Below are 57,671 nucleotides of genomic sequence, written 5' to 3'. Positions count from 1 at the left end.
CACACCGAACCGTTCTTCGACCCACAGACCCACACTGACCGTGGCATCCCGTTCGAAGTGGTGCTCAATGGTATCAACCAGGCACTCAAGGATGGTCGTGAGCAGCTGGGTATCAGCAGCGGCCTCATCCTGAGCTTCCTGCGCCACCTGAGCGAAGAAGAAGCACAGAAAACCTTGGACCAGGCCCTGCCCTTCCGCGACGCGTTCATCGCGGTAGGCCTGGACAGCTCCGAGAAAGGCCACCCGCCGAGCAAGTTCCAGCGCGTCTTCGACCGTGCCCGCAGCGAAGGCTTCGAGGCCGTGGCCCACGCTGGCGAGGAAGGACCACCCGAGTACATCTGGGAAGCCCTCGACCTGCTCAAGATCAAGCGCATCGACCATGGCGTGCGCGCCATGGAAGACGAGCGCCTGATGCAACGCATCATCGACGAGCAGATCCCGCTCACCGTGTGCCCACTGTCCAATACCAAACTCTGTGTGTTCGACCACATGAGCCAGCACAACATCCTCGACATGCTCGAGCGCGGCGTGAAAGTGACCGTGAACTCGGATGACCCCGCCTACTTCGGCGGCTACGTCACCGAAAACTTCCATGCCTTGCACACTCACCTGGGCATGACCGAAGACCAGGCTCGCCGCCTCGCGCAGAACAGCCTGGACGCACGGTTGGTCTGACCGGACACGGCGTTGCGGTTACCCCACCTGCAACGTCGGAACGCGGGCAATGCGATTGATCTGCTGAATCCCCAGGGCCGAGATCTGCAATGCCCGCGTATTCTCGGCCTCACGTATCCATCCCGATTGCAGGAACAAGGTGAGCAAGGCCTGCCCCAGGCTACCGCCAAGATGAGGCCCCTGGTCGCTCCACTCATTACAGTGGCAGATCACGCAACCGCGCTGCTGCTGAGGTGCCAGTGCATCGATATAGACGCCAATGCTTGCCAACTGCGCCCGGCCCTTCTCACTGACCATCATCTGATGCACGCTGCCCTCCAGCCAGCCTGCTACCACCAATCGGTGATAGAGCTCACCGGCCAGCTCGCCGCCCAGGTGATCAGCGCAGCGACGCGCCCGGCGCATCGACATTGGCATCGGCAGCGGCTTGGCCTGCGCGCCCCTGTCATTACCCAGTTGCACACTGGCCAAGGCTTCTACGGCTGCGCCCACCTGGGGCGTCGCCAGCCGGAAGTAACGCTTGCGACCGCGCGCCTCAAGCCTGAGCAGGCCTGCCGAAGACAGCAATGACAAATGGGCGCAGGCCGAGGAGGAGGTCAACCCAGCCATCATCGCCAGCTCATCGGTCGGTCGCGGCGTGCCATCAATCAGCGCCCACAACATGGCGCTCCGCTTGGGGTCGGCCATCAGGCCGGCAATCTGACTGATACTGCTGACTGTATTCATGTCCCTTTAACTCCCTGCAAGATCACATCTGAATTCCAATGGCCAACATTGGCAACGCCGATTGCCCCCTAGCTGCTACCGGCCTGGCACCGGGGTCAGTATAAGCCGCATGAAAGCCCGCTCTAGCAGCCGTGCAGACAGACCTGTGGGTCAAAGGGGGATGGGTAGGGCAACCCTTGATCCATTGAGATAGGCGAACGGCCCCCGCCTCAGTTTTAGGTGACAGGCATCAGACCGCGAAATAAAGGGGAAGAAACAACGCACGAGGAAGAATGGCCCCGTGCGGGCAGCGACTCTGCCGACAGCGCCGTTCCATAAATAGCGCAAATAAAAGCGAAGGTTCGACACCCTGCAGAAATTGCATCTGGAAGCGTCCGACGCCCCTGCCGGAAAATGCCCTGACCGCCAGTCAGGACACCCATTCATGCCCTGGCACCACGTAACCGCAGCGCTACACTTGACCCGCTCTCCCCACCATTCGGAGGTATGCCGCGATGGAGATTATCGTCAGTGCGTCCAACCGCAACCCCAACTGCCCCTGGGAGGTCAGGCTCGACCAGCATGTGGTGAGCTTCCGCAGCGAAGCAGAAGCACGTGCCTTCGTCGTCACGCTGGAAGCCCGTTTGCGCGCGCCTCACCCGCTCAAGCCGGACGCGTGGCCTGCAAGCGCCGGGTCAACAGCGCAACACTGACCACCAGTGCCCCGCACAGGCTGATTACCAACGCCATGGGCACTGCACTGCCGTCATGCAGCAGGCTGACCAAAGCTGCCGCGCCTGCGGCGACGCTGAATTGCAGGCACCCCATCAAGGCCGAGGCGCTGCCGGCGCGTGCGCCCTGGCCGCTCATGGCGCACGCCGAAGCATTGGGGATGATGCAGCCCAGGCTGGCGATGCAGATGAACAGCGGCACCAGCAATGGCCATAGTTCAGCCGGGCGCAGCGCTGCTACAGCGAGCAACGCCAGGGCCGCGACCAGGTACAGCCAGACGGCACGCACCAGCAGGAAGGCCGGACCACGCTTAGCCAGCATGCGCGCGTTGATCTGCGCCACCAGGATGAAACCTGCCGCATTGGTACCGAACAGCCAGCCGTAGTGTTCGGCCGGCACACCGTAGAGCTTGATGAACACGAAAGGTGAACCCGCGATGTAGGCAAACATACCTGCGATGGCGATCCCCCCTGTAAGGGCATGGCCAAAGAACGTGCGGTCAGCCAACAACCGCACGTACTGGCGCAATGCGCCGGATAAAGGCTGGCGTGGCATATGCGCGGGTAAGCTCTCGGGCAACCCCAGGCCGACCGCCACCAGGCAAGCAGCGCTGAACAGGCTCAATGTCAGGAAAATCGACTGCCAACCAGCCAGGTTAACCAGTACGCCGCCGAGCATCGGCGCCAGAATGGGCGCCAACCCCATCACCAGCATCAGTTGTGAGAACACTTTGGCCGACGCCACCGGGTCGCACTTGTCGCTGACGATGGCCCGTGACAACACCATGCCGGCGCAGCCGCCCAACGCCTGGACGAAGCGTGCCAGGATCAGCGTGTCGAGGTTAGGCGCGTAGGCACAGGCCAGCGACGCCAGGGTAAACAGCGCTACGCCGAACAGCAGCGGTTTGCGCCGGCCAAAGCGGTCGGCCATCGGCCCATAGGCCAGTTGCCCCAGCGACAAGCCGAGGAAGTAGGCAGCCAGAGTGGTCTGGACATGTTTTTCGTCGGTGGCGAACGCCTGCGCCATGGCCGGGAAGGCGGGCAGGTAGAAGTCGATCGCCAGCGGCCCGAACGCACTGAGTGCGCCCAGGATAAGCACCATTCGCAGGTTCATCAGGAATCCATAGCAGGCTAAGCAAGTGCGTAAGTCTACCTGCAGTGGACAGTATCAGCATGAAAACATTTGCAACAAAACAGGGCCGCAAACACGGCCCCTTCCAACTCAAGCCACCTCAGCCTGGTAGCCCTCTTCACGAATCGCAGCCAGCAACTGCTCAGCACCCAGAGCGCTCTGCACACGCACCTGCTTGCCGGCCAGGTCGACCTCGACCTGGGCGTTTGCATCCTGTTCCTGCACCGCGCGGGTCACCGCCTTAACGCAGTGGCCACAAGTCATGCCTTGTACGTTGAACACTTGCATGGGTGTTGCCTCCTTCAGGGTTTAACTCAGTTTCAAGCTTGCCATCGGGGCAAGGTCAAGTTCTGCATCCAACGGCCGGGCTGGAAATCCGCACCAACCTCGGCCAAGCTGCGCCTTTGACGATTCGGCAAGCAGGAGATTCTTCATGTTCAGGACAGCACTGGGCGTTGTCGGGCTATTGGGCACGCTGGCCGCGGTGCCACCGGCAAGCGCCGAAGGCAACTCGGACTACAGCGTGCTGATCATTTCACGCGAACGCCTGGAAGTGGCCACCAGCTGCGAAATCGGTGTCTACCTCAACGACCAGCTTTCCGGGCGCGTGTTCCAGGAACAGTCGACCTCTTTCAACCTGCCGCCCGGCCCTGTTGACGTACGCTTGCGCCTGCTGCCGGGGCAGATGCCCGGCTGCGCGCCCGGCCTGGAAGACCAGCGCAGCACGCGACTGACCCTGCAGGCGGGCCAGATCAACAAGTACCGCATTGCCATGGGCCACAATGGGCTGGTATTGAGGCGAGCCAACCTGGACTATTGACCTTCCCCACATGGCAAGGTTGATGCTGGTGGCCTGTCCAAGGAGGAGAGCCATGCCCGCATCCACTGTATTCGACCTGCCGATCGCCGGCATGACCTGCGCCAGCTGTGCTGGCCGTGTCGAGCGCGCTTTGCGCAAGGTCAGCGGCGCTGAACAGGTCAGCGTCAACCTCGCCAACGAACAGGCCAGGGTCCAGGCCCCGGCCGGCAGCCTGCCCGCCCTGGTCGAGGCTGTGCGCGGCGCCGGATACGAGGTACCGACCCGCACCGTAGAGCTACAGATCGATGGCATGACCTGCGCCAGTTGCGTCGGCCGTGTCGAGCGCGCGCTCGGTAAACTACCGGGCGTTGAGCAGGTCAGTGTCAACCTTGCCAACGAACGTGCCCACCTTCAGGTGCTGCAGGGCGTTGATGACAACCTGCTGCTCGGCGCGGTCGAAAAGGCCGGCTACAGTGCCAGCCTGCCGCTGTCGGTCAACAATGACCAGGAAGCCGTCCAGCGCCGCCTGCGCAACGAACGTCTGGCCGTCGGCGCTGCCCTTTTGCTGGCCCTGCCCCTGGTGTTGCCGATGCTGCTTCAACCGTTTGGTCTGCACTGGATGCTGCCGGCCTGGGCGCAATTCGCGCTGGCCACCCCCGTGCAGTTCATCCTTGGCGCACGCTTTTATGTGGCGGCCTACAAGGCTGTGCGCGCCGGCACCGGCAACATGGACCTGCTGGTCGCGCTGGGCACCAGTGCCGGTTACGGTCTTAGCCTGTACCAATGGGCCAAGGCCTCTGCCGGGATGGCCCCGCACCTGTACTTCGAGGCATCGGCGGTGGTGATCGCCCTGGTGTTGCTGGGCAAGTACCTGGAAAGCCGGGCCAAACGCCAGACCGCCAGCGCCATACGGGCCCTCGAAGCGCTGCGCCCAGAGCATGCAGTGAGGGTGGTCAATGGCCATGAAGAAGACGTTGCAATTGCCCAATTGCGGCTCGGTGACCTGGTGCTGGTCAAGCCAGGGGAGCGCTTCCCGGTCGATGGTGAAGTGGAAGAAGGCAGCAGCCACGCCGACGAAGCCCTGATCAGCGGCGAGAGCCTGCCAGTGCCCAAGCAACCCGGCGATAGCGTTACCGGCGGCGCGATCAACGGCGAGGGCCGGCTGCTGGTGCGCACCAGGGCATTGGGCACAGAAACCGTGCTGGCCCGCATCATCCGCCTGGTCGAAGACGCCCAGGCGGCCAAGGCGCCCATCCAGAAACTGGTGGACCGGGTCAGCCAGATCTTCGTCCCGGCCGTGCTGGTCATCGCACTGCTGACCCTGATCGGTTGGTCGCTGGCCGGCGCCCCCCTGGAGACCGCGCTGATCAATGCCGTCGCCGTGCTGGTGATTGCCTGCCCTTGCGCCCTTGGCCTGGCCACACCTGCAGCGATCATGGCGGGTACAGGCGTTGCCGCGCGCCACGGCATCCTGATCAAGGACGCCGAGGCGCTGGAGCGCGCACATGCGGTGAACCGCGTGGTGTTCGACAAAACCGGAACGCTCACCTCCGGCAGCCCGCGCGTTGTCCACAGCCAGGCCCTGGTCGGTGATAGTGCCGAGTTGCACCGCCTGGCGGGGGCCCTGCAACGTGGCAGCGAACACCCCTTGGCCAAGGCGGTACTCGACGCCTGCACCGAGCAAGGCCTAAAGGTTCCCACGGTAGCCGACAGCCAGTCGCTTACCGGCCGCGGCATCGCTGGCCGGGTGGAAGGCCGCGAACTGGCGCTGGGCAACCGGCGCCTGCTCGACGAGTGCAACCTGCAACCCGGCGCCCTCGCCACAGAAGCACAGGCCTGGGAAGCAGAAGGCCGTACCCTGTCCTGGCTGATTGAACGAGGCGCACAACCTCGCGTGCTGGGGCTGTTCGCCTTCGGCGACAGCATCAAGCCCGGTGCCGAACAGGCCATCGCAGCCCTGCGCAAGCGCCATATCAGCAGCCACCTGCTGACCGGCGACAATCGTGGCAGCGCCAAGGTGGTAGCCGATACCCTCGGCATCGACGACGTGCACGCCGAAGTGCTGCCAGCCGACAAGGCCGCCACGGTAGCCGAACTGAAAAAGCACGGTGTGGTGGCGATGGTCGGCGACGGTATCAACGATGCCCCAGCGCTTGCCGCCGCCGATATCGGCATCGCCATGGGCGGGGGCACCGACGTGGCCATGCAGGCAGCCGGCATCACACTGATGCGTGGCGACCCACGCCTGGTGCCTGCCGCCCTGGAAATCAGCCGCAAGACCTATGCGAAAATTCGCCAGAACCTGTTCTGGGCATTCATCTATAACCTCATCGGCATCCCACTGGCCGCACTGGGTTACCTGAACCCGGTACTGGCCGGTGCCGCCATGGCGCTGTCCAGCGTCAGCGTGGTGAGCAATGCCTTGTGGCTCAAGACCTGGAAACCCACCAGCACCTCGCAGGAGGCCCCATGAATATCGGCCAGGCCGCCCGCCGCAGCGGGCTCAGCACCAAGATGATCCGCTATTACGAAGCCATAGGCCTGCTCAAACCGGCCACCCGCAGCGACAGCGGCTACCGCCTGTACCAGCCAGAGGACCTGCACAGCCTGGCCTTCATCAAGCGCTCACGCGACCTGGGGTTTTCCCTGGAAGAGGTGGGCAAGCTGCTGACCCTGTGGCAGGACCGGCAACGCGCCAGCGCTGATGTGAAGGCTCTGGCTCTGCAACACATCGATGAACTGAACCGGCGCATTGAGGAGTTGGCCAGCCTGCGTGACACATTGAGCGAACTGGTAGCCCACTGCAAAGGCAATGACCGGCCTGACTGCCCGATACTCAAAGATCTCGCACAAGGGGGCGAGTGCTGTCACTGACGCGTTTGACCACCACGCCCAGACATTTGGTATGCCATATTAGCCTGAAGCCGACCGAATAGTCGCCAAATGCGCCTAGACCCAATAAATACGGGCATTTTCATTCAAAAAAACCCGGACGCTGCCGATACAGTTTCTACCTGCCTCGCGTGTCGAAAAAAATAAATTCCGGGAGCGTCGATGAACATCAAACAGAAACTGACCTGGGCATTCGCGGTCATCGCCGCACTGCCCATCGTCCTCGTAGCCACCTTGGTGGTCATCAACCTGCGCGGCGAAGCCCGCGAGGATTTTCTTGACGGCAGCAGCCGGGAAATCCGCCAGGTCAGTAACGCGATGAACCTGTTTTTCCAGGGCATCACCCAGAACGTCGACTACCTGGCCAGCCTCCCGCAGGTCACCGGTAGCAGCGACAACGTCAAGAAACACATAGGCGCCGACGCCGCGCAAATCACCCCGAGCGAACAGGACAAGACACTGTTCGAGCTGTTCACGCGCCTGGCCAAGAGCCATCCGGACTACGCCTACGTGTCCTATGGCCTGCAAGACGGCGGCTACGCCTTCTGGCCAGGCGACCCGAACATGAGCAACTACGACCCGCGCACCCGCCCCTGGTACCAGGCGGCCATGGCCAACCCTGGCAAGACCCTGCGCACCGCCCCTTACTACTGGGCCGGCGACGATGCCGTATTGGTCAGCACCGTGCGTACCGTTGCCAACCAGCTGGGCAGCCCCGGTGGCGTGGTCAACATCGACGTATCGCTCAAGGGCCTGACCGAGATCGTCCAGCAGATCAAGCTGGGCGAAAGCGGCTACCTGATCCTCATGGAAAACAACGGTAACGTGATGGTCGACCCGCGCGATGCCAGTCACAACTTCAAACAGCTGGCCAGCTTCGGCGACGGTTATGCCGAGCTGGCCAAGGCCGGCAAGGGTTTGGCTGAAGTCGACATTGGCGGCGTGCGCTACATGGCCAACGTCTACCCCGACGAAAAACTCGGCTGGACCTTCATAGGCCTGATCCAACAAAGCGAAGTGATGCAAACCACTACCCGCCTGACCTGGCTCATCGGCGGCGTCGCGCTGGTGCTGGCCGCGCTGTTCGCCGTGGTCGGTGCCACTTTCGCCAAACTCATCGTGCGCCCCATCAACAGTGTTTCCAGTGGCCTGGAAGACATCGCCCAGGGCGAAGGCGACCTGACCCGCAACCTGGAGGTGCGTGGGCGTGATGAAACCGCGCAACTGGCCGGCTGGTTCAACCAGTTCCTCAGTGCCATCCGCAGCCTGATCCAGCACATCGGCGCGGCGGCGAGCAAGATCCTCAGCACGTCCACCAGCTCCACTCAGGTTTCAAGCGACATGGCCGAGGCCGCCGGGCGCCAGCGCGAAGCGGTGGACATGGTGTCCACCGCATTCCACGAAATGGTCGCCACCGCCAACGAGGTTGCCCGCTCCTGCAGCCAGGCCGCGCAATCGGCCGACAGCGGCCAGCAACAGGCCCGCGAAGGCCAGCAGCAGATCGATGCGGCCGTCAGCAGTGTCGACCGGCTGAGCCAGGAGATCGAGCAATCGGCGCAGTCGATTCAGCAGTTGGAGCGCGACAGCAATGCCATTCAGTCGATCCTCGGTACCATTCGCTCGATTGCCGAACAGACCAACCTGCTGGCGCTCAATGCTGCGATCGAAGCCGCCCGCGCCGGCGAACAGGGCCGTGGGTTTGCGGTAGTTGCCGACGAGGTCCGGGCGCTGGCCAAGCGCACCGCCGATTCCACTGCTGAAATCGACGGGCTGCTTGGCAACCTGGCCAGCCGTACCGCCGAAGTGGCCGAGCAGATGCATGCCAGCCTGGAAGTGTCGCAGCAGTCGGTCAGCCGCATTGGCCTGGCCCGCGACAGCTTTGGCCAGATACGCGAGTCGGTGGACATCATCCGCGACATGAACACGCAGATCGCCACCGCAGCGGAAGAACAGCACCAGGTTGCCGAAGACATCAACCGCCATATCAGCCAGATTCACGGTGATGCGCAGCTGGTGGCCGACCTGGCTCAGGCGGCGCGGCAGGACTCGGAAAGCCTGGCCGGGTTGTCCAATGAGCTGGATTCGCTGGTACGACGCTTCCGTACCTGACCGGTTGTCTGCACCGGCCTCTTCGCGAGTTATCGGGAAGAGGCCGGTACCCCTGCTACAACGTCAACTCACCCGGTGTCGAGCCAAACAATTGCTTGAAGGCGGCGATATAGGCCGACGTCGAGTCATAGCCACAGCCCAGCGCCGCTTCGGTCACGCTCGCCCCCGTCTCCAGCAGCGCCAGCGACGACAATAGCCGCATGCGTTGACGCCAGTTGCGAAAACTCAACCCCGTCTCTCGCTGAAAAAGGCGCATGAGGGTCTTCTCCGAGCACTGCAGTTGGCGGGCCCACTGCTGCAGGGTCTGCACCTGATCCGGCGCGGCTATCAGGCTGTTGCACAGCGCCAGCAAGCCTGTATGCCGTGGCAGTGGCAGGGAAAACCCCACTTCAGGCAACGTACGAAGCTGGTCGAGCAGCACCGAGACCAAGCGGCCTTCCACGCTGTCGCCTTCGGGATAGTGCGGCGGGAACACGCAAAACTGCTTTATCAACTCACGCGCCAGCGGGGTCACTTCCAATACCCGGCACTGCGCCGAAGCCCACGGGCAAGCGTCGCGGCGAATGTACAGGCTGCGCATTTCCGCCCGCCCGGACGTCACCACTTCATGTTCGGCGTCGGCAGGGATCCACACGCCCCACTGCGGCGGCGCGAAATAGCTGCCATCACGCGTGTAGACACCCAGCACGCCGCTGATCGCATAGGAAAACTGCACCCAGTCGTGGCTGTGGCGGGTGGTCCAGGAGCCGGCCCCCAAGCTTTCAGCACGGGCATAGAGCGGCCTGGGCAAATGGACCAGGGCAGGGATGGCGCGGGGGTGTCCTATAATCGGCATGGTGAGTTCTTGTAGTTCTGACCAGACAAGCCTAACACCCGCCATCGCGACCCTGCAGCCCTTCAGGCAGTTACCGCTCGACGATCACTGTCACCCCTTGCCCGCCCGCCGCGCAGATCGAAATCAAGCCTCGCCCCTTCCCTGCCGTCGCCAGCAGTTTGGCGAGGTTTGCCAGGATCCGCCCCCCGGTCGCCGCAAACGGGTGCCCTGCCGCCAATGAGCTGCCTTTGACGTTGAGCTTGCTCCGATCGATCGCACCCAGGGGGGCATCCAGCCCCAGCCGCTCGCGGCAGAACTCGGCACTCTCCCAGGCCTTGAGCGTGCACAGCACCTGGGCAGCAAATGCCTCATGGATCTCGTAGTAATCGAAGTCTTGCAGGGTAAGGCCATTGCGCGCCAGAAGCCGCGGCACCGCATAGGCCGGCGCCATCAGCAGCCCTTCCTGGCCCTTGACGAAGTCCACCGCAGCAGTCTCGCCATCGACCAGATAGGCCAGCACCGGCAGGCCCTGTGCCTGCGCCCACTCCTCTGTGCCCAGCAGCACCAGCGACGCACCATCGGTCAGCGGTGTGGAATTGCCTGCTGTGAGTGTGCCCAAGCCACTGCGGTCGAACGCGGGCTTGAGCTTGCTCAACTGCGCAAGGGTCAAGTCCGGCCGCAGGTTGTTGTCGCGCGTAAGGCCCAGAAACGGTGTCAGCAGGTCATCCTGCCAACCCTCGGCGTAGGCCGCTGCCAGATGCTGATGGCTAAGCAGAGCCAGCTCATCCTGCTCGGCGCGACCGATCTGCCAGGCCTGGGCCATGCGCTCGCAGTGTTCGCCCATCGACAACCCGGTACGCGGCTCGCCATTGCGTGGCAGCTCGGGCTTGAGATGGCCCGGGCGCAACTGTAGGAAGGGCTTCAAACGCTCGCCCAGAGTCCTGCCGCGGTTGGCCTGCAGCAAGATGCGCCGCAACCCCTCATTGACCCCGATCGGGGCATCGGATGTGGTGTCGACGCCACCGGCGATACCGCTGTCGATCTGCCCGAGGGCAATCTTGTTGGCCACCAGCAGGGCAGCCTCCAGCCCGGTACCGCACGCCTGCTGAATATCGTAGGCCGGTGTCTGCGGCGACAGCCGCGAACCGAGCACGCATTCGCGGGTCAGGCTCATGTCGCGCGAATGCTTGAGCACCGCACCGGCCACTACTTCACCCAGGCGCAAACCGTGCAGGCGGTAGCGTTCTGTCAGGCCCTCCAGCGTGACCGTGAGCATCGCCTGGTTGCTGACAGTGGCGTAGGCACCGTTGGAGCGGGCGAAAGGGATTCGGTTGCCGCCCAGAATCGCGACCCGGCGAAGTGAACGCATGCGTAAATTCCTCCTGAAACAATTCGATCCGAACAGCCTAGGTGTTTTTGCCGCATTCGAACGACCTCTTCACAAAGTTGGTCCACACTTCAATGCTTGCCTTCAGGGAGACCCGCACATGAGCGACCGCTATCTCGGCTTTGCCAACTCCAACCTCGGCCGCCGCTTCGTCGATGCCCTCGGGCTGCCACGCCCGGCACCGCTGGAACGCTGGCAGGCCGGGCGCCTGCGCCCGGTGGAGGGCGCACTGGTCATCGGCGGTGGGCCTCTGGCAAATCAGGTCGAAGCCATCGCTCCACGCCTGACCGACGAATGCTACAGCTTCAATGGTGTAAGCCTGCAGGCTCCCGCCTGGGTGGCTGGCCTGGGGCCCAAGCTCAAGGCCGTGGTGTTCGATGCCAGTCATCTGTCCGACAGCGATGAGCTGAAGCAGTTGCGCGAATTCTTCCAGCCGTTGCTGCGCAGCCTGGCACCCTGCGCCCATGTGGTCATACTCGGGCGCGCACCGGAAGGCATCGACGACCCGCTGGCCAGCGTCGCCCAGCGTGCTCTGGAGGGTTTCAGCCGCTCGCTGGCCAAGGAATTGCGTAACGGTGCGACGGCGCAGCTGTTGTACGTGGATGAAGCTGCCGATGGCCAGCTCGAAGGCGCCTTGCGCTTCTTCCTGTCACCCAAGAGCGCATTCATTTCCGGCCAGGTGCTGCGTTTGCAGGCCTGTGCCAGCCAGGTCGAAGACTGGACGCGGCCGCTCGCCGGGCGCCGGGCATTGGTCACTGGCGCTGCACGCGGGATAGGCGCCGCCATTGCCGAAACCTTGGCACGTGATGGTGCCGAGGTGATGCTGCTGGACGTGCCGCAGGCCCAGCAAGATCTCGATGCCCTCGCTGCCCGCCTGGGCGGCAAGGCGCTGGGGCTGGACATCTGTGCCAGTGACGCAGCCGCGCAACTGCTCCAGGCCTTGCCTGATGGCATCGATATCGTCGTGCACAACGCCGGCATCACCCGGGACAAGACCCTCGCCAACATGACCCCCGATTACTGGGACGCCGTCATGGCGGTCAACCTCAAAGCACCCCAGGTACTGACCCAGGCGCTGTATGAAGGCGGCGCCCTGGGCGCAGATGCACGCATCACTCTGCTGGCCTCGGTCAGCGGCATCGCCGGCAACCGCGGCCAGGCCAACTATGCCGCAAGCAAGGCCGGGCTGATCGGTTTTGCCCAGGCCTGGGCACCCAAGCTCGCCGGCCAAGGTGGCAGCATCAATGCCGTGGCTCCCGGTTTTATCGAGACGCACATGACCGCCGCCATGCCCATGGGCCTGCGTGAAGCCGGGCGGCGCCTGAGCTCGCTGGGCCAGGGCGGGCGCCCGCAGGATGTCGCCGAGGCCATCGCCTGGCTCAGCCAGCCCGGTTCCGGCGCGGTGAATGGCCAAGCGCTGCGGGTCTGTGGCCAGGCATTGATGGGAGCTTGAGCATGAACCGGCACTGGCATGACCTGAACAGCCCCGACTCACGCGCAAGCCTTTATCTGCGCGCGGCCAGCAAACGCAAGATCAGCGGCCACGCCCTGCCAGCCGATGGCCTGCGCTGCTTCATCCCTATGCAGCCCGGCAATCTCGCGGCGTACCGCAATCTGTGCCACTTCACCGATGACGGCCGCTTGCCGGGCACCTACCCCCATATCATGGCGTTTAACCTGCAGTTGCAGTTGCTGACCGCCCACGGCTTCCCTTTCCCGCTGCTGGGCCTGGTACACCTGCACAACCGCATCGAGGTGCTGCGCCCCCTGGGTGGTATCGACGGGCTGCACTTTGCGGTGTTTGCCGACAACCTGCAGCCACATGCCAAAGGCGGCACATTCGACCTGATCACCGAAGCCGAAGATGGCCTTGGCCTTTTGTGGCGCGAAACCAGCCGCATGCTGGTGCGCGGCTTGAAACTTGAAGGGCAGCCCGAAGAAAGCGAGGAAAGCGAACCGCAGCCTTTGCCTGAGACGACCCGCTGGTACGCCGACAGCGATATTGGCCGGCGCTACGCCAAAGTCTGTGGCGACTACAACCCGATTCATCTGAGCGCCACAAGTGCCCGGTTGTTCGGCTTCCCCAGGGCGATCGCCCATGGCATGTGGAGCAAGGCCATGGCGCTGGCAGCGCTGCGTGGGCACCTGCCAGGCAGCGGGTATGCCTTTGAAGTGGATTTCCGCAAGCCAGTGCGGTTGCCATCGGAGGTGGTATTGAGTGCCAGCGCCGCCGGCCCTGCCGGTGAGCTGCGCCTGGATGGGCACGGTGAGCTGCTGCACATGGTCGGGCGCTGGGGTTCGCTCTGAAGGCCGCAGGCTGCTTTGGCCCCTTGAATCCTCTTGCTTTGCATTGGGGCTGCACGGAAGCTATGCGGCACTAGGAGAACCGCAATGAACCTGCAAGAACTCACTCAACGCCTGCACCAGATCCGTGACAACAACGACTGGCGCGGCTTCCACAGCCCGAAGAACCTGGCCATGGCCGCCAGCGTGGAAATGGCCGAGCTGGTGGAAATCTTCCAATGGCTCAGCGAAGACGAATCGCGCCAACTGCCTACGGACAAGCTCGCCCACGCCGGCCAAGAGGTAGGTGACGTCATTCTCTACCTGCTGCTGCTGTGCAGCGAACTGGGCCTGGACATGGAGCAGGTGGTACGGGCCAAGCTGGCCGACACCGAAAGGCGCTTCGCCCGATGAACGACCGTCACTTCGATGAGCTGGCCACTCGCTTCGCCGAGAAGATCTACGGCGGCGCCAAAGGCGCGATCCGCCTGGCCGTGCTGCAGGCCGACCTGGCCGACGCCCTCCCCGACCGCCCGCTGCGGGTGCTCGACATCGGTGCCGGGCTCGGCCACATGGCTTTGTGGCTGGCCGAGCGCGGTCACCAACTGACCCTGGCCGAGCCGGCCGCACCCATGCTCGAAGGTGCCCGCACGCGCTTTGCCGATGCCGGCCAGACCGCCACGTTCATCCAGGCGCCATGGCAGGACCTGCTCGGTCAGCTCACCGAGCCCTACGACCTGGTACTGTGCCACGCCGTGCTCGAATGGCTGGCCGAGCCAGAGAGCATCCTGCCAGTGCTGCACCAACTGACCGCACCTGGCGGGTGGTTGTCCCTGGCCTTCTACAACCGGGATGCGCTGGTTTATCGCAACCTGCTCAAGGGCCATTTCCGCAAGTTGCGCAGCAACCGCCTGGAAGGTGAAAAACAGAGCCTCACCCCGCAGAAACCGCTTGATCCACGTGAGCTCAAGGTGCAACTTGATCCTCTGTGGCAGGTCGAAACCGAGAGTGGCGTGCGAGTTTTCCACGACTACATGCCCAGGGAATTCCAGGCCAAGGCCGAGATGCTCGACCTGCTGGAAATGGAACTGGCCCACCGCCGCCACCCGAGCTTTGCCGGGCTTGGCCGCTACCTGCACTGGATGTGCCGCCCTCGCTGAACCACCCGCCGGGAGGATTTCATGCCGTACCGCCTGCTGTGCCTGGCCTTGCTCCCGCTTGCCCTCAGCGCCTGTCAGGGCAGCAACCCGTACGTTGCCAGCAGCCGCCCCTTGCCGCCGGCCCCCGCGCAGGCGGCCAGCACCTTCGACGCCAGTGCCTACCCGGCCCCACCGCGTGACTATGGCCGTTACCGCAGTTGGAGCTGGCGCGACGGCCAGTTGCCAAGCGGCACTGCTGACGCCGCCCCGGGGCAACTAGCCGATGCCGTCAGTGGCGCCCTCGACCAGCATGGACTGCGCCCGGCCAGGGGCGCGACCGGCGACTTGCTGGTCAGTGCCGACATGCGCCTGGAGCGGCGTTTGCGCCAGGTACGCGACTATGACTACTACGACCCCTACTACGGCCCGTCCCCCTACGGCGGTGTCGGTTTCGGCGGTTACCGCAACGGTTACGGCGCCTATGGCAGCGTGCCGATCGTACGCACTTACGAAGTTGAAGTGATGGTGGTGCGCATCGACCTGTTCGACGCCCGCAACGGCCAGCCGGTGTGGAGCGCGAGCGCTGAAAGCGGCAGTGACAAAAGCTCGCCGCGTGACCGCGAAAGCGCATTGCGCGAATCGGTACACAAGGCACTCAGCGGCTATCCTCCCAGTTAATGCCTAACGGAGAACCATCATGTTGCGTCGCTTCGTTCTACTGTCATTCGTGCTGTTGCTTGCCGCCTGCTCCAGCAACAACGTCCAGCAGGATTTCGACGCCAGCCGAGACTTTGCCGCGTACCGCAGCTGGGCATGGCAAGAGCCGGCCCTGCACTACCGCCCGGATGACCCGCGTATCAAGAGCGACCTCACCGAACAGCGGATCCGCCAGGCCGTCGCCGACCAACTCGACCAGCGCGGCCTGCGCCCGGCACAAGGCAATGCCCAACCTGATGTCACTGTGCGTGCCTACCTGATCGTCGAACAACGCCAGCAGCAGATCACCACCAACTACGGTGGTGGCTGGGGTGGTTATTGGGGTGGCTATTGGGGCGGGCCGATGTACAACGAAACCCGTAGCGTCGATTACAAGGTAGCGACCATCCAGGTCGACATGTTCGATGGCCGCGACGGCAAGCTGGTCTGGCGCGGCAGTGCAGAGCAGATCATGAACAACTACCCGCCCAGCCCTGAGGAACGCAACAGCGCCATCCAGAAGACCGTTGGCCAGGTACTGGGCAATTACCCGCCAGGCAGGGCCAGATGAGCATGGCATAGCCCGTTCGTCAGATCGCGTCTACCCTGTTGATAAACCTGCTGAACGGGTAGACGTGTTCAACGAATAAGGATCGACCTGCCAATGCAAAGCATTGTTCTGCTGATGTGGCTTGCCTTGTGCACTGAACAGGATATTCGCGAACGCCAGATCGCCGATGTCCTGACCTTGGGCGTAGCAGCCTGTGCGCTGATCTGGCTGTTCTTCACCGGCCACACCTGGATTGGCGCCGACGCCAGCGATGCCGGCTGGGCATTGGCCATCGTCATGCTATTGACCTTGCCCGGCTACATGCTCGGCCACTTCGGCGCTGACGACGTCAAGCTGATGGGCGCACTGGCGTTGGCGACCAGTCATCAGTATGTGCTGGGGACCTTTATCGGTGCCGGCGTCAGCGTGTTGCTGTGGCTGCTGACTCGCCGCCGCCTGTGGACCCTGTTCAACCCCAAGGTAAAGAAGCGGCTGCAGGCGCTCACCGAACAAATGGGCGACAAACAAGCCTTCGTGCCTTATGTGCTGGCCGGCTTTCTGCTCACAGCGGTATGGATCCAATAATCAGTCCCGTTGTCCGATAACTTGTACATGCGTTGTACAGGTTCGCAAGCAGCGTCTATGGTTAAGCTGCCAGAGCGTCTGGCCCGGGAGCAGGGCCGCTTAGGAACAGGGAGTTGATCGTGAACAAGTCATTCAGCGAGGTGAAGGTTCTGGTGGTCGATGACCAGCCCCTGATCGTCGAACAGTTGTGTGAGTATCTCGAAAATCAGGGCCACCATTGCGTGGCCGCGCATTCAACAGACGAAGCCATCGAGCGCTATGTGGCAGATGAATCCATTGGCCTGGTGCTGTGCGACCTGCACATGCCCGAGCGCGATGGCATTGAACTGGTGAGGGCGTTGAAGGAAATTGCCGGGCGCCAGCGCGTGTTCGAAGCGATCATGCTCACTGGCCGGGCCGACAAGCAGGACGTGATTCGTGCGCTGCGCGAAGGCTTCGCTGATTACTACCAAAAACCCGTTGACCTCGACGAACTGCTGGAAGGCGTGCGTCGCCAGGAGCAGGTTTTGCTGGAGCGCAAATCCAACTTCCAGAACCTGGGCAGTCTCAACAAACGGTTGCAAGACCTGGCGGGCTGCATCGATGAGCTTTACCAGGACCTGGAGAAAGCGCGGGGCCAGGGCGTCCACCGCCGCGCCAGCGATGTCGAAGAGGGCGAGAGCGATCTGCCCGCCGCGTTCGAGAAGCTCTCACCACGCCAGCTGGAAGTGGCCCGGCTGGTGAGCAAAGGCAAGACCAACTACCAGATTGCCTGCGAGCTCGGGATCACCGAAAACACCGTGAAACTGTACGTTTCGCAGGTGTTGCGACTGACCCATATGCACAACCGCACGCAACTGGCGCTTGCGTTGACACCCAGTTCGTCGCCGGTGCACCAGCGGTTCACCACCCATTGAGTGAAACGGTCTTCACAGGCCCTGTCACCGGCAGCCGCCGATAGGGCCTGAAGACCCGACGCTCAATCCAGCTGATAGCTGACGCTCAGCATCAGCCGAGGCCGGCGGTTCAGGCTGTCCAGTGCCACATCCGCCAGCGGCTTGGCCACCTCCAGCGCCACATTGCCATATCGCCCGCCTGCCAGGCGCACGCCCAGCGCTGCCGAACTAAGGTGCGCATCCTCGAAAGGCCCGCCGTTGTACCAGGCGTGCGCCGCATCGAGCACCGCATAGGGCTGCACCCGTTGCAACCAGGCACGGCCAGCCATAATGCTGTAGTTGAGCTCGTAAGCCACACCCCAGCCCTTGTCACCTGAGGCCTGGTCGCTCGGGTAGCCGCGGCCGAAACGCTGCCCGCCAAACACCGCTCGCTCACTGTCGGGCAGCCTGTAGTCACTCCAGTGCACTGCGGCCGACACGACGCCCTGCCACTTTTCAGACAGTTGGTCGCTCTGCAGCCCGGCGATCCGAAAGCGCAGAAAGTCCATGTCGTAGTCCGCATCGCTACGCGCCCCCAGATAATCCATACCCTGATAGACCCCGGCGCTGGCGATGCGCAGGCGACCGGGATCTGCCTTGCGCCAGTCGCCTTCGAATGACAGCGCGCGAACATAGGTGTCGTACTCGGGTAAGCCGCCCGCCCGATACTCAATGTGCTCGCCGACCGAATAAAAACGCCCGGCCACGTTCACCCATTCGTTCGGTGCAATCATCAGGGGCTGGCCGAGGCCAATAGAATAACGCTCGCTCTCAAGGCGCTGATTGATGTCGGCACCGCCATCCAGCCGGACACGAGTACGCGGCTCACTGCGGTACCGTGCAGCGCCTAGCAGCAATTGGTTGCCGTGAGCGTCCAGAGGCTGGCTGTAATCCAGGCGCTGGTAATCAACGTATTCGTCACCGGCCGGCAGCAGAAAGCTCGCAGTCAGTTGCTCGGCAAAGCGTGTCTGGCCATTGCTGGAGATTTTGAACAGCGCCTGCAGGTCCCCGCGGCTGCCGTCACTCAGGGTCACGCCAGCATCAACTGGCCTGCGCCACGCACGTATTTTCAGACGGTTCGCGTCTTCAGGGGCGGGCCCCACCGCCACTTCAGCCTTCACATTGATACCCGGTAGCCGCTGCACCGCGCCGACATAGCGCTCGAGCGCTTCCTGGGTCAGTGGCCGCTCGGCCAGCAGGCGTCCTGTCACCTGCTTGAGGTAGAGCGCGGGCGGGCCGATATCACCCAGCAGTTCATAGCCCTGGATGTACCCTTCCACCAGCACCACATGCACACGGCCATCGGCAAAGTCCTGAGGTGGCAGGTAGGCATACGACAGCGGGTAGCCATCATGCTGGTAACGCTGGGTCAGTCGCTCAGTGAATTGCTGCAGATCACCCAAGGAGATCTCGTGCCCAATCAATGCTTGATAGTGCTCACGCAATTCACTCAGCGGGTAAACCGTACCGCCCTCGAAGCGCACCTTGTGCAGTACGAATCGGGCATCTGACGGCAAGCTCTCGGGTGCAGCAGGTAACACGACATGCAGCGCCGGGGTAACGGGGCGATAGGTATCTACCGGCAGGTTGGCGGTGGGCAGCCGGCGCTCGTATTCATGGGTATCGAGAAAAGCCGGCAACGGCTCGGCAAGGGCCAGGCTGGCCCAGGTCAGCAGTAACAGGGGCACGACCGCAAGACGCATAGGACGCTCCACGATCCCTTGGGCGCCGGGGCGTCGGCCGGCCACACCCATCACCAGCAAGCGTAGGTGCTGCCCCGGCAAACGTCGAACGGCTAATCGCTGACCTGGAACGCCACCCGCGCGGTTTCACCGCTCTCATCGAGTGCGCTGAGCTCGATCTGCCCGGCCTGCTCAAAGCGCACCCGCATGCTGCCCTGGCCCTCGGTCTGGCCAAGGGGCTGGCCGTTGAGGAACCACCAGCGCCGCCCACCCCCACCCAGGGCCGAAACCTGCAGTTGCAACGGCTCGCTGCTGGTGGCCGGGCGGCGCAGGTTGTCGCCTGGGCGTACACCGACGATGGACAGGGGCGGTGCCGTGGCAGGTACCTGCGGCGGGCAGCTTGGGTCCACCGCCGGCAGCCGCGCCGCACGCCGCTCGACCCGCGCCAGCCAAGGCTCGAGCGGGGCCGGCCAAAGGGCGACATCGCGAGCGTGGGCACCTGGGCACGAGCCATCCACCCGCAGCCCCTGCGCGTTGACCCAGACCTGCTCACGCAAACCCAGCCCAAGCGGTTGATCGGCTGCCTGCAGGGTCGGCGGGGTGGTGCCGTCGAGTGTCCAGGCAAAGCGCTGGCGCCTGCAGTTGGGGTCTTGCCGGTTCATGGGCTGGCCCAGCGGCCAGCAGATCGCGGCCACGCCAATGCTGGCGGGCACCTGTTCGACCGGCACGCCAAGGCCCCGCTGGCTGTCACGGTTGGTCAGCAGGTCGTGAATCTGCAGCATCAGCGGCGCCGCCGAAGCCAGGCCGAACTGGCCGGGCACTGGGGTGCCGTCGGGCCGGCCAATCCACACGCCAATCAGATAACGCGGCCCGACGCCGATCGACCAGGCATCACGAAAGCCATAGCTGGTACCCGTTTTCCAGGCCAAATGCGGGCGTTGCACCAACTGCGCGTGCGGGTCACGGTCCGGCCGCGCCTGGCCGCTGAGAATACGGCGGATGATCCACGCCGCCCCCGGTGACAGCAGACGCCGCTCCAGCAGCGGATCCTGCGGTTGCAGACGCACCCGTGCACTGTTGCCGCCACGGGCCAATGCCGCATAACCACCCACCAGCTCCTCCAGGCGGCTGCCTGCGCCACCGAGGATCAACGACAGATTAGGCTCGGCCAATGGCGGCAGCGCCAGCGGCATGCCGGCCATGCGCAGTTGCGCAGCAAAGCGCTTGGGCCCATACGCTTCGAGCAACTGCACCGCCGGCAGGTTGAGCGACAAGGCCAGCGCCGAACTGGCCGAGACCGGGCCGCTGAAACCCATCGAGAAGTTGCCAGGCCGGTAATCGCCATAGCGGCGCGGTACATCCTGCAGCAGCGATTCGGAATGGATCAGGCCGTCGTCCAGGGCCATGCCATAGAGAAACGGCTTGAGGGTCGAGCCCGGTGAACGCAGCGAGTGGACCATGTCGACGTGGCCGAAACGGCGCTCATCGGCAAGGTCGATCGAACCCAGGTAGGCACGCACGGCCATGCTCTGCGCATCCACCACCAGCACGGCCGCGGAGGTACGTTCCGGCAAGCGGGCACGCCAGCCCAGCAGCAGGTCCTCGAGGCGCCGCTGCAACGAGGCATCGAGCGTGGTGCGGATCAACGGCGGGCTGCCGGGAGTGTTCAGGCGGCGCGCCAGCAGCGGTGCCAAGGCTGGCTCCTTACGCGGGGCCAGCAATAACGGCTCTTCGGCAGCTTCCTTGATCTGCCAGGCAGGCCACACCTGATACTCGTCCAGGCGCTGCAGCACCTTGTCCCGCGCACGCTGGGCGCGTGCGGGGTGACGGTCGGGGCGCAACCGGCTGGGTGCCTGGGGCAGCACTGCCAGCAGCGCCGCTTCGGCAGGCGTGAGGTGCATCGGCGATTTGCCGAGGTAGGCCCAACTGGCCGCCGCCACGCCCTGCAAGGTGCCACCGAAGGGTGCGCGATTGAGGTAGATCTGCAGAATCTCGTGCTTGGACAGGTGCCATTCCAGCTGCGCCGTACGCCACAGTTGCCGCAGCTTGCCTGCCAGCGTGCGTTCGTGCGGGTCGAGTAAACGCGCAACCTGCATCGACAGCGTGCTGCCACCTGAAACAACCCGCCCGCCGCGCACGTTCAGCCATGCCGCGCGCACCAGCGCCAGCGGGTTGACCCCTGGGTGGTGGTAGAACCAGCGGTCCTCATAGGTCAGCAGCGCCTGCAGGTACAAAGGCGAAACCTCTTTGGGGCTGACCGGGTAGCGCCACACGCCCTCGGCATCGGCGAAGCGCCACAAGGGCGTGCCGTCTTCGGCCAGCACGACCCGCGCCAGATCATCTGCCGGCATGGGCAATGGCCAGATACGGTCAGCCAGCCACAACAGGCCGGCGATACCCACCAGCGCCACCACGCTGGCGCGCAGGATCCTTGCCGCTCGGGTGCGCGGTCGCGCTAAGCTAGGCATCGGGAACCGACCGGGCCAGGTGATGGCCAAAGGCTTGGGGACGGCAACCTCGCCGATTCGTACATCAGGAAGCAACTATGCATGTAGAAGGTTTTTTCGAGTGGCTTGGCCAGGCACTGGGTTCGTTGATCCGCTTCATCGTCGACGCCTTGAGCGGCCTGTTCAACCTGCTGGCCAACGCCGGGGGCAACTTCATTGATGGCCTTGCGCGCACACTGGGCATGGACACCTCACTGGTCAGCATCCTTGCCCTGATCGTCGGCCTGCTGCTGCTGTACTCGGCAATCCGCGCCTTCATGCGCGCCTCGATCATCCTCGGGATCATCTGGCTGGTGCTGGGGTTGTGGGTGATGAGCTGGGTGATCCATTGAGCGTGCACCGTCAATTGTAGGAGCGGCCTTGCGTCGCGATCGGGCGCGCAGCGGCCGCAAAAACGTTGTTCACCACAGTTGCTGGTCTGGGGCCTCTATGAGGCCCTTTCGCGACGCAAGGCCGCTCCTACAAAAGAGCAGCATGCCCTACCTTGATTTGACCGTCATCTCACCCTGCCCATCGCCCACCGCCTGCAGGTTCGGCCGGTACATCGACTCCACTTGCGGCGGCGGTATACGGTAGGTGCCCGGGGTCACCGCTCGCGCCAGATACAACAGGTGAGTGGTGCCATAGCCGTCGAGCTTGAGCGCCGCCACATACCGGTCATCACGGTATTCCTGATGCACCACGCTGGCGTTTTGCATCGACTCACGCCACTGCTTCACTGCGCTGCTGGCATTGTTCAGGCTGGCAGCGCTCTGCGCCAGGTTCTGGTTCTCCAGCTCCAGGCCCGCCGGCAACAGGTCGACCACCAGCGCATCCGGAACTCGCTCCGTGGCCTTGAGCGCCAGATGCACCAGCACCAGGTCGCCGCTGCGCACGTTGTGCAGGTCCAGTACCTGGCCGTTCATGCCCAGGTATTCACGGCGGATCTCCATGCCGTTGCCGCCTGCGGCAGGCGCCTGACGTGGATAGCCCGAGAGGGTCAGTTGCTGGTAGACAGTTTCACTACCTTCGTTCTGCACACTCAGCGGCGAGGCCAACAGTGGGCCTTCGAGCTTCATGCCAGCGTCGCCATTGCTGAACTCCCGCACCTCACCGGCACTGTCCAGGCGCGCCTTCCACGGGCTCTCAGGCTTATCGAGCAAGCCACGCCCGGCCAGGTACAGCGCATTACGCTCCTGCGTCGACAGCCAACGGTTGGCGGCCAGCTCATCAGACAGCGCGAACAACCGCTGATCGACCTGGTTGCTGGCCAGATCACTCTCCTGCAGCAACGCCAGGATCAATGCCTGGTCACGCAGGCTGCTGCCGTAATCGGCCATCCAGCCTTTGCTGCGGCTGATACCCAGGCCTGCTTGCAATGCCTCCTGCGAACGCGGCTTGTCGCCCATCTTGTCCAGCGCCACGGCCAGTTGTACCAGCGGCAGGCCGGAGCGCGCATCGGCGCGCCGTTCGAACAGGCTGCGCAAGGCCCCCAGCGGAGCCTGCTGGCTGCGCGAAAGTACCAGCGCAGCGTAGGCCTGCACGGCAAAGCGGGTGTGTTCGGCGTTCTCGCTGTAGTCGACCTCGATCAGGTTACGCTCCTGCAAGTAGCGCAGCAGGCGTTCATTGGCTTTCTTCAGCGCCTCGGCCGGCACACCATAGCCTTGGTCCCGGGCCCTGAGCAGGAAGTCGGTGACATAGGCGGTCAGCCAGTACTCCTCCTCGCTGTCAGAACTCCACAGGCCGAAGCTGCCGTTGTAGCGCTGCATCCCCAGCAGGTGTTCGATGCCCATTTCGATCTTGCGCTTGCGCACCTCGGCCGGCTCGCCTTTGATCCCCAGGCGCTTGAGGCTCTGCGCATCGGCGTACAGCGAGGGGTACAGGCCGCTGGTGGTCTGTTCCAGGCAACCGTAGGGGTAGGCTTCGAGGGCACGGATCTGCTCGGCCAGGTTCAGTGGCGGGCGGCTCGACAACGCCAGGCTGGCTTCCAGCCCGGCCGGTTCGAATGCTGCCAGGTCGGCTTCAGGCAGCGTCCAGGGCTGGTCCTTGAGAGCCACGCGGTAATGCTTGAGCACGGCCGGGTACGCGGGGCGTACGCCCAGCGTCCATTCACGCTCGAAGGTGTTCAGCGGCTCGCCCGGCAACTGCAGGCCATTGACCCGTACATGCACCTTGCCCTGGCCCAAGCCACCCTGCGCCTGCACCGGGATCATCAGGGTGGTGCGCTGGCCCTCGGCCAGGGCAACACGCTGCTGGGCGCTCATTGCCAGGCTCACCTGCCCCTCGGTGCTGATATCGACAGTCAGCTGCTGGGCCAGGCCGGAAAGGTTGACCAGGTCCAGCGCCAGGCTGGTGCGGTCGCCACCGGCAAGGAAGCGCGGCGCCGAGAGTTCGGCAATCAGCGGGGCCGCCACCACGGTCTTGCCCTCGGCCATGCCGAAGTGGTCCTCGGTCCAGGCCTGGGCCATCAACCGCAGTTCGCCATTGAAGTCGGGAATATCGACGCTCGCCTCGCCCTCGCCCTGCTCGTTCAGGGTCACCGGAACACTCTGCCGGGCAACGATGGTGACCGTGGTGTTGGGGCGCTTGCCCCCCTTGGCCATGGCTGCGTCACCGCCGAAGGCCAGGCTGGCCAGGCGCCCCTGACCGGCTTCGATCAGTTGGCCATAGATGTCCAGCTGGTCGGCGCCATAGGCCTTGCGGCCGAACAGGCTGGCGTATGGGTCAGGGGTCTTGAAGTCGGTGATGTTGAGAATGCCCACATCCACAGCAGACAACAGCACATGGGCCTGTTTGGGAATACTGCCATCGGCATTGGTGGCCTTGATTCTGACCGTCAGGGGTTGCTTGGGGCGCATTTTTTCCGGTGCCTGCAGGCTGACCGCCAGCTTGCGCTCGGCGCGGCCCAGCGGCAGGTGTAGCACACCGACGGCACGCTTGGGCGTGGCATTGGCCTTGCGCTCACCCGGGCGGATCACCAAGGCACTGATGTACAGGTCGTGGCGAGCCCACTGCTTGTCCAGTTGCACATCGAAGGTCTTGCCTTCGGCGGGGACGTCGATCTCCTGCCACCACAGCGGGCCATCGCTGGATTCGATCATCAGGTAGCCATTGCCGGCAGCTGGCGGGGTTACCGTGACCTTGGCAGTAGCGCCATCAGCGTAAGCCGGCTGGTCCAGCGCCAGCTTGACCTGGTCGGGGCGCACTGCGCCGCCTTCGGCATTGTCCTGGGCGCGATACCCCGCCCAGAAGCGTTCGCTGGACACCAGGCCAGTCTGTGGGTCTTCCACCTCGACGCGGTAAGGCCCCCACTCGACCTGGAAGGTCAGCTTGGCAGTCGAGCCCGCTTGTACGTTGACGCTTTGCTCGCTCTGAGTGAGGAATTTTTCGTTGTAGTTGTAGCTCCAGCCGTCGCTTTGCGAGTAGTTCCAGTAGTAATCGCGGCGCTCTCGGATCAGCCGTACCTTGAGGTCGCTTGCAGCGAGCTTGTTGCCGTCTCGGTCGGCCACCAGGAACTCGAATTCCACCGGGCCGTCGCTGTCGGTTTCCTCGCCCTCGAACACGCCACGCAGGCCAGGCAGGCGGTCGGCGGGCCAGATCGGTTGTTCGAGACGACGGGTGATCGGTCGGCCACCGGACTCCTGCAAGCTGGCCTGCACGGTCAACTGCAGCGGCGAGCGCGCTTCGGCCCAGCGGCTTTCGATATCGACCACGGCCTTGCCAGCCTGATCGAGGGTCACTTCATCCAGCTCCAGGTCTTGGTTCAGCTCGGTTTCGGTGACCGAACCAAACTGATAACCCGGCAAAGCAGGTACCGCTTCGCGCAGGGGGCGCACGTACGCCTGGCCGCTCAGGCGATTGCCCGCCGCTGGCGCACCGTAGAGGTACCGGCCATTGACCTGGACCTGCGCCGTTTCTTCGGGCGAGAGCGGTGTGCTGCTGCCCTTCAGTTCAAGCGCCAGGCGTTCAGGAAGGAAGTCTTCGACGAGGAACTCATAGACCTGCTTGCGCCCCCCGCCAAGGTCGAGCAGCAGTTGCCAACGACCGGTCGGTGCTTCTGTAGCCAGTTGCAACTGGTACTGATAAAGGCCGTTGGCATCGGCCTCCCAGACAAACTTGCGGCTGACCTGCTCATCCGGGCGGCGTACCTCCACACTGACCGGCTGGGCCTTTACCGGCTTGCCATCCTGGTCGCGCAACAGGCCGTTGAGCAGCACCGTCTCACCCGGGCGATACAGGTCGCGCGGGCCAAAGATGAAGAACTGCAGCGGGTTTGCCTGCGGGCCGGTGATGTCGAATTCGGCCAGGTCCAGCGCTGCAGTGTTCAGGCGTAGCAGTGTGGTATGCACACCCTGGGTCGCGATCAGGGTATCGGCCTTGGCCGTGAGCGGCAGCTGGGCATGGCCTTGGCCATCGGTCTTGGCCTGGGCCAGCAGCTTGCCCTTGTCGTCATGAAGTTCGAGGTTTACCTGGTTGAGCGCCTTGCCGCCCTCCAGGGCCTGGGCAAACACGTCAAGACGGTCGCGATAGCGGTGGGCCGAGACGCCGATATCGCTGAGGGTGAACAGCGTCGCCGGCTGCGAATAATCGTAGGTTCCTGACGCGCGCATCACTGCCAGGTATACGCCCGGCTCCTGCAGCGGCTTGATCCCGGCGATCGGCAGCAGCACGGTCTCACGGGTATTGCGCGCCGGGTTGAGGTCGAACCGGCCGCTGTAGACCAGGTCGGCCAGGGCCAGGGTTTCCTTGGACTGGTAGTAGTAGAGGCTGCTGTTGCGGCCCCAGTTGACCAGGAAGGTCGAGAGCATGTCCGGCTTGACCCGGAAAAACTCGACATCGACCTTGTCGACGTTCAGGGCAATCACCGGCAGGCCCTCGGCCAGCCGCGTAGGCAGCAGCGAGCCACGGCTGGCGAAGCCGATGGTCGGCTGCATGTCGCGGGTTTCCAGGCGGGTCACCGACTCGCTTTCCAGCTGCTTGCCGTTGACAGCCAGCAGGCCCTTGTCGACGGTCAACACAAGCTTGCGCTGCGGCTCGAGGTGACGCAGGCGCAGTTCCATCTGGTTGTCGGCAAGCTCCCAGGCACCGTCGACCTTGCCTTTGACGGTATCGACCAGATGCAGCTTGGCAGCGAAGTCCTGCTTTGCGTCCAGCGGTGCGGAAAAACTGACCGAGAGGGCACTGGCGCCGTCGAGCTGCACTTCCGAAACATCCAGTACGCTGAGCTCACGGCCTTCGTAGCGTTTGGCGAGTTCGGCAGGGTCCTGGCGCTTGGGCGCAGCAGATTCGGCCGGGGTGCTTGCCGCCGGTTTTTCGGTGGCGGCAGGTTTGTCTGGCGTGGAGGAATCACAGGCACTGAGCAGGGCCAGCGCGCAGGCCAGCAACAATCCTTTGTTGAACATGGAGTGGGGACTCTAATCGGCAGCGTATGCGTGAAGGCAGCAACTATAGCGCAACGGCAGGTGGCTGGCCGTTAGAATGCGGCCTATCGATCCAGAAGGGCCGCTATGCGGGCCTGTTTTCCCAGGAACTCAAATGTCGCAAATTGCCACCGACTGGCAGCACCGCCTCACCCACCGCAAAGTCTGGGCCCTGGCCGCACCGATGATTTTGTCCAACATCTCGGTGCCCTTGGTGGCCCTGGTAGACAGCACGGTCATCGGTCACCTGCCCCACGCCCATCAGCTTGGCGCGGTGGCGGTGGGTGCCACGCTGTTCACTTTCATGGTCGGCCTGATGGGCTTCCTGCGCATGGGCTCCACCGGCTTCGCTGCCCAGGCCGCGGGGCGTGCCGACGGTGCTGCGCTGCGCCAGGTCCTGGTGCAAGGCCTGCTGCTGGCGGTGGGCTTTGCCCTGCTCATCGGCCTGCTCGCCCTGCCCTTCAGCCAACTGGCGCTGCACGCGATGCAACCGAGCCAAGCCTTGCAGCAGTCGACCGAGGCCTTCTTCCATACCCGCCTGCTCGGCCTGCCGGCGGCGCTGGCCAGCTACGCGCTGGTCGGCTGGTTCCTCGGCACCCAGAACGCCCGAGCACCGCTTGCCATATTGCTGACCACCAACCTGCTGAACATCGGCCTCAACCTATGGTTCGTTCTTGGCCTGGATTGGGGTGTGCTGGGGTCGGCGCGGGCGTCGGTGATCGCCGAGTGGGCGGCGGCACTGCTTGGCCTGGCCCTGACCCGCCCTGCCCTGCGCGCCTACCCCGGGCATATCGCCTGGGCGGCACTCAGGCGCTGGCAAGCCTGGCGGCCGTTGCTATCGGTCAACCGCGATATCTTCCTGCGCAGCCTGGCCTTGCAGCTGGTGTTCCTGCTGATCACCGTGCAAGGCGCGCGACTGGGCGAGGCCACGGTGGCGGCCAATGCACTGCTGCTCAACGGCCTGCTGCTCACCGCCTACGCCCTCGACGGCCTGGCGCATGCGGTGGAAGCCCTGTGCGGCCATGCCATTGGCGCCCGCGATCGCGACACCCTGCGCCGCTCGCTGGTGGTGGCCTGTGGATGGTCATTGATTACCAGTCTGGGTTTTGCCGGGCTGTTCCTGCTGGCCGGGCATTTGTTCATCGACCTGCAGACCGATATCGAGAGTGTACGCGCGGCCGCCTATCCGTACCTGCCGTACCTGGCGGTACTGCCATTGGTAGCGGTGTGGAGTTACTTGCTGGACGGCCTGTTCATCGGTGCCACGCGGGCGCGGGAGATGCGCAATGCAATGCTGGTTTCGGTGCTGGTTGCATTGCCGCTGGCGTGGGCCATGAGTGGCTTTGGCAACCACGGGCTGTGGTTGGCGTTTCTCGGGTTCATGGCGTTGCGGGCGGTGACGTTGGGATGGGTGGGTTGGCGCCTGCAACGAAAAGGACTGTGGATTCACTGATGCTGGGGCTGCCTTGCAGCCCTTTCGCGACGCAAGGCCGCTCTACGAGCGACCGCTGTAGGAGCGGCCTTGTGTCGCGAAATGAGGGCGCAGCCCTCACCTGCATACTCACAGCCACACACAATCCCAGTGAGAATACTCGCCAGCACGCTGTACCAGTCCGGCACGGATTGGGTTGGCGATGATGTATCGAGCAACGGCCCTGATGTCCTGCTCACGCCGTAACGCTCGGTCATGGAAGCCAGGTTGCCAGATACGGCGCCTATCAGCTCCGGCTCGATAAAGCGCGCAACTGCTTCGAGATTTGAATGCGCACATCAATTCGCCAAGCGTTCCGTGGCCTAGCTCGATCAGCCAGTGCAGATGATCTGGCATCAAGACTCACGCCAGCGTTCGACAGCACGCTTCCTGATCGCTTAGCCGCAACTGTTGAATGGCGGCTCGGGCGAAAGGAAGATTCTTGAAGATTGGAGCGCGATTGCGGGTAACCGTTGTTAATAGATACAACCTCCCCTGCTCCGAGTGGCGGCCTTTGCGCAAACGGTGATTGCCTTGACGGTCCATGTCGGTATCCCTTGAACATTGCGTTCAACGGTAGTCAGCCCCATGCAGCTGGGTACGTTTGTTCCTTTTCCTGATGTGACACCGGTGAGGGCTGTGCCCTCATTCGCGACGCAAGGCCGCTCCTACAGGGGTAGCAGGAGCGGCCGTGACAATCACGACGACAGGTAGGAAGACCGGGTCAGCCCCAGGCGCAGTGCATCGAGGAACTGGGTACGCTCTCGGGCGCTGATCTTGGCGCTGGCCACCTTGTCGCGGTAGTGGGTCATCAACTCCTCCGGCGACAGGTGCACATAGCGCAACATGTCTTCGATGGTGTCGTGGGTCTCGATACCGGCGTGGAACACGCTGCCATCGGCGTTCTGGTAAATGTTCACCGAGTCGGTATCACCGAACAGGTTGTGCATGTCACCGAGAATTTCCTGGTAGGCACCGACCAGGAACACGCCCAGCAGGTAGTCCTCACCGTCCTTGAGCGAGTGCACCGGCATGCTGGTCTCGATGCTCTGCTCGTCGACGTACTGGTTGATCTTGCCGTCGGAGTCGCAGGTCAGGTCCTGCAGCACTGCACGGCGCAGCGGCTCTTCGTCCAGGCGGTGCAACGGGATGATCGGCAGCACCTGGCCGATGGCCCAGGTGTCCGGCAGGCTCTGGAACACCGAGAAGTTGCAGATGTACTTGTCGGCCAGCTTGTCGTTCAGTTCGTCCAGCACCTGGCGGTGCGAGCGCTGGCGGGCCTTGAGCGAGTTGTGCAGGCGACGGCACACGGCGAAGTAGCACTGCTCGGCCAGGGCCTTTTCGGCCAGGCTGATCTTGCCATCGGCATATTGCGCTGCCACGTCACCCATGTAGTGCGTGGCGCGCCAGTAGGTCTCGGTGACCATCTCGATGTCGGTCGGGCCGAGCAGGTCGGCCAGCCACTGCACGGTCTCGGGCAGGCTTTCCTTGTTTTCGATGGTCGGCACGTCGTCGTTGTGTTTCTCGACGTCGGTCACCTGGATCACCAGCATGGCGTGGTGCGCAGTCAGCGAACGGCCACTCTCAGAGAAAATGTGCGGATGCGGCAAGCCCTGCGCGTCGCAGAACTCCTTGAGCATGCCCACCACCACGCCGGCATAGTCGTCCATGTCGTAGTTGATCGAACTGGCGTTGCGCGAGTGGGTGCCGTCGTAGTCCACACCCAGGCCACCGCCCACGTCGATATGGTCGACCGGCAGGCCCAGGGCACGCAGCTCGCCGTAGTAGCGGATGGCTTCCTTGAAGCCATGCTGGTAGTCGGCCAGGTTGGCGATCTGCGAACCCATGTGGAAGTGCAGCAGGCGGATGCCCTGGTCCAGCCCGGCATCGCGGAAGCGCTGCACGACCGAAATCAACTGGGCAGCCGACAGGCCGAACTTGGACTTCTCGCCACCGGTGTCTGCCCACTTGCTCGAAGCCAGCGACGACAGGCGAACGCGCAGCCCAACCTGCGGCTTGACCTTGAGCTCGGCGGCCTCTTCGATCACCAGCGCCACTTCGGACTCTTTCTCGATGACGATGAACACATTGTGGCCGAGCTTCTGGCCCATCAGCGCCAGGCGGATGAACTCGCGGTCCTTGTAGCCGTTGCAGACGATGGTGCCGCCCTTCGGCGCCAGCGCCAGCACCGCCAGCAGTTCAGGCTTGGAACCTGCCTCCAGGCCGATGGAAACGTTCTGCGTGGCGATGATGTTCTCTACCACCGCTTCCTGCTGGTTGACCTTGATCGGATACAGCGCGGTGTACTGGCTCTGGTACTCAAGGCGCGCGATGTTGGCGTCGAAGGCACCAGTCAACTGGCGCACGCGGTCCTGCAGAATGTCGGGGAAGCGTACCAGCAGCGGCAGCGACAAGCCGCTCTGGCGCAGCTCATCGACCTGCTCGAACAAGTCGATCGGCGCGCTCTGAGGGCCGTTGGGGCGCACTTCGACGCGCCCGGCTTCATTGATGGCGAAATAACCAGCGCCCCAATGGCGGATACCATAAACACTGCGGCTGTCGGCCACGGTCCATTGGCTACCATCGTCTTTGCGTGTGCGTCGTACGGACATTCAAGTCCCCTATAAAGTCGAAAACACTGCCCCACATGGTGGCGGGCGCAGTGTAAAAGCTGGAAATGACGATTCATCCGTGCCCAGCAATAGACCCTGGTCACGGGAACGAGTTTAGAAAGCGCTGGGCAAAAAATCGCGTGATGGCCTCAGCCCCCGGACTTTTTCGCCTTGAAACCCTGTTTGGTCAGCTCGCCGATCAACAGCTCGACATGGTCGCCCTGGATCTCGATAACCCCGTCCTTCAGGGCACCGCCGGTACCGCAGCGGCGCTTGAGGGTGGTGGCCAGCTCCTTGAGCTGGTCTGGCGGCAGCGGCACGCCGGTGACAGTGGTCACGGTCTTGCCGCCACGGCCTTTGCTCTCACGGCGAACACGGGCGATGCCGTCGCCTTCGGGGATGGTTTGCTGCTTGCAGATGCAGGCACCCACCGGCTGGCTACAGTCGGGGCAGTGCCGACCGGCGTCGGTGGAAAACACGAGACCGCCAAGGGCGGAAAAGGAAGAAGCTTTCTTGGCCACTTTTGTTCCTCTGTGCTGAGGACAAAAACTGGTCGGCAGGAGCCGACCGCGAAGCCCCACTCTGGCAGGGGCGGCGCTACTGCCGCAAGATCCTGCAACAGCCCGAAAAGGGCGCGCAGTGTAACGATAAATCAGGTGATTGCTAAGTACCGGAATGCGCCATTTTGCGAAAGATTTGCGACTCATGGGACCTGGGACCGCAAAGCGGCCCCAGCCTTAGCCCAGACTGACCTTGTACCGCTGCAGCGCCGCCAACGAGTCCGGACAGTAGGGCTTGCTGAGGCTTTCTGCCTCAGCCTGGGCGAGGCTGATGAACCTCGCCTCGCTCACCTCTTCAGGCTGCAACCGCAGCGGCGCGTCCGACACTGCCGAATACACCGCGCACCATAACCGGTTGTCGGGCTGGTCGAAGTAGAACCGTTCGTGGAAACGCAACTCGGCGCCCTCGATGCCCAACTCCTCGGCCAGTTCCCGGGCCGCCGAGTCGGCATACGCCTCCCCCGCCGCCACCATGCCGCCTGCGGCCACATCCCAATAGCCCGGATACAGCGCCTTGCTCAAGGTGCGCCGGTGTACGCACAACTCACCGGCGCCATTGAACAGCAGAATGAAGGTACAGCGGCCAATCAGACCACGCTCGCGAAGCTCCGCCCTGGGCAGCGCACCAAGCACCTGGTCGGCTTCGTCCACCCAGGCGACCAATTCGCGGTCGGAAGCCGCCCGGTGGGCGGCCTCGTTGGGGCTTATAGCCATGTTCAACCCTGCGACAACAGTTGACGCAGGTCGATGACCGCCGCGTTGGCCCGCGAAATATAGTTGGCCATGACCAGCGAGTGGTTGGCCCACATGCCGAAGCCGCTGCCGTTGAGCACCATCGGGCTCCACAACGCTTCCTGCGACGCCTCCAGTTCACGAATGATCTGGCGCACGCTGACGGTGGCATTCTTCTTCGCCAGCACGTCAGCGAAGTCCACTTCGATGGCACGCAGCAGGTGCGACAGCGCCCAAGCCTGGCCGCGGGCTTCGTAGAACACGTTGTCGATCTGCAGCCAAGGCGTTTCCACCACCTCCTCGTCCACCTGCGGCGCTTGGCCAGCAACCACCGATTCGGTCTTCAGGGTGGTATTGAGCTTGACCCGGCCAACACTTGCCGACAGGCGCTGCGACAGCGAACCCAGGCGCGTGGCGACATCGCCCAGCCAGTTGTTCAGGTTGTCGGCACGGGTATAGAAGATCGCACCCTTGTCGCCAGCCGCCAGGCGGGTCTGGTAGCGGGCAAGCGATTTGATGCCCTCTTCGAACTCCGATTCGCTCGATGGCAGGATCCAGCTCTTGTTGTCGAAGTTGAAGCGCGGCTCGGCCTTGGCAAGGTCGGCGTCCTCGGTGGACTGCGACTGCGAGCGGGCGAAGTCTTTGCGCAAAGCGCGGGACAGGTCACGCACCTGGACCAGCACGCCGTATTCCCAGCTCGGCATGTTGTCCATCCACAGCCCCGGCGGGAAGCGATCGTTGGAAATGTAGCCGCCCGGCTTGTTCAGCAGGGTTTCGGCCACAGTCTTGAGCGTTTCGATGGTGGTGTAACCAATCACCATCTGCTGGCCGTTGCGCTCGGCTGCTGCCTGGGCATTCTGCTGCACCGGGAACAGCTCCGGTTCCTGGCTCCAGTACCAGCCCAGCCCGATGCAGACCAGCAGGTACAACCCGATCAGGGTCCCCAGGGCTCGGCTCCAGAGGCCACCCACATAGCTACGGGCGGCAGCACCGCGGCCATCGACACGCTCACGGGGCTCGGCCTTGGCCTCGCGGTTTTTCCAGTCCAGCATGGCTTTGTCCTTATCAGTCACGACGGTTCAGGGCTTTTGACCACAGGCCAGTGCCAGGGTGCCACGGCAAGCCCACGTTGCTGCACTATAAAGCAGACACCACCGTACGCATAAGCGACCAATCGGTCAGCAACTGAATATTCGTCATCAACGCTTTGTTGATCCCGCGCACTCGCATGCCTGGAAAGAGCTGCTAGCATAGAGCCATCATCGCACCTGCATATCCCACTAATAAGTAGTCAGGACATGACCCAAGCCGCGGAGCCGAGCCAAGAGCGCCTCAAGCAGGAGCTCGATCACCTGTTGCAACGCCTGTCGCGCACTCGTTTGCGCCAGGGCGACCAACTTGATCAGCTGACGTTGCCACCTGCCCGCAGGCCGGTGTATCTGCTGCTGCGCGACCATGAGCGCGCCGAGCGTCTGGCCCAGCAACTGGAGTTCTTCGGCCTGAGCGTGCAAGCGCTGTTCAGCGTCGACGCTTTGCTGGCGTCAGTGGCCGAGCAGGCACCCTCTGCCATCGTGATGGATGTCGACTTCAGCGGGCCAGGTTGCGGCATGCAACTGGCGGCACAGGCGCAGTCGGGTCTGGAGCAGCCGATCCCGCTGCTGTTCTTCAGCCTGCACGAAGCCGACACGCCAACGCGCCTGGCCGCAGTACGCGCAGGTGGTCAAGCATTTCTCACCGGCACACTGGAAGCCTCCAGCCTGCTTGAGAAGCTCGAGATCATGACCAGCACCGCGCCTCTTGAACCGCTGCGCGTGCTGATCATCGACGACTCGCGCACCCAGGCACTGCACACCGAACGCGTGCTGGGCAGCGCCGGCATGATCACCCGCAGCCTGACCGACCCGATCCGCGCCATGGCCGAGTTGGCCGAGTTCCAGCCCGACCTGATCATTCTCGACCTGTACATGCCAGCCTGCTCGGGCCCGGAACTGGCCAAAGTGATCCGCCACAACGACCGCTACGTCAGCGTCCCCATCATCTACCTGTCCGCCGAGGACGACCTGGACAAACAGCTCGACGCCATGAGCGAGGGCGGCGACGACTTTCTGACCAAACCGATCCGCTCGCGCCACCTGATCACCACTGTGCGCAACCGTGCTGCCCGAGCGCGCCACCTCAAGTCGCGCATGGTCCGCGACAGCCTTACCGGCCTGTACAACCACACGCACATCCTGCAATTGCTGGAAGATTGCAGCTTTCGCGCCCGTCGCGAGGGCCAGCCGCTCAGCTTTGCCATGCTCGACATCGACCACTTCAAGAAGATCAACGACCGCCATGGCCACCCCATGGGTGATCGGGTTATCAAAAGCCTGGCGCTTTTTCTCAAGCAACGGCTGCGCAAGACCGACTTCATCGGCCGCTATGGCGGCGAGGAGTTCGCCATCGTCATGCCCAACACCGCACTGGATGCCGCGCACAAGGTGCTCGACGAGATTCGCCGGCGCTTCGCCGAAATCCTCTACCCGGCACAGCCTTGCGACCTGCGGTGCACGTTCAGTGCCGGGGTGGTGCAGCTGGACGATGAGCTCGATGCATTGAGCATGGCCAGCACCGCTGACGAGGCGCTGTATCGGGCCAAGCATGCGGGGCGCAACTGTGTGGTGCGGGTCGAGCCTTAGCCGGCCGGCCCGCGCCCATTAGATAGCGTTAAGCCACCATCGTCATCACCCCGTCACAAAATAGCAATAACTTCAGGCACCTACCCCTCCACCCCCGCAGGAAGTTCGCGGCTATGCGCCTGAAGTGGCTGACCAATTTCAACACCCTGTTGCTGGTGACCGTGTGTATCGCTCTGGGCGCGACCCTTTGGTGGTCGCAGCGCGCCCTGGAGCGCCCCTATCAATTGATGGAACGCTATCTGGGCCTGTCGCAGCAGTTCCAGAACCAAGCCGCGCGCAACATCCAGGCTTATCTGGGCAGCGGCGACGCCCTGCGCCATGCGGCGGCGCTGGAGGCCAACCAACAGCTTGGGCAGGCACTGGCCGACTGGCCTGAAGAGCTGGCCGGCCAATTGCGCCCAAGCCTCGATACCCTGCAAGCCTTCACAGCCAACGAGCTGCTCGCGGCCGGCAAGCTGGCCGGCGACCCTCAAGCCCTGCTGTTGCAGGCCGAACGTGAGCTAGGCGCCAATTTCGAACAACTCTCCGGCTATGCCCGTGACAGCGCCAGCAGCGACGCGAGCCGTTATCTGCCGCCGTTGCTCGACGCCAGCGTACACCTGGGCCGCCTGTCGCTTGCCCGTGACAAACTGGTCAGCAGCGGCCGCGCCGAGCTGGCCGACGAGGTGGAACGCGAGCTGCAACTGATCCGCGCCCAGGCTCAGGTCATCGACAACCTGCCGTTGCTGGGCGTGACCCGCGCCGCTGAATCCAACGCCGATGATTTCGCTGCCATGATGGGCCTGGAAACGCAGGCCGCCGGACAACAGGAAGACGTAGCCGTTGGCCTCAAGCGCGAACTGCAGAGCCTGCTCAGCCGCTACCCTGGCGAACTGCAACGCACCCGCGAACAGATCGAGCGGCGCACAGCGCTGGCCGCCAGCACCAACGAACGGCTCGACGCCGTGCAAAAAGCCATCGCCAGCCTTGAGCCTGAAGTGCGCGGCCAGCACGCCCGTATCGCCAGCGAAGTGCGCCTTATCCAGGGCCTGATGATCGGCCTGATCCTGCTGATCGCCCTGCTCATCGACACATTGCAGCGGCGGCTGACGCGCACCCTGACCGGCCTGGCCCCGGCCCTGTCGCGATGGGCCGAAGGCGACTTCGCCGCCCCCATCGCCCTGGGCAAGACCAACCGCGAGCTGCACGACATCCAGGAATCGCTCAACCGCCTGCGCCAGTACCTGGTGGAGCTGGTCGGCACCATCCGCCACAACGCCGAGCAGGTGGCCGGCAGCAGCCACGCACTGGCCGGCATGAGCGCCGCCCTGCATGACGGCGCAGAGCGCCAGGCCGGTGACACCGGACAGATACGCGATGCGCTGGGCGAACTGGAAGCCACCATTTTGCAGGTGGCCGGTGATGCCAGCTCCGCGGCTGATGCCAGCCGCGATGCTGGCCGCGCCGTTGAGCAAGGCCAGACGGTGATCGGCCAGAGCCTCGGCGGGCTGCGTACGCTGGTCGATGAGGTGCAGGGCAATGCACGCATGATCGAACAGCTGGCCGAGGAGTCGGCCACCATCGGCGGTGTGCTCACCGTGATCAGATCGATCGCCGAGCAGACCAACCTGCTGGCATTGAACGCCGCCATCGAGGCCGCCCGCGCGGGGGAAATGGGCCGCGGCTTTGCCGTGGTTGCAGACGAAGTACGCTCGCTGGCACAACGCACCACAGGCGCCACTGGCGAGATCCAGGCCTTGATCGACCGGCTGCAACAGGCGGCACGGGAGTCGGTGACAGGTATGCGGGCGCAACTGGAACATGCGCAAGCCACAGCTGACCAGGCTCAGGCTGCCGATGGCGCGCTGGACGAGATCGTCAACGCGATCCGCACCATCGCCGATACTGCAGTGCGCATTGCCGACGTCACGGCGCAGCAGACTGATGCGGTGAGCGAGATTCGAGGGCACAGCGAGCGGATTCATGAGCTGGGTGAAGACAACCTGCAGCGCATCGGTGAAGGGCGCGAGCAGGGCGAGCAATTGCTGACCCTTGGCGGCGAGCTGAACCGTGCGGTGCGGGCCTTCAGGCTGTGATCGTTTGCCTGCACTGCCCCCCAACCAAGGCCAACTCCGCTATCATGCCGGGCACGTTCCACCTCGCGAGTCCGCCATGCGCCGCCTGTTTTTCCTGCTGTTCCTGCTGCTGGCCAGCCCTGCCTTCGCCACGGGCCTGCTCGACAACCGCCCCAGCGCCACCCTCGGCGCCGCCTCGCTGAGCAACAGCGCAGACTTTTTGCCCGTACATGAAGCCTTCAAGCTCAGCCTGGTCCAGGCCGATGCGCACACCATCAAACTGCGCTTCGTCGCCACCGACGGCTATTACCTCTACCGCCATCGCTTCCAGTTCCGCAGCGAACCGGCAGACATCACCCTGGGTTCGCCGAACATTCCCAAGGGCGAGGCCAAGCACGATGAGTTCTTCGGCGACGTCGAGGTCTACCACGGGGTGCTCGACATCGAACTGCCGCGCACCGACGCCCGCGCATTCACCCTGCTGGTCGGCTACCAGGGCTGTGCCGACAAGGGCCTGTGCTACCCACCAGAGACGGCACGCCTGAGCATCGACGGCGCAGGGGGGAGCACGGCCGACGCCCCGGCGACGGCCAGCGAGCAAGGCTGGAGCTGGAAATCGTTGCTGCTGTTCTTCCTCGCCGGGGTCGGCCTGACCTTCACGCCCTGCGTGCTGCCAATGCTGCCGATCCTCTCTGGAGTGGTCCTGCGCGGCCAGGTCGCCGGCCTGCGCGGCCTGGCCCTGTCGCTGGCCTATGTGCTGGCCATGGCCGCCAGTTTCGCCCTGCTGGGGGCGCTGATGGGCCTGTTCGGTGCAGGCCTGAACCTGCAGGCGCGGCTGCAATCGGCTTGGGTACTGGTGCCTTTCGCGCTGTTCTTCGTGCTGTTCGCACTGGCCATGTTCGGCCTGTTCGAACTCAAACTGCCACAGGCCTTGAACAATCGCCTGGACACGCTCGCCCACCGCACCAAGGGCGGCTCGCTGCTGGGTGCAGCAGTGCTGGGCGTGCTGTCCAGCCTGCTGGTTTCGCCGTGCGTCTCGGCACCATTGGCCGGCGCCTTGCTGTATATCAGTGCCAGCGGTGACGCCCTGGGTGGCGCACTCAAGTTGTTTGCCCTCGGCCTGGGCATGGGCGCGCCATTGTTGCTGGTAGCTACTGGGGGCGCGGCCTGGCTGCCAAAGAGCGGGCCTTGGCTGAACACCGTGAAAAACGCTATTGGTGTGTTGCTGCTGGGCCTCGCCATCGGCCTGCTCAGCCGCGTGCTGCCGGGGCCGGCAACCTTGTTGCTGGTCGGTTTCCTGAGCGTGGGCGTAGCCGTTTTCCTCGGTGCGCTGGAGTTCGTGGTCAAGGCGCCACGCCAACGCCTGGCGCAACTGCTGGGCCTGGCCCTGCTGGTCTACGGCCTGGCCTGCTGGTACGGCGCCCTCAATGGCCAGGGCGACCCGCTGCGCCCATTGCCTGCGCCAGCGCCGACAACCGTCGGCAGTGGCCCGGCAGCTTCGGTGGATGCCTGGCAAACCGTCACTACGCCGGCCGCACTTGACGCGGCCCTGGCCGAGGCGAAAGCTGCGGGGCAGCCGGTCTTGCTCGACTGGTACGCCGACTGGTGCATCAGCTGCAAAGTCATCGAGCATGAAGTACTCAACGCAGCGCAGGTCCAACCGCAACTGGGCGCATTCAAGTTGCTGCGTTTCGACATCACCGAAAGCAACGCCGAGCAACGTACCCTGCTCGACCGCTACCAGCTGTTCGGCCCGCCTGCACTGTTGTTCTTTGCCGCGAACGGCAGCGAAATGACCACCGATCGGGTCATTGGCGAGATAAACGCCGCCGAATTTGCGGGTGTTCTGGCGCGCGTGCGCGGCAAACTCGGTCTATAACTTCCCGCGTGCTGGCATATTTCTGCGAACGAGTGACCAGATTTTAATATTTGGTCACATACTTCGCGCGAACCTCGGACATCGTGCTGGCTATTGCCGGGAACTGGACACTTGCCGTCGCTTTACGGCACACTCGCCGCGCTGTGTCGAATTGCCCTACAAATCCAAGGAATCTGCAGATGGCAACGCTACTGGTGCTTCACGGCCCCAACCTGAACATGCTCGGGCTCCGCGAACCGGGCCACTACGGCGCCGTGACCCTGGCCCAGATCAACCAGGACCTGGAACAGCGCGCCCGCGCCGCAGGCCATCACCTGCAGTACCTGCAGAGCAATGCCGAGTACGAGCTGATCGACCGTATTCACGCCGCACGCAACGAGGGTGTGGACTTCATCCTGATCAATCCGGCTGCTTTCACCCACACAAGCGTCGCATTACGTGACGCATTGCTTTCGGTGAGCATCCCATTCATCGAAGTGCACCTGTCCAACGTGCACAAACGCGAACCGTTCCGTCACCACTCCTACTTCTCCGATGTAGCCGTAGGGGTGATCTGCGGCCTGGGCGCCAGCGGGTATCGCCTGGCCCTGGAGGCCGCACTGGAACAACTGGCTGCCAACGCACAGCCCTGATGATAGAAGCCCTGGCCTGAGTGGGCCGGGGTTCGAGAAAAACGTTTCAGATACGTTTTTAACTTAATGCCCCCTGACCGAACCTTTGGGAGTTGATGATTAATGGATATCCGTAAAGTCAAGAAACTGATCGAGCTGCTGGAAGAGTCTGGCATCGACGAACTGGAGATCAAGGAAGGCGAAGAGTCGGTCCGTATCAGCCGTCACAGCAAGACCCCAGCCGCTCAACAGTTCTACGCACCTGCGCCAATGGCTGCCGCGCCTGTAGCTGCTCCGGCCGCTGCTGCCCCGGTTGCCGAAGCTGCCGCCGCTGCCCCGGCCCTCAAAGGCACCGTGATCCGTTCGCCAATGGTCGGTACCTTCTACCGCAAGCCTTCGCCGACCTCGCCGAACTTCGCTGAAGTTGGCCAGAGCGTGAAGAAAGGCGACACCCTGTGCATCGTCGAAGCGATGAAGATGATGAACCACATCGAAGCCGATGTCGGCGGCGTTATCGACGCCATCCTGGTGGAAGACGGTCAGCCGGTTGAGTTCGACCAGCCGCTGTTCACCATCGTTTGATTCGCGGAGAGCCAACGATGTCTGGGAAGCTGGAAAAAGTCCTGATCGCCAACCGCGGGGAAATTGCCCTGCGGATCCTGCGTGCCTGCAAAGAACTGGGCATCAAGACCGTCGCCGTGCACTCCACGGCCGACCGCGAACTGATGCACCTGGGCCTGGCAGACGAGTCGGTCTGCATTGGTCCTGCTTCGTCCAAAGATTCGTACCTGCACATCCCGGCGATCATCGCCGCCGCTGAAGTGACAGGCGCTACCGCCATCCACCCGGGTTACGGCTTCCTCGCGGAAAACGCCGACTTCGCCGAGCAGGTGGAGAAGTCCGGTTTCGCCTTCATCGGCCCGCGCGCCGACACCATTCGCCTGATGGGCGACAAGGTTTCGGCCAAGGACGCGATGATCAAGACCGGCGTACCGACCGTACCGGGCTCCGATGGCCCGCTGCCGGAAGACGAAGAGGTCGCCCTGGCGATCGCGCGTGATGTCGGCTACCCGGTGATCATCAAGGCCGCCGGTGGTGGTGGTGGTCGCGGTATGCGCGTGGTGCACAAGGAAGAGGACCTGATCGCCTCGGCCAAGCTCACCCGTACCGAAGCCGGTGCAGCCTTCGGCAACCCGATGGTCTACCTGGAGAAGTTCCTGACCAACCCACGTCACGTGGAAGTTCAGGTGCTGTCCGACGGCCAAGGCAACGCCATCCACCTGGGCGACCGCGACTGCTCGCTGCAGCGTCGTCACCAGAAGGTACTTGAAGAAGCACCTGCCCCGGGCATCGACGAGAAGGCCCGCCAGGAAGTCTTCAAGCGTTGCGTCGATGCGTGCGTCGAGATCGGCTACCGTGGCGCCGGTACTTTCGAGTTCCTGTACGAAAACGGCCGTTTCTACTTCATCGAAATGAACACCCGTGTGCAGGTTGAGCACCCGGTCTCGGAGATGGTCACCGGTATCGACATCGTCAAGGAGATGCTCAGCATCGCCGCTGGCAACAAGCTGTCGATCCGTCAGGAAGACGTGGTGATCCGCGGCCACTCGCTGGAGTGCCGGATCAACGCCGAAGACCCGAAGAAGTTCATTCCGAGCCCAGGCAAGGTCAAGCACTTCCACGCCCCGGGTGGCAACGGCGTTCGCGTCGATTCGCACCTGTACAGCGGTTATTCGGTTCCGCCGAACTACGACTCGCTGATCGGCAAGCTGATCACCTACGGCAAGGACCGCGACGAAGCCATGGCGCGCATGCGCAATGCCCTGGACGAGATCGTCGTCGACGGCATCAAGACCAACATCCCGCTGCACCGCGACCTGGTGCGTGATGAAGGTTTCTGCAAAGGCGGCGTGAACATCCACTACCTCGAGCACAAACTGGCCAACCAGGAGTGATCGCGTTAGCGTGATGCAGCGAAGAACCCCGGCCCTGTGCCGGGGTTCTTTTTTGTAGGGCTGCTCTCAGACCATCGGTTATGCGTTACCACGTTTACCGGCCCGATCGCTGGCAAACCTGCGCCTACAGTCAGATCAGTGCACTGAAAAACAGTGAAGAGCCCGTTGGACCCGGCTCGCCGGCGATTGGCCTGCAAGGCAGCCCCTCAAGTCATCCACAAACACACCGCACTCGCGTAAACTGCCAGCCTTCGCGCAGCCTCGGGCTGCCCCTCTCGATTTACCAAAGGTGCCCGCCATGCCTTGGCTGCAAGTACGCCTGGCCATCAGCCCGGAACAAGCCGAAACCTACGAAGACGCCCTGCTCGAAGTCGGCGCCGTATCGGTCACGTTCATGGACGCCGAAGACCAGCCCATCTTCGAACCCGACCTCAACACCACGCCGCTGTGGTCGCACACGCACCTGCTGGCACTGTTCGAGGCGGACGCCGACCCTGAGCAGGTATTCGCTCACCTGCGCCTGCTGACCGGTGCGCAGCTGCCGGAACACCAGGCCGAAGTGATCGAAGATCAGGATTGGGAACGCAGCTGGATGGACAACTTCCAGCCAATGCGCTTCGGCCGCCGCCTGTGGATCGTGCCAAGCTGGCACGAAGCGCCGGAAAAGGACGCAGTCAACCTGCTGCTTGACCCTGGCCTGGCCTTCGGCACCGGCACCCACCCGACCACCGCCCTGTGCCTGGAATGGCTCGACGGCCAACAGCTCGAAGGCACCCAGGTGCTGGACTTCGGCTGCGGCTCGGGCATTCTGGCCATCGCTGCATTGTTGTTGGGCGCACGCGAAGCGGTCGGTACCGACATCGACGTGCAGGCCATCGAAGCCTCGCGTGACAACGCCCAGCGCAATGGCGTCGCCGACGAGAAGCTGGCGCTGTACCTGCCCGAGCATATGCCGGCCATGCAGGCCGACGTGCTGGTCGCCAATATCCTGGCTGGCCCTTTGGTCTCGCTGGCGCCGCAGCTGTCCGGCCTGGTACGCCCAGGTGGCCTGCTCGCGTTGTCTGGCATCCTTGCCGAACAGGGTGAGGAGGTCGCCGCGGCCTACGCCGCCGACTTCGAGCTGGACCCGATCGTCGTGCGCGACGGCTGGGTGCGCATCAGTGGTCGCCGCCGCTAAGCGGGCCTAAAATACTTCTCTGCACAGCTCCCGGATCGCCGCATGACCGACAGTTTCGTCACCCAGTGCCCGCATTGCCAGACCAGCTTTCGCGTCACCCATCACCAGTTGAGCGTGGCGCGCGGCGTAGTGCGCTGCGGCCATTGCCTGCAGGTGTTCAACGCGGCGAAGCAACTGCTGGAGCAGAACCGCGCCAGCGCCGCCCCGGCCGTGCCGCCGATACCGGTGGTCGCGCCCGTCACCGCGCCCGAGCCCCCGGTCAGCGAGCGCTCAGCCGCCGAGCCGCAAGACTGGGCAGCCACAGCGCAAGCCCTCGACGAACTCGACCTGGACCAGGAACTGGCCCGCCTCGAACGCCGTGGCAAGCCAGACGAGCCGCGCCCTGCCGCGCCTGCCGATGCACTGCAGGCACGGCGTGACGAGCCCGCCGCCGAGCCCCATGGCGACGCACTGTTCGGTAATGCAACCGACGATCACCATGAGCCGCTGGAAACCGTCGATCCCGCCCCGGTACTGCTGGAGCAGGAGCCACTGGACCTGGAGCCCGCCCCAGGCGATCGCACCGAGCCCACACTGGACGGCAACCTGGACCTGGACTTCGATGATGAACCTGCCACGCATCGGGCTGCCGAGCGCGATAACGCGCACGACTTTTCCGAGCGGCTGTCGCCAGATGACGAACCCGTTCACGAAAAAGGCCTGAGCGCCCGCGATGATGACGATACGGATCTGCATCTGGCGGCGCACGATGACACCCCTGCCCCGGCGCTGACCGGCGAGCGCCTTGAACCTGGCTTCACTGCCAAGCCCCAGCGCCCGTCACGCAAGGAGCCGCTCATCGACGTGGTCGACGACCCTCTGCAACTGGGCTGGGAGAAGCCGCGCCCCCACTGGGGCAAACGCGTGCTCTGGGGCTTGCTCACCCTGCTGGCCGCCGGCCTGCTGGCATTCCAGTACGTGTGGTTCCATTTCGACGAAATGGCGCGCCAGGACCAGTACCGCCCGCTCTTCCAGCAACTGTGCCCGATGCTTGGCTGCGAGGTGCCCACCCGTGTCGACATCGGCCGAATCAAGAGCAGCAACCTGGTGGTGCGCAGCCACCCTGACTTCAAGGGCGCGCTGATCGTCGATGCGATCATCTACAACCGCGCGCCCTTCGCCCAGCCGTTCCCGCTGCTGGAACTGCGTTTTGCCGACCTCAATGGCCAATTGATCGCCAGCCGGCGCTTCAAGCCGAGCGAGTATCTCTCGGGTGAATTGGCCGGCCGTGGCGAAATGCCCAGCCAGACGCCGATCCACATTGCCCTGGACATCCTCGACCCTGGCCCGAAAGCAGTGAACTACAGCCTCAGCTTCCGCTCCCCCGAATAAACGTCGAGCGGCAAGCTGCAAGAGAAGCGAGCCGACAACCGGTCTGCTTCCTCTTGCCGCTTGAAGCTGAAGCTTGTAGCCCAAAGGCATAAGCCTACAACTGTTCAGAATTTATCCAAATCCATCTTTATCCGGTCACCGAGAGCGGGTATTATGCCAACCCTTTTTCGACTCCAATGATTCGGCCCCACAACAGGGAACACCTATGTCGGCGGTACGCATCGGCCCATACACACTACGCAACAACCTGATCCTCGCGCCCATGGCCGGGGTCACGGACCAGCCTTTCCGTACACTTTGCAAGCGCCTGGGCGCGGGCATGGTGGTGTCGGAGATGGTCAGCAGCGACATGAGCCTGTGGAACAGCCGCAAGTCGAGCCTGCGCCGCATTCACGAAGGCGATCCCGAGCCGCGCTCGGTACAGATCGCCGGTGGCGATGCGCAGATGATGGCGGCGGCGGCCAGGGCCAACGTCGAAGCTGGCGCCCAGATCATCGACATCAACATGGGTTGCCCGGCGAAAAAAGTCTGCAACAAAGCTGCAGGCTCTGCTTTATTGAGAGATGAAGTTTTGGTCAGCGAGATTCTCCACGCCGTCGTCGGCGCGGTGGACGTCCCGGTGACCCTGAAGATCCGCACCGGTTGGGACCGGGCGAACAAGAACGGCCTGAACGTGGCGAGGATCGCCGAGCAGGCTGGCATCCAGGCGCTGGCGGTGCATGGCCGCACACGCGCCGACCTGTACACCGGCGAAGCCGAATACGACACCATCGCTGCCATCAAGCAGGCGGTGTCCATCCCGGTTTTTGCCAACGGCGATATCACTTCGCCAGAAAAGGCCCGGGCGGTGCTGGACGCCACCGGCGTCGACGGTCTGCTGATTGGCAGGGCCGCCCAGGGGCGGCCCTGGATCTTTCGCGAGATCGAGCATTACCTGGGGACTGGCCAGTATTTGCCGGCCCCGCAGCTGGACGAAGTGGAACGTATCCTGCTGGAGCACCTTGCCGCGCTGCACGCCTTCTATGGCGATGTGATGGGCGTACGTATCGCCCGCAAGCACGTTGGCTGGTACCTGGCAACACGACCCGGCGGCAAGGAGTTTCGCTCCCGGTTCAACGCTTTGGAAGACACACAAGCGCAGTGCGCCAACGTTCGAGCGTATTTCAGCGAACGTCGACAGAGCCTTGAGACAGAGGACGGACAAGGGGTGGCCGCATGACGATGATGACCGAGACATTAGTGAGTGGAACAACGCCCGTGAGCGACAACGCCAACCTCAAACAGCACCTCAACACGCCGAGCGAAGAGGGCCAGACCCTTCGTGACAGCGTCGAGAAGGCGCTGCACAACTACTTCGCACACCTGGAAGGCGCTACCGTCACTGACGTGTACAACCTGGTGCTCTCCGAAGTCGAGGCGCCCCTGCTCGAAAGCGTGATGAATTACGTCAAGGGCAACCAGACCAAGGCCAGCGAGATGCTCGGGCTCAACCGAGGCACCCTGCGCAAGAAACTCAAGCAGTACGACTTGTTGTAAGCCAGAATCCCAATCAGAAAAGGCGGCTCCCTGAACAGAGGCGCCTTTTTTGCTGACTCCACCGCGTTATTGGAATCCGAAATGACCGACCAGACTACCCGCCTGCCAGTCCGCCGCGCCCTGATCAGCGTCTCCGACAAGACCGGTATCCTCGAATTCGCTCGTGAGCTGCAGCAGCTCGGTGTCGAGATCCTGTCCACCGGCGGCACCTACAAGCTGCTCAAGGACAACGGCGTGAACGCGGTGGAAGTGGCCGACTACACCGGCTTCGCCGAAATGATGGACGGCCGGGTCAAGACCCTGCACCCGAAGATCCACGGCGGCATCCTCGGCCGTCGCGGTGTCGACGACGCCATCATGAACGAGCACGGCATCAAGCCGATCGATCTGGTCGCCGTCAACCTGTACCCATTCGAAGCCACCATCGCAAAACCTGGCTGTGACCTGCCGACCGCCATCGAGAACATCGACATCGGTGGCCCGACCATGGTCCGTTCGGCTGCCAAGAACCACAAGGACGTCGCTATCGTGGTCAACGCCGGCGACTACGCCAGCGTCCTCGAGGGCCTCAAGGCCGGCGGCCTGACCTACGCCCAGCGTTTCGACCTGATGCTCAAGGCCTTCGAGCACACTGCCGCTTACGACGGCATGATCGCCAACTACATGGGCACCATCGACCAGGCCAAGGACACGCTGTCCACCGAAGCGCGCAGCGAGTTCCCGCGCACCTTCAACAGCCAGTTCGTCAAGGCTCAGGAAATGCGCTACGGCGAGAACCCGCACCAGAGCGCGGCGTTCTACGTTGAAGCCAACAAAGGCGAAGCCAGCGTTTCTACCGCCATCCAGCTGCAGGGCAAGGAGCTGTCGTTCAACAACGTGGCCGACACCGATGCCGCGCTCGAGTGCGTGAAGAGCTTCGTCAAGCCGGCCTGCGTCATCGTCAAGCACGCCAACCCATGCGGCGTCGCCGTGGTGCCTGAAGACGAGGGCGGTATCCGCAAGGCCTACGACCTGGCCTACGCTACCGACACCGAATCGGCCTTCGGCGGGATCATCGCCTTCAACCGCGAACTGGATGGCGAAACCGCCCAGGCCATCGTCGAGCGCCAGTTCGTCGAAGTGATCATCGCCCCGAAAATCTCCCAAGCTGCCCGCGACGTGGTGGCTGCCAAGCAAAACGTACGTCTGCTGGAGTGCGGCGAGTGGCCAGCCGAGCGCGCCGCCGGTTGGGACTTCAAGCGCGTCAACGGTGGCCTGCTGGTGCAGAGCCGCGACAACGGCATGATCACCGCAGATGACCTGAAGATCGTCACCAAGCGTGCACCGACCGAGCAGGAAATCCACGACCTGGTGTTCGCCTGGAAAGTGGCCAAGTTCGTCAAGTCCAACGCCATCGTCTACGCCAAGCAGCGCCAGACCATCGGCGTGGGCGCCGGCCAGATGAGCCGCGTCAACTCCGCGCGCATCGCGGCCATCAAGGCAGAGCATGCCGGCCTGCAGGTGCAAGGTGCGGTCATGGCGTCGGACGCGTTCTTCCCGTTCCGTGATGGCATCGACAATGCAGCTAAAGTGGGTATCAGCGCCGTGATCCAGCCAGGTGGTTCGATGCGCGATGCTGAAGTCATCGCCGCTGCCGACGAAGCTGGCATCGCGATGGTGTTCACCGGTATGCGCCACTTCCGCCACTGATAGCAGCGGCAAGCTTTAAGCTGCAAGCTGCAAGCAAGAGCAGGCCCAGTCGCTCCTGCTTGCAGCCACAGCCCCTTGAATCCCTGAGTTGTGAGCATTTGAAAGGATCAGCGCGAACCGCTTTTGCTTGACGCTTGCAGCTTGCAGCTTCTCCGAAGGAGCCTGTAATGAAAGTTTTGATCATCGGCAGCGGCGGCCGTGAGCACGCCCTGGCCTGGAAAGTCGCCCAGGACCCACGCGTCGAGAAAGTATTCGTCGCCCCCGGCAACGCCGGTACCGCCATTGAAGCCAAGTGCGAGAACGTCGCCATCGACGTCACCGCCCTTGAGCAACTGGCAGACTTCGCCGAGAAGAACGTCGACCTGACCATCGTGGGCCCCGAGGCGCCGCTGGTCATCGGTGTGGTCGACCTGTTCCGCAGCCGCGGCCTGGACTGCTTCGGCCCGACCAAGGGCGCGGCCCAGCTGGAAGGTTCCAAGGCCTTCACCAAGGACTTCCTGGCTCGCCACAAGATCCCGACCGCCGACTACCAGAACTTCACCGAGATCGAGCCGGCCCTGGCCTACCTGCAGGAAAAAGGCGCGCCGATCGTGATCAAGGCCGACGGCCTGGCCGCAGGCAAAGGCGTGATCGTCGCCATGACCCTGGAAGAAGCCGAAGCCGCCGTGCGTGACATGCTCGCGGGCAACGCCTTTGGCGACGCCGGTTCGCGCGTGGTGATCGAAGAGTTCCTCGACGGCGAGGAAGCCAGCTTCATCGTGATGGTCGACGGCCACAACGTGCTGCCAATGGCCACCAGCCAGGACCACAAGCGCGTCGGTGATCAGGACACCGGCCCGAACACGGGCGGTATGGGTGCCTACTCCCCTGCCCCGGTCGTTACCGCCGATGTACACCAGCGCGTGATGGACCAGGTAATCTGGCCGACCGTGCGCGGCATGGCCGAAGAAGGCAACGTGTACACCGGCTTCCTGTATGCCGGCCTGATGATCGACAAGGCGGGCAACCCCAAGGTCATCGAGTTCAACTGCCGCTTTGGCGACCCGGAAACCCAGCCGGTCATGCTGCGCCTGGAGTCGAGCCTGGTGCTGCTGATCGAAGCCGCTTTCGCCAAGGCGCTGGACAAGGTCGAAGCGCAGTGGGACCCCCGCCCAAGCCTGGGTGTGGTGCTGGCTGCCGGCGGTTACCCGGGCGACTACGCCAAGGGCGACGCGATCAGCGGCCTGGAGGCCGCAGCCAAGATCGAAGGCAAGGTGTTCCATGCCGGTACTTCGCTCAAGGACGGCCAGGTAGTGACCAACGGTGGCCGCGTGCTCTGCGCCACGGCCATGGGCAGCACGGTTGCCGATGCCCAGCAGCAGGCTTACCGCCTGGCCAAGGAAGTCACCTGGAACGGTAGCTTCTACCGTACCGACATCGGCTACCGGGCTATCGCCCGCGAGCGCGGTGAACACCAGCAATAACCTTTACCGGATAGCCGCAGCGTCTTGCGCATGCGGCCTTCGGCTCGTCGACAGGGCCCCATCGCGGGCCTTGCCTTCGACTTGGCGCGCCGCGCATAGTTACTACACGGCACATCAGCTAGGAAGGGATCTCGTAGTGCGTCGGCTTCGGATTGCCACAGCTCTGATCGTCAGCTTGCTGACCCTGCTCTGCCTGCTCCCGGCTTCGGCTGACCAAGGCGGAGGCTGGTCCGTTTTGCTCGACGAACAAGCCAACCTGCAATTGAGCGACGTCCGCTCGGATCGCTATCGCAACCAGTTCAGCCCTACTACGCTGAGCGACCTCGATGCCGCACCGGCGCAACAGGCCCTGTGGCTGCACTATCGCCTCGAACCGGGTGATCAGGAGCAACTGCTGCGGGTCTTTGCCCCGGACCTTTCACGCCTGGACCTCTACGCCCTCGACGGCGACAGGCTATTACGCCAGCTGCACCACGGGCGCCAGGCCAGCAACGCCAGCACGACCCTGCGCGGCAGCGATCACGTATTGCCCCTGCCAAACAGCCGCAAAGCGGTGGACATCTACCTGCGCCTGGTTTCCGAGCATCAGCTGCGCCCGGCCATCAGCCTGGAGCCTGCGGCAGTCGCCGCTTCAAACCATGGCCAGCCGTTGCTGTTCGGCATGCTCTTCGGCGGCCTGGTCATGCTCATACTGCACAACCTGATCCGCTTTCTGTACACCCGCTCCAGCACCACCCTGATCCTTGCGCTGTACCATGGGCTGATGCTGCTCAGCGGCCTGATCCTGCTCAACCTCAGCGGCCCCTGGTGGCACCTGTGGCACAGCGCGCAAACCCCGGCCGCCTACCTGACCCTGGTACTGGCGGGCCTCGCGGGGCTGTATTTCACCCAGCACTTCTTCTCGCGCTGCAACTCACCGCAGCTCAATCGCTTGCTGCAGGGCGAAATGCTGGTGGCCGGGGTCAGCGGCCTGATCCTGCTGTTCGTGGATACCCTGCCGCTCAACCTGATGACCTACGCCCTGCTGGCCCTGGGCAGTGTGAGCATGCTGCTGGTCAGCAGCTACCACTGGTACAAAGGTTATGCGCCGGCACGCCTGTTCAGCCTGGCAATGGTGGTGTTCAACCTGGGCGGGCTGGTGCTGCTGCCGGCCCTGCTTGGCCTGACCCGCACCTCGACGCCCTGGCTGCTGTGCATTCTGCTCGGGTTGACGGTGGCCAGCGGCCTGCTGCTCAACCTGGCGGTCAGCGAGCGCCTGCGGCGGATGAGCGAAGAGCGCTTCAGCGCCAGCCGCGCACTGGCGGCCAGCGATGCCGAAATCAATGCCAAGGCCGAGTTCCTGGCCAAGATCAGCCATGAAATCCGCACGCCCATGAACGGCGTGCTGGGCATGACCGAACTGCTGCTGGGCACGCCACTGTCGGTCAAACAACGTGACTACGTGCAGACCATCCACAGCGCCGGCAACGAACTGCTCACACTGATCAACGAAATTCTCGACATTTCCAAACTCGAGTCGCGACAGATCGAACTGGACGATGTGCAGTTCGACCTCAATGCCCTGATCGAAGACTGCCTGAACATCTTCCGCGCCAAGGCCGAACAACAGAACATCGAGCTGATCAGCTTCACCCAGCCACAAGTGCCACGGGTCATCAGCGGTGACCCGACGCGCCTGCGCCAGGCCCTCTCCAGCCTGCTGGAAAACGCCCTGAAAAATACCGACCAGGGCGAAATCCTCCTGGTCGTTGCACTGGACCAGCGCGGCGAGGTGCCGCGCCTGCGTATCGCCGTGCAGGACAGCGGCGAGCCACTGCCTGCGGCCGAACGTGAAGCCCTGCTGCAGGCAGAGCTGCACAGCCATCACTTCCTTTCCAGCAACAAGCTTGGCGGCCACCTTGGGCTGATCATCGCCAAGCAGTTGATCGGCCTGATGCAAGGCGAGTTCGGCATCAAGAGCAGCACCAGCATGGGCAACACCCTGTGGCTGACCCTGCCGCTCGACCCCTCTCGCCTGGAGCAACCCTTGGCCGACCTCGACAGCCCATTGCGCGACGCCCGGGTGCTGGTGGTGGACGACAACGACACCTGCCGCAAGGTGCTGGTGCAGCAGTGCAGCGCCTGGGGCATGAACGTGAGTGCCGTACCCTCGGGCAAGGAGGCCTTGGCCCTGCTACGGACCAAGGCGCACCTGCGTGACTATTTCGACGCGGTCTTGCTCGACCAGAACATGCCGGGCATGACCGGCATGCAGCTGGCGGCCAAGATCAAGGAAGACCCAAGCCTGAACCACGACATCCTCGTGGTGATGCTCACCGGTATCAGCAATGCACCGAGCAAAGTCATTGCCCGTAATGCCGGGGTCAAGCGCATCCTGGCCAAACCGGTGGCCGGCTACACCCTCAAGACCACTCTGGCCGAGGAGTTGGCCCAGCGCGGCCGCGAACAGACCGTGCCGACGCCCTTGCCAGGCACACCGCCCACCCACGAGCTGCCGGGCGACTTCCGCGTGCTGGTCGCCGAGGACAACAGCATCTCGACCAAGGTGATCCGCGGCATGCTGGGCAAACTCAACCTCGAACCGGACACCGCCAGCAATGGTGAGGAAGCCCTGCAAGCCATGAAGGCCCAGCGTTATGACCTGGTGCTGATGGATTGTGAAATGCCGGTACTGGACGGTTTCTCTGCCACTCAGCAACTGCGCGCCTGGGAAGTCGCCAACCAGCGCCAGCGCACCCCGGTGGTGGCACTGACCGCGCACATCCTGGCCGAACACAAAGAGCGCGCACGGCTGGCCGGCATGGACGGGCACATGGCCAAGCCGGTGGAGCTGTCGCAATTGCGCGAGTTGATCCAGTATTGGGCGAACCAGCGGGAAGCCAAGACCGATCCGCTGCATACTTCGTAACCGATAAAGCGCTGTAGGAGCGGCCTTGTGTCGCGAAAGGGCTGCGCAGCAGCCCCAGAATTTCAGCAGCACCACACGGAACTGGGGCTGCTGCGCACCCCTTCGCGACACAAGGCCGCTCCTACAAAGGACTCACCCTCATGCTTCATGAGTTGTTCAGTGTCTACCTGAAGATGCTGGTGCTCTACAGCCCGTTCTTCGTGCTGTCGTGCTTCATCAGCCTGACCCGTGGCCACTCCAGCAAGGAGCGCAAACAGCTGGCCTGGAAGGTTGCCTTCGCCGCCTTGGTCGCCAGCGTGTTGCTGTACCTGTTCGGGCGGGCGATCTTCGGCATCTTCGGCATCACGGCCGATGCCTTCCGCATCGGCGCCGGCAGCGTGCTGTTCATCTCTGCCTTGGGCATGGCCCAGGGCAAACCGGCCGTGCAGGCCGACAACGTGCAGCAGGACGTGACCATCGTACCGCTGACCATCCCGCTCACCGTAGGCCCGGGCACCATAGGCGCCCTGCTGGTGATGGGCGTCAGCCAGCCGCACTGGGACGACAAGTTGCTGGCCATCGTCAGTATCGCGCTGGCCAGCTTCACCGTGGGCCTGGTGCTGTATCTGTCGCACGGGATCGAGCGCATTCTCGGCGATCAAGGCCTGCAGATCGTCAGCCGGCTGATGGGGCTGTTTGTCTGCGCCTTGGCGGCGCAGATCATCTTCACCGGCATCAGGGGCTACCTGGTCGGCTAGCCCTGCGACTCAGGGCGCAACAGGATACCAGCGCGGGGTATAGACCCACTGCCCACCGTCGGCACGGGCAAAGGTACAGGTCGTGGAAGAACCGACCAGGACCATGGTGCGCATGTCGACCATCTCTGGCGTCAGCTCGGCGAGGGTGACCACCCTCAGCGTCTGCCCCGGCCTGCCGATGTCACGCCCCAGCACCACGGGTGTATTACCATCCCGGTGCTGGCGCACGATTTCCAGCGCGCGCCCAAGCTGCCAAGGGCGCGAACGCGAGATCGGGTTGTAGAAGGCCAGCACCAGGTCGGCCTGGGCCGCCAGGGCCAGCCGATGCTCGATGGTCGGCCACGGTTTGAGGTTGTCCGATAGCGACATCACGCAGAAGTCATGCCCCAGCGGCGCGCCCGCCTGAGCGGCAGTGGCCAGCGAGGCCGAAACCCCTGGCAGGATTTCCAGATCGACACGATGCCAGGCGGGGTCAGTGGACCCGTGCAACGCTTCCAGCACGGCGGCGGCCATGGCGAATACCCCCGGGTCACCCGACGACACCACCACCACCGAGCGCCCTTGTGCGGCGAGCTCGAAAGCATGACGCGCGCGCTGCATTTCTTCGCGATTGTCGGTGCAATGTTGCACCTGGTCGTCGCGGAACGGCCCGGCCATGCGTACGTAGGTTTCGTAACCGAGAATATCTTCGGCGCGTGCCAGCTCGGCTTTGACCGCCGGCACCATCAGCTCGGCGGCGCCAGGGCCAAGGCCGATGACGGCCAGGCGACCACGCCTGCGGCCCAGTTGGTTGACCTTGACAGGCACCGATGCCAGCGCAATGACCAGGCCCCCTTGTTCGATCAGGCGCGCATCCGGCAGTGCTTCGGCGGCCATGCTGACAAGCGTGCTTTCTTTGGCAGCAAAACGCAGTGCGACACCCAGCACCTTGGCCGCTGCCTGCAAGGACGGTTCGGCCATGGCCTGTTCGGCAACCAGCAGGCACGCCAGTGACTGCTCGGCGATGCCCGCCTCACGCAGGGCATCGCTGACGCGTTCAACCAGATCAGGACCGCCCGCATCCACCGCAACCACCACCGAACGGGGGTGGATCAGCAACTCGTCACGGCTGGCCGGGCGCGCAGTGCATCCCACATGAATGGTGCGCTGGGCGGCTTCACTGGCCGGCAATTGGGCGTGAGCCAGCCAAGGCGCATCGCCCTCGATACGTACCGCCTCGCCCGCCAGCAGATCGGAAACGAAACGCTTGCCCTGTTCGATATCCGCCAGCGCGTAGCCCTCGGGTGGGTTCAACAGGCAGGTGCCGAAACGCAGCTCGCCACTGGTGGTGATCGCCGCCGCCACGCCCAGCGCCTCACCGATCTCGCGGGCCATGACATTGACGCCGCTCAGCCCGCCAAGCAGCGGCACTACCGCACTGCCGTCCTCGGCCACCGCCAGCACCGGCGGCTCCGCACCTTTCTCGCTGAGCAGGCTGGCCAGGCTACGGATGACGATACCCGCCGCACACAGGGCTATGATCGGCGTGTCTTGTAGATACAGGGCGCGCAGCGTGTCGCCAAATGCTTCGTAGTACTGGTCGGCCATCTCGACCCGGCCGCTCAGGCCATGGATCGTCGCCTGTGGATAATGCTGCTGAATGCGCCGCGCGGTGGCCACGCTGCCAGCGCCGAGCACGATGATTGCCGGTGCCTTGTGCATGCTCATCCCTGCCATTTTTCACCCGGCACGATGATCAGCGAGAAGTACGGTGATGACTGTGGGTCCACCTGGTCCAGCGCGACGATTTTCTGATTTGCCATGGTCGCCCGCTCGACGTACAGCGCTCGCCCGTCCAGGCCCAGTTCGCCCAGCACCTGGCGCACCTTGGGGAAGTTGCGGCCCAGCTTCATGATCACTGCCGCATCGGCATCGGCCAGGCGCCGCTTGAGTTCTTCGGCCGGCAGCACGCCCGACAGCACCGACAGGCTCTGGTTGCGGTAAACCAGGGGTGCTCCCAGTACCGACGCGCCTCCCAGCATCGAGCAGACACCAGGGATCACTTGCGCGTCATAGCGCTGCGCCAGACGGTCATGCAGGTACATGTAGGAGCCGTAAAAGAACGGGTCGCCCTCGCAGATCACCGCGACATCGCGGCCGGCATCGAGGTGCTCGGCCACCTGCACGCTGGCCTCGTCATAAAAATCGCTGATGACCTGCTCGTACGACAACGGTGCCGGCAACGCCTCGGTGGTCACCGGATAGACCAGCGGCAGCAGCGTTTGCGCTGGCTGCAGGTGCGCCTCGATGATGCCGAAGGCATTGCCACGCTTACCCTTGGCCACGAAGTAGGCGACCACTGGGGCCTCGCGCAGCAAGCGCAGGGCCTTGAGGGTGATCAGCTCAGGGTCGCCAGGGCCTACACCCAGGCCCAGCAGACGTCCACGCGGCGCCATCATTCCACCTCCGTGGCGAGGGCATTGACCGCGGCAGCAGCCATCGCGCTACCGCCCAGGCGGCCCTGCATGATCACGAACGGGACGCCCCGGCTGTCGGCGGCGAGCATGGCCTTGGACTCCGCCGCACCGACGAAGCCAACCGGGAAACCGAGGATCAGCGCAGGCTTTGGTGCACCTGCATCGATCATTTCCAGCAAGTAGAACAGTGCGGTCGGCGCGTTGCCGATCACCACCACGCTGCCCTCCAGGTAAGGCCGCCACAGCTCCAGAGCCACCGCCGAGCGGGTATTGCCGGCATCTTTGGCCAGGGCCGGGACACTCGGGTCGCGCAGGGTGCAGATCACCTTGTTGTCGGCGGGCAGGCGTGCACGGGTGATGCCTTCGGCGACCATGTGCGCATCGCAGAGGATCGGCGCGCCGTTGGCCAGGGCCTGGCGCCCGGCGCGGCCGGCACCTTCGGAGAACTGCAGGCCGTCGATGGCCTCGACCATGCCACAGGCATGGATCACACGTACGGCGAGTTTCTCGAGGTCTGCGGGGATCCGCTCGAGCCGGGCCTCCTCACGGATGATCCGGAAGGAATTGCGATAGATCTCCTGACCATCGCGGATGTAATCAATCATCAAGGTGCTCCGTCGGCAGGTCGAGCATGGCGCCTGCTTCGTTCAAGGTGAGGTTGGCGGCGCGCAGGGCACCGAAGCCCGGCAGGCGCGCGTCACGCAAATAGAGGTCATAGCGGCCCGGCGAGCGGGCCAGCAGTGTGGCCGGGGCGACATGGGCCACGGCGCAGGATCGGGGGCAACCAGACAGGTGCACACTGGCAGGGGCGCCAGCGGGCAACAGGGCCGCCAGGGCCAGGGCATCGGCCTTGGTTTCGCCGTGCGCCTTGGCGCAGCCGCTGGCGCCGGTGCAGGCAACCAGGCGGGCCAAGGGTTCATGGCTGTGGCAGAGCAGGCCCAGGGCCGACAACTCACGTTGCGCCGGGGCGATGCTCGCGCCAGCTACAGAGGTCAGCATCAGGCTCTGCCAGGGGCTCAGGCGCAGGCTGCCATCACCGTGTTCACGCGCGATTCGCGCCGCACCGCGCAGCATGTCGGCGCTGAGCCTGCCAAGCGGCGGGGCAACGCCCAGGGCCATGCCCTGCAGCTGCTCAACGGCACCCAGCCATGGGCTGTTGCCCGCTTTGCGGCGCCAATCGAGCACGGCATCATCCCGGCGGATCGCCAGCCCTAGCCCCTCGATGAATCGCTCCACTGAGCAGTTTTCAAGCAACTGGCGCATGCGCGCCTGGTCCGGGCTGGCCAGGTCGAGGAAGCGCTCAAGCACTGCGCGCACCAGCGCCAGCCCCTGTTCCACCGGCACCGCACCCAGCACCTGGCCGTCAGCCGGGCAACCGGCCAGGCCGAACGCCAGCCAGGTGCGTTGCTCGAGTCGCACGGCTGACAGCCATAGATCGTGCGGGTGCTCGAGCATCGCCAGGCCTTCGCCGCCGTCCAGTTGCACCGCGAACTTGGCCGATAACTGGTGAAAGCGCGGTGTGCCTTGCAGCATGTCGAGGATGTGTTCGGCCAGGGGACGAACATCCAGCACCATCAAGGGGTCATGCCCGGCCAAGGGGCTGAGCATCAGGTTGCGCACATCGTCACTGGCAGCATTGCGTGGGCCCAGGCCTGCTGCCAGCAGGCTTTCGATCAGGCCGGCGTGATCGTCGCCAATGCCACGGACCTGCAGGTTGCCGCGGTTGGTCGCCTCGATCACGCCACCGGCGAAACGCTCGGCAGCCGCTGCCACGGCATCGGCCTGATCGGCCAGCAGCAGCCCACCGGGCAGTTTGATCCGGCAGATCCCGCCATCAAGGGCACTGACGATGCGCCACAACCCCGGGCAAGCCGAGGGACGGGGCGATACGGGTGGGGTATGGGCCTGCTTCAAAGGGACGTCCGGCAATCGCTGAAAATGCGCTTGAGTGTAGAAGGCGCGGTATTATGCCTGCTTTGTCCGGCGGCATGAAAAGCCGGTGGTCGAGCATCGCTGGCGATTGAACAGAAATTCATCACCGCGTCGCCCCCTTTGCCGGCTTAGGGGGGCGATGCGCCCCCAAAAATGGCGGATCAGAAACACATGACACCCTGGCTGACAGTAGTAGGCATCGGCGAAGACGGCTTCAGCGGCCTGGGCAAGCAGGCCCGACGCGCCCTGCTCGGCGCTTCGCGGATCATCGGCAGCCCACGTCAGCTGGCCCTGCTGCCGCGCTGCGTAAGCGCCGCCCGCGAACATTGGCCGAGCCCGTTCTCGCTCGCCCCGGTACTGGCTCGGCGCGGTGAGCAGGTGTGCGTGCTGGCCAGCGGTGACCCGATGTTCTACGGCGTCGGCGCCAGCCTGGCGCGGCAGGTGCCGGCCCAAGAGCTGCAGGTACTGTCGATGCCCTCCTCTTGCGCCCTGGCCGCTGCCCGCCTTGGCTGGCCGCTGCAGGATGTGCAGGTGGTGTCTCTGGTCGCGCGCCCCCTGGCCTCTCTCAACGCCCACCTTTACAGCGGCATGCGCCTGCTGGTGCTGAGCAACGACGGGGATAGCCCGGCAGCCATCGCCGCCCTGCTGCGCGAGCGCGGTTTCGGGCCAAGCCGCCTGCAGGTGTTCGAGCACCTCGGCGGCCCTGCCGAACGCCACTTGGCGGGCATCGCCGATGACTGGGCCCAACCCCAGGTCGCCGCGCTGAACCTGGTTGCCATCGAGTGCCAGGCTGCTGCCGACGCTCCGCGGCTGTCACGCGCAGCCGGCCTGCCGGACGATGCTTTCCGTCA

At 63.9% G+C, this 57,671-nt stretch carries 47 protein-coding genes and 2 pseudogenes (2 of these 49 only partly in view); 32 read left to right on the top strand and 17 right to left on the bottom strand.

Annotated elements, in window-relative coordinates:
- Positions 1-675 carry the 3' portion of an adenosine deaminase gene (locus ACMGGN_RS25265; protein WP_119687808.1) on the top strand. 273 nt of this gene lie to the left of the window's left edge, so 675 of the gene's 948 nt are visible here — the last part of the coding sequence; its start codon lies off the left edge, out of view; the stop codon is at positions 673-675.
- A gap of 18 nt (positions 676-693) precedes the next feature.
- On the opposite strand, the gene ACMGGN_RS25260 is transcribed toward ACMGGN_RS25265, so the two are convergent.
- Positions 694-1,401, bottom strand: a complete 708-nt coding sequence (locus ACMGGN_RS25260; protein WP_046787867.1) for an ArsR/SmtB family transcription factor — start codon at positions 1,399-1,401, stop codon at positions 694-696.
- A gap of 494 nt (positions 1,402-1,895) precedes the next feature.
- Here ACMGGN_RS25260 and ACMGGN_RS25255 point away from each other — a divergent pair, with 494 nt between their 5' ends.
- Positions 1,896-2,093 (top strand): hypothetical protein, encoded by a 198-nt coding sequence (locus ACMGGN_RS25255; protein WP_080952191.1) that lies wholly within the window; start codon positions 1,896-1,898, stop codon positions 2,091-2,093.
- Here ACMGGN_RS25255 and ACMGGN_RS25250 read toward each other — a convergent pair.
- Together ACMGGN_RS25250 and ACMGGN_RS25245 are read right to left on the bottom strand one after the other, a co-directional pair.
- Positions 2,044-3,225 carry a multidrug effflux MFS transporter gene (locus ACMGGN_RS25250; RefSeq protein WP_115273815.1) on the bottom strand — a complete coding sequence of 394 codons (1,182 nt, stop codon included), beginning with the start codon at positions 3,223-3,225 and terminating at the stop codon, positions 2,044-2,046. The genes ACMGGN_RS25255 and ACMGGN_RS25250 overlap by 50 nt on opposite strands.
- Positions 3,226-3,333: 108 nt before the next feature.
- Positions 3,334-3,531, bottom strand: coding sequence for a heavy-metal-associated domain-containing protein (locus ACMGGN_RS25245; RefSeq protein WP_046787865.1), 198 nt, complete (start codon positions 3,529-3,531; stop codon positions 3,334-3,336).
- Between the two features lie 145 nt (positions 3,532-3,676).
- Between ACMGGN_RS25245 and ACMGGN_RS25240 the strand changes: the two genes are divergently transcribed.
- The 5 genes and pseudogenes from ACMGGN_RS25240 to ACMGGN_RS25220 all read left to right on the top strand — a co-directional run bounded on the left by ACMGGN_RS25240 (position 3,677) and on the right by ACMGGN_RS25220 (position 9,043).
- Complete coding sequence (locus tag ACMGGN_RS25240; RefSeq protein WP_046787864.1) at positions 3,677-4,063, top strand: hypothetical protein; 387 nt, start codon at positions 3,677-3,679, stop codon at positions 4,061-4,063.
- A 52-nt stretch (positions 4,064-4,115) separates the two neighbouring features.
- Positions 4,116-6,515, top strand: coding sequence for a heavy metal translocating P-type ATPase (locus ACMGGN_RS25235; protein ID WP_346641036.1), 2,400 nt, complete (start codon positions 4,116-4,118; stop codon positions 6,513-6,515).
- Positions 6,512-6,916, top strand: a complete 405-nt coding sequence (gene cueR / locus ACMGGN_RS25230; protein ID WP_046787862.1) for a Cu(I)-responsive transcriptional regulator — start codon at positions 6,512-6,514, stop codon at positions 6,914-6,916. The genes ACMGGN_RS25235 and cueR overlap by 4 nt, the downstream gene beginning before the upstream one ends.
- A 180-nt stretch (positions 6,917-7,096) precedes the next feature.
- Positions 7,097-8,185 (top strand): annotated as a pseudogene (locus ACMGGN_RS25225) (cache domain-containing protein); the annotation flags it as partial.
- A 90-nt stretch (positions 8,186-8,275) separates the two neighbouring features.
- Positions 8,276-9,043: a methyl-accepting chemotaxis protein gene (locus ACMGGN_RS25220; protein ID WP_371928103.1), complete on the top strand. Its 768-nt coding sequence runs from the start codon at positions 8,276-8,278 to the stop codon at positions 9,041-9,043.
- A 55-nt stretch (positions 9,044-9,098) separates the two neighbouring features.
- On the opposite strand, the gene ACMGGN_RS25215 is transcribed toward ACMGGN_RS25220, so the two are convergent.
- Both ACMGGN_RS25215 and ACMGGN_RS25210 read right to left on the bottom strand, forming a co-directional pair.
- The gene (locus ACMGGN_RS25215; protein WP_046787860.1) at positions 9,099-9,878 is read right to left on the bottom strand and encodes an AraC family transcriptional regulator; all 780 of its coding nucleotides are present in this window, start codon (positions 9,876-9,878) and stop codon (positions 9,099-9,101) included.
- Positions 9,879-9,948: 70 nt separating this feature from the next.
- The gene (locus tag ACMGGN_RS25210) at positions 9,949-11,226 is read right to left on the bottom strand and encodes an acetyl-CoA C-acetyltransferase (RefSeq protein WP_125925040.1); all 1,278 of its coding nucleotides are present in this window, start codon (positions 11,224-11,226) and stop codon (positions 9,949-9,951) included.
- A gap of 118 nt (positions 11,227-11,344) precedes the next feature.
- Between ACMGGN_RS25210 and ACMGGN_RS25205 the strand changes: the two genes are divergently transcribed.
- From ACMGGN_RS25205 to ACMGGN_RS25170, 8 genes are all read left to right on the top strand, one after another.
- Positions 11,345-12,697 carry a 3-oxoacyl-ACP reductase gene (locus ACMGGN_RS25205; RefSeq protein WP_046787858.1) on the top strand — a complete coding sequence of 451 codons (1,353 nt, stop codon included), beginning with the start codon at positions 11,345-11,347 and terminating at the stop codon, positions 12,695-12,697.
- 2 nt (positions 12,698-12,699) lie between these two features.
- A complete protein-coding gene (locus ACMGGN_RS25200; protein ID WP_115273811.1) occupies positions 12,700-13,551 on the top strand; it encodes a MaoC family dehydratase in 852 nt (283 codons plus the stop codon).
- 84 nt (positions 13,552-13,635) lie between these two features.
- Complete coding sequence (locus ACMGGN_RS25195) at positions 13,636-13,941, top strand: MazG-like family protein (RefSeq protein WP_414156353.1); 306 nt, start codon at positions 13,636-13,638, stop codon at positions 13,939-13,941.
- Positions 13,938-14,687 (top strand): methyltransferase domain-containing protein, encoded by a 750-nt coding sequence (locus ACMGGN_RS25190; protein ID WP_012316386.1) that lies wholly within the window; start codon positions 13,938-13,940, stop codon positions 14,685-14,687. Before ACMGGN_RS25195 ends, ACMGGN_RS25190 begins: the two co-directional genes overlap by 4 nt.
- Positions 14,688-14,708: 21 nt before the next feature.
- Positions 14,709-15,344 (top strand): DUF4136 domain-containing protein, encoded by a 636-nt coding sequence (locus ACMGGN_RS25185; RefSeq protein WP_115273810.1) that lies wholly within the window; start codon positions 14,709-14,711, stop codon positions 15,342-15,344.
- Between the two features lie 19 nt (positions 15,345-15,363).
- Positions 15,364-15,933, top strand: a complete 570-nt coding sequence (locus ACMGGN_RS25180; RefSeq protein WP_174142009.1) for a DUF4136 domain-containing protein — start codon at positions 15,364-15,366, stop codon at positions 15,931-15,933.
- A 93-nt stretch (positions 15,934-16,026) separates the two neighbouring features.
- Complete coding sequence (locus tag ACMGGN_RS25175; protein ID WP_039602427.1) at positions 16,027-16,497, top strand: A24 family peptidase; 471 nt, start codon at positions 16,027-16,029, stop codon at positions 16,495-16,497.
- A gap of 113 nt (positions 16,498-16,610) precedes the next feature.
- The gene (locus tag ACMGGN_RS25170) at positions 16,611-17,393 is read left to right on the top strand and encodes a response regulator transcription factor (protein WP_217433399.1); all 783 of its coding nucleotides are present in this window, start codon (positions 16,611-16,613) and stop codon (positions 17,391-17,393) included.
- 62 nt (positions 17,394-17,455) lie between these two features.
- On the opposite strand, the gene ACMGGN_RS25165 is transcribed toward ACMGGN_RS25170, so the two are convergent.
- Entirely contained in the window at positions 17,456-19,114 is a 1,659-nt protein-coding gene (locus ACMGGN_RS25165) for a ShlB/FhaC/HecB family hemolysin secretion/activation protein (protein WP_251962431.1), read from the bottom strand.
- A 92-nt stretch (positions 19,115-19,206) separates the two neighbouring features.
- Positions 19,207-21,561: a peptidoglycan glycosyltransferase PbpC gene (pbpC, locus tag ACMGGN_RS25160; RefSeq protein WP_115273807.1), complete on the bottom strand. Its 2,355-nt coding sequence runs from the start codon at positions 21,559-21,561 to the stop codon at positions 19,207-19,209.
- 77 nt (positions 21,562-21,638) lie between these two features.
- Between pbpC and ACMGGN_RS25155 the strand changes: the two genes are divergently transcribed.
- Positions 21,639-21,932, top strand: a complete 294-nt coding sequence (locus ACMGGN_RS25155) for a hypothetical protein (protein WP_012316393.1) — start codon at positions 21,639-21,641, stop codon at positions 21,930-21,932.
- Between the two features lie 147 nt (positions 21,933-22,079).
- Here ACMGGN_RS25155 and ACMGGN_RS25150 read toward each other — a convergent pair whose 3' ends face one another.
- A complete protein-coding gene (locus ACMGGN_RS25150) occupies positions 22,080-26,981 on the bottom strand; it encodes an alpha-2-macroglobulin family protein (RefSeq protein WP_251962430.1) in 4,902 nt (1,633 codons plus the stop codon).
- Positions 26,982-27,114: 133 nt separating this feature from the next.
- On the opposite strand from ACMGGN_RS25150, the gene ACMGGN_RS25145 reads away from it, so the two are divergent.
- Entirely contained in the window at positions 27,115-28,452 is a 1,338-nt protein-coding gene (locus ACMGGN_RS25145) for an MATE family efflux transporter (RefSeq protein ID WP_046787851.1), read from the top strand.
- A gap of 108 nt (positions 28,453-28,560) precedes the next feature.
- Here the strand turns inward: ACMGGN_RS25145 and ACMGGN_RS25140 are convergent.
- The 5 genes and pseudogenes from ACMGGN_RS25140 to ACMGGN_RS25120 form a co-directional block, all read right to left on the bottom strand.
- Positions 28,561-29,016: pseudogene (locus ACMGGN_RS25140) on the bottom strand (REP-associated tyrosine transposase).
- 152 nt (positions 29,017-29,168) lie between these two features.
- Entirely contained in the window at positions 29,169-31,082 is a 1,914-nt protein-coding gene (gene speA, locus ACMGGN_RS25135; RefSeq protein WP_012316398.1) for an arginine decarboxylase, read from the bottom strand.
- Positions 31,083-31,231: 149 nt separating this feature from the next.
- A complete protein-coding gene (locus ACMGGN_RS25130; RefSeq protein WP_115273805.1) occupies positions 31,232-31,603 on the bottom strand; it encodes a translation initiation factor Sui1 in 372 nt (123 codons plus the stop codon).
- Positions 31,604-31,819: 216 nt separating this feature from the next.
- Entirely contained in the window at positions 31,820-32,356 is a 537-nt protein-coding gene (locus ACMGGN_RS25125) for an NUDIX hydrolase (RefSeq protein WP_046787850.1), read from the bottom strand.
- A gap of 2 nt (positions 32,357-32,358) precedes the next feature.
- Positions 32,359-33,426, bottom strand: coding sequence for a DUF2333 family protein (locus ACMGGN_RS25120; protein WP_046787849.1), 1,068 nt, complete (start codon positions 33,424-33,426; stop codon positions 32,359-32,361).
- Between the two features lie 246 nt (positions 33,427-33,672).
- Between ACMGGN_RS25120 and ACMGGN_RS25115 the strand changes: the two genes are divergently transcribed.
- The 14 genes from ACMGGN_RS25115 to ACMGGN_RS25050 all read left to right on the top strand — a co-directional run bounded on the left by ACMGGN_RS25115 (position 33,673) and on the right by ACMGGN_RS25050 (position 52,432).
- On the top strand, positions 33,673-35,052 hold the full coding sequence (locus tag ACMGGN_RS25115; RefSeq protein WP_046787848.1) for a diguanylate cyclase: 1,380 nt from the start codon (positions 33,673-33,675) through the stop codon (positions 35,050-35,052).
- 113 nt (positions 35,053-35,165) lie between these two features.
- The gene (locus ACMGGN_RS25110; protein WP_414156352.1) at positions 35,166-37,127 is read left to right on the top strand and encodes a methyl-accepting chemotaxis protein; all 1,962 of its coding nucleotides are present in this window, start codon (positions 35,166-35,168) and stop codon (positions 37,125-37,127) included.
- Positions 37,128-37,203: 76 nt separating this feature from the next.
- A complete protein-coding gene (locus ACMGGN_RS25105; RefSeq protein ID WP_119687822.1) occupies positions 37,204-38,985 on the top strand; it encodes a protein-disulfide reductase DsbD in 1,782 nt (593 codons plus the stop codon).
- A gap of 179 nt (positions 38,986-39,164) precedes the next feature.
- Entirely contained in the window at positions 39,165-39,617 is a 453-nt protein-coding gene (gene aroQ, locus ACMGGN_RS25100) for a type II 3-dehydroquinate dehydratase (RefSeq protein WP_012316405.1), read from the top strand.
- A gap of 102 nt (positions 39,618-39,719) precedes the next feature.
- The gene (accB, locus tag ACMGGN_RS25095) at positions 39,720-40,178 is read left to right on the top strand and encodes an acetyl-CoA carboxylase biotin carboxyl carrier protein (protein ID WP_046787845.1); all 459 of its coding nucleotides are present in this window, start codon (positions 39,720-39,722) and stop codon (positions 40,176-40,178) included.
- 17 nt (positions 40,179-40,195) lie between these two features.
- Positions 40,196-41,551: an acetyl-CoA carboxylase biotin carboxylase subunit gene (accC, locus tag ACMGGN_RS25090; RefSeq protein WP_012316407.1), complete on the top strand. Its 1,356-nt coding sequence runs from the start codon at positions 40,196-40,198 to the stop codon at positions 41,549-41,551.
- Positions 41,552-41,849: 298 nt separating this feature from the next.
- Positions 41,850-42,728 carry a 50S ribosomal protein L11 methyltransferase gene (gene prmA / locus ACMGGN_RS25085; RefSeq protein WP_046787844.1) on the top strand — a complete coding sequence of 293 codons (879 nt, stop codon included), beginning with the start codon at positions 41,850-41,852 and terminating at the stop codon, positions 42,726-42,728.
- 42 nt (positions 42,729-42,770) lie between these two features.
- Complete coding sequence (locus ACMGGN_RS25080) at positions 42,771-44,099, top strand: DUF3426 domain-containing protein (RefSeq protein WP_115273800.1); 1,329 nt, start codon at positions 42,771-42,773, stop codon at positions 44,097-44,099.
- 205 nt (positions 44,100-44,304) lie between these two features.
- Positions 44,305-45,318 carry a tRNA dihydrouridine synthase DusB gene (dusB, locus tag ACMGGN_RS25075; protein WP_115273799.1) on the top strand — a complete coding sequence of 338 codons (1,014 nt, stop codon included), beginning with the start codon at positions 44,305-44,307 and terminating at the stop codon, positions 45,316-45,318.
- Positions 45,315-45,635: a DNA-binding transcriptional regulator Fis gene (fis, locus tag ACMGGN_RS25070; protein WP_008093076.1), complete on the top strand. Its 321-nt coding sequence runs from the start codon at positions 45,315-45,317 to the stop codon at positions 45,633-45,635. The genes dusB and fis overlap by 4 nt, the downstream gene beginning before the upstream one ends.
- 81 nt (positions 45,636-45,716) lie before the next feature.
- On the top strand, positions 45,717-47,324 hold the full coding sequence (purH, locus tag ACMGGN_RS25065) for a bifunctional phosphoribosylaminoimidazolecarboxamide formyltransferase/IMP cyclohydrolase (RefSeq protein WP_115273798.1): 1,608 nt from the start codon (positions 45,717-45,719) through the stop codon (positions 47,322-47,324).
- Between the two features lie 167 nt (positions 47,325-47,491).
- Positions 47,492-48,787 carry a phosphoribosylamine--glycine ligase gene (gene purD, locus ACMGGN_RS25060; protein ID WP_046787841.1) on the top strand — a complete coding sequence of 432 codons (1,296 nt, stop codon included), beginning with the start codon at positions 47,492-47,494 and terminating at the stop codon, positions 48,785-48,787.
- A 136-nt stretch (positions 48,788-48,923) separates the two neighbouring features.
- Entirely contained in the window at positions 48,924-51,695 is a 2,772-nt protein-coding gene (locus ACMGGN_RS25055; RefSeq protein WP_414156351.1) for a response regulator, read from the top strand.
- A gap of 140 nt (positions 51,696-51,835) precedes the next feature.
- Complete coding sequence (locus tag ACMGGN_RS25050) at positions 51,836-52,432, top strand: MarC family protein (RefSeq protein WP_012316414.1); 597 nt, start codon at positions 51,836-51,838, stop codon at positions 52,430-52,432.
- A 9-nt stretch (positions 52,433-52,441) separates the two neighbouring features.
- On the opposite strand, the gene cobJ is transcribed toward ACMGGN_RS25050, so the two are convergent.
- The 4 genes from cobJ to cobG are packed head-to-tail and all read right to left on the bottom strand — an operon-like array spanning position 52,442 to position 56,817.
- Complete coding sequence (cobJ, locus tag ACMGGN_RS25045) at positions 52,442-54,133, bottom strand: precorrin-3B C(17)-methyltransferase (RefSeq protein ID WP_125924593.1); 1,692 nt, start codon at positions 54,131-54,133, stop codon at positions 52,442-52,444.
- A gap of 2 nt (positions 54,134-54,135) precedes the next feature.
- The gene (locus ACMGGN_RS25040) at positions 54,136-54,870 is read right to left on the bottom strand and encodes a precorrin-2 C(20)-methyltransferase (RefSeq protein WP_177010426.1); all 735 of its coding nucleotides are present in this window, start codon (positions 54,868-54,870) and stop codon (positions 54,136-54,138) included.
- Entirely contained in the window at positions 54,867-55,493 is a 627-nt protein-coding gene (locus ACMGGN_RS25035) for a precorrin-8X methylmutase (RefSeq protein ID WP_039602489.1), read from the bottom strand. The genes ACMGGN_RS25040 and ACMGGN_RS25035 overlap by 4 nt, the downstream gene beginning before the upstream one ends.
- A complete protein-coding gene (gene cobG / locus ACMGGN_RS25030) occupies positions 55,486-56,817 on the bottom strand; it encodes a precorrin-3B synthase (RefSeq protein ID WP_204918980.1) in 1,332 nt (443 codons plus the stop codon). Before cobG ends, ACMGGN_RS25035 begins: the two co-directional genes overlap by 8 nt.
- Before the next feature lie 174 nt (positions 56,818-56,991).
- Between cobG and cbiE the strand changes: the two genes are divergently transcribed.
- Positions 56,992-57,671, top strand: the 5' portion of a protein-coding gene (cbiE, locus tag ACMGGN_RS25025) for a precorrin-6y C5,15-methyltransferase (decarboxylating) subunit CbiE (protein ID WP_414156350.1). It continues 532 nt past the right edge of the window; only the first 680 of its 1,212 coding nucleotides appear in the window; it begins with the start codon at positions 56,992-56,994; the stop codon falls past the right edge of the window.

This window comes from Pseudomonas sp. BNK-30 (assembly GCF_047456185.1).
GTDB lineage: Bacteria > Pseudomonadota > Gammaproteobacteria > Pseudomonadales > Pseudomonadaceae > Aquipseudomonas > Aquipseudomonas putida_E.
This window is presented reverse-complemented; position numbering and strand designations above follow the sequence as displayed.

Bases quoted from the DNA above. Each gene is read 5' to 3' on its own strand.
- ACMGGN_RS25260 (WP_046787867.1), bottom strand. From the start codon at position 1,401: ATGAATACAGTCAGCAGTATCAGTCAGATTGCCGGCCTGATGGCCGAC.
- ACMGGN_RS25255 (WP_080952191.1), top strand. From the start codon at position 1,896: ATGGAGATTATCGTCAGTGCGTCCAACCGCAACCCCAACTGCCCCTGG.
- ACMGGN_RS25250 (WP_115273815.1), bottom strand. From the start codon at position 3,225: ATGAACCTGCGAATGGTGCTTATCCTGGGCGCACTCAGTGCGTTCGGG.
- ACMGGN_RS25245 (WP_046787865.1), bottom strand. From the start codon at position 3,531: ATGCAAGTGTTCAACGTACAAGGCATGACTTGTGGCCACTGCGTTAAG.
- ACMGGN_RS25240 (WP_046787864.1), top strand. From the start codon at position 3,677: ATGTTCAGGACAGCACTGGGCGTTGTCGGGCTATTGGGCACGCTGGCC.
- ACMGGN_RS25235 (WP_346641036.1), top strand. From the start codon at position 4,116: ATGCCCGCATCCACTGTATTCGACCTGCCGATCGCCGGCATGACCTGC.
- cueR (WP_046787862.1), top strand. From the start codon at position 6,512: ATGAATATCGGCCAGGCCGCCCGCCGCAGCGGGCTCAGCACCAAGATG.
- ACMGGN_RS25220 (WP_371928103.1), top strand. From the start codon at position 8,276: ATGGCCGAGGCCGCCGGGCGCCAGCGCGAAGCGGTGGACATGGTGTCC.
- ACMGGN_RS25215 (WP_046787860.1), bottom strand. From the start codon at position 9,878: ATGCCGATTATAGGACACCCCCGCGCCATCCCTGCCCTGGTCCATTTG.
- ACMGGN_RS25210 (WP_125925040.1), bottom strand. From the start codon at position 11,226: ATGCGTTCACTTCGCCGGGTCGCGATTCTGGGCGGCAACCGAATCCCT.
- ACMGGN_RS25205 (WP_046787858.1), top strand. From the start codon at position 11,345: ATGAGCGACCGCTATCTCGGCTTTGCCAACTCCAACCTCGGCCGCCGC.
- ACMGGN_RS25200 (WP_115273811.1), top strand. From the start codon at position 12,700: ATGAACCGGCACTGGCATGACCTGAACAGCCCCGACTCACGCGCAAGC.
- ACMGGN_RS25195 (WP_414156353.1), top strand. From the start codon at position 13,636: ATGAACCTGCAAGAACTCACTCAACGCCTGCACCAGATCCGTGACAAC.
- ACMGGN_RS25190 (WP_012316386.1), top strand. From the start codon at position 13,938: ATGAACGACCGTCACTTCGATGAGCTGGCCACTCGCTTCGCCGAGAAG.
- ACMGGN_RS25185 (WP_115273810.1), top strand. From the start codon at position 14,709: ATGCCGTACCGCCTGCTGTGCCTGGCCTTGCTCCCGCTTGCCCTCAGC.
- ACMGGN_RS25180 (WP_174142009.1), top strand. From the start codon at position 15,364: ATGTTGCGTCGCTTCGTTCTACTGTCATTCGTGCTGTTGCTTGCCGCC.
- ACMGGN_RS25175 (WP_039602427.1), top strand. From the start codon at position 16,027: ATGCAAAGCATTGTTCTGCTGATGTGGCTTGCCTTGTGCACTGAACAG.
- ACMGGN_RS25165 (WP_251962431.1), bottom strand. From the start codon at position 19,114: ATGCGTCTTGCGGTCGTGCCCCTGTTACTGCTGACCTGGGCCAGCCTG.
- pbpC (WP_115273807.1), bottom strand. From the start codon at position 21,561: ATGCCTAGCTTAGCGCGACCGCGCACCCGAGCGGCAAGGATCCTGCGC.
- ACMGGN_RS25155 (WP_012316393.1), top strand. From the start codon at position 21,639: ATGCATGTAGAAGGTTTTTTCGAGTGGCTTGGCCAGGCACTGGGTTCG.
- ACMGGN_RS25150 (WP_251962430.1), bottom strand. From the start codon at position 26,981: ATGTTCAACAAAGGATTGTTGCTGGCCTGCGCGCTGGCCCTGCTCAGT.
- ACMGGN_RS25145 (WP_046787851.1), top strand. From the start codon at position 27,115: ATGTCGCAAATTGCCACCGACTGGCAGCACCGCCTCACCCACCGCAAA.
- speA (WP_012316398.1), bottom strand. From the start codon at position 31,082: ATGTCCGTACGACGCACACGCAAAGACGATGGTAGCCAATGGACCGTG.
- ACMGGN_RS25125 (WP_046787850.1), bottom strand. From the start codon at position 32,356: ATGGCTATAAGCCCCAACGAGGCCGCCCACCGGGCGGCTTCCGACCGC.
- ACMGGN_RS25120 (WP_046787849.1), bottom strand. From the start codon at position 33,426: ATGCTGGACTGGAAAAACCGCGAGGCCAAGGCCGAGCCCCGTGAGCGT.
- ACMGGN_RS25115 (WP_046787848.1), top strand. From the start codon at position 33,673: ATGACCCAAGCCGCGGAGCCGAGCCAAGAGCGCCTCAAGCAGGAGCTC.
- ACMGGN_RS25110 (WP_414156352.1), top strand. From the start codon at position 35,166: ATGCGCCTGAAGTGGCTGACCAATTTCAACACCCTGTTGCTGGTGACC.
- ACMGGN_RS25105 (WP_119687822.1), top strand. From the start codon at position 37,204: ATGCGCCGCCTGTTTTTCCTGCTGTTCCTGCTGCTGGCCAGCCCTGCC.
- aroQ (WP_012316405.1), top strand. From the start codon at position 39,165: ATGGCAACGCTACTGGTGCTTCACGGCCCCAACCTGAACATGCTCGGG.
- accB (WP_046787845.1), top strand. From the start codon at position 39,720: ATGGATATCCGTAAAGTCAAGAAACTGATCGAGCTGCTGGAAGAGTCT.
- accC (WP_012316407.1), top strand. From the start codon at position 40,196: ATGTCTGGGAAGCTGGAAAAAGTCCTGATCGCCAACCGCGGGGAAATT.
- prmA (WP_046787844.1), top strand. From the start codon at position 41,850: ATGCCTTGGCTGCAAGTACGCCTGGCCATCAGCCCGGAACAAGCCGAA.
- ACMGGN_RS25080 (WP_115273800.1), top strand. From the start codon at position 42,771: ATGACCGACAGTTTCGTCACCCAGTGCCCGCATTGCCAGACCAGCTTT.
- dusB (WP_115273799.1), top strand. From the start codon at position 44,305: ATGTCGGCGGTACGCATCGGCCCATACACACTACGCAACAACCTGATC.
- fis (WP_008093076.1), top strand. From the start codon at position 45,315: ATGACGATGATGACCGAGACATTAGTGAGTGGAACAACGCCCGTGAGC.
- purH (WP_115273798.1), top strand. From the start codon at position 45,717: ATGACCGACCAGACTACCCGCCTGCCAGTCCGCCGCGCCCTGATCAGC.
- purD (WP_046787841.1), top strand. From the start codon at position 47,492: ATGAAAGTTTTGATCATCGGCAGCGGCGGCCGTGAGCACGCCCTGGCC.
- ACMGGN_RS25050 (WP_012316414.1), top strand. From the start codon at position 51,836: ATGCTTCATGAGTTGTTCAGTGTCTACCTGAAGATGCTGGTGCTCTAC.
- cobJ (WP_125924593.1), bottom strand. From the start codon at position 54,133: ATGCACAAGGCACCGGCAATCATCGTGCTCGGCGCTGGCAGCGTGGCC.
- ACMGGN_RS25040 (WP_177010426.1), bottom strand. From the start codon at position 54,870: ATGATGGCGCCGCGTGGACGTCTGCTGGGCCTGGGTGTAGGCCCTGGC.
- ACMGGN_RS25035 (WP_039602489.1), bottom strand. From the start codon at position 55,493: ATGATTGATTACATCCGCGATGGTCAGGAGATCTATCGCAATTCCTTC.